Source organism: Lentilactobacillus sp. TOM.63 (genome assembly GCF_030361045.1).
Taxonomy (GTDB): domain Bacteria; phylum Bacillota; class Bacilli; order Lactobacillales; family Lactobacillaceae; genus Lentilactobacillus; species Lentilactobacillus dabitei.
On record NZ_JAUCAP010000018.1, the window covers coordinates 1 to 41597 of the forward strand.

At 43.7% G+C, this 41597-nt stretch carries 37 protein-coding genes; 13 read left to right on the forward strand and 24 right to left on the reverse strand.

Annotation, left to right across the window (positions count from 1 at the left end; all coding sequences use genetic code 11):
• Positions 1 to 562: 562 nt before the first annotated feature.
• The 3 genes from apf to QUF07_RS05230 all read right to left on the reverse strand — a co-directional run bounded on the left by apf (position 563) and on the right by QUF07_RS05230 (position 3601).
• Positions 563 to 1156, reverse strand: a complete 594-nt coding sequence (gene apf / locus QUF07_RS05220; protein WP_054747319.1) for an aggregation-promoting factor — start codon at positions 1154 to 1156, stop codon at positions 563 to 565.
• Between the two features lie 233 nt (positions 1157 to 1389).
• Positions 1390 to 2790: a Na+/H+ antiporter NhaC gene (gene nhaC, locus QUF07_RS05225; RefSeq protein ID WP_217165305.1), complete on the reverse strand. Its 1401-nt coding sequence runs from the start codon at positions 2788 to 2790 to the stop codon at positions 1390 to 1392.
• A 256-nt stretch (positions 2791 to 3046) separates the two neighbouring features.
• Positions 3047 to 3601 carry a GNAT family N-acetyltransferase gene (locus QUF07_RS05230; RefSeq protein WP_289426927.1) on the reverse strand — a complete coding sequence of 185 codons (555 nt, stop codon included), beginning with the start codon at positions 3599 to 3601 and terminating at the stop codon, positions 3047 to 3049.
• Between the two features lie 89 nt (positions 3602 to 3690).
• Between QUF07_RS05230 and QUF07_RS05235 the strand changes: the two genes are divergently transcribed.
• A complete protein-coding gene (locus tag QUF07_RS05235) occupies positions 3691 to 4080 on the forward strand; it encodes a hypothetical protein (RefSeq protein WP_217341495.1) in 390 nt (129 codons plus the stop codon).
• Here the strand turns inward: QUF07_RS05235 and trxA are convergent.
• The 4 genes from trxA to QUF07_RS05255 all read right to left on the reverse strand — a co-directional run bounded on the left by trxA (position 4073) and on the right by QUF07_RS05255 (position 6942).
• Positions 4073 to 4402 carry a thioredoxin gene (trxA, locus tag QUF07_RS05240; RefSeq protein ID WP_217164845.1) on the reverse strand — a complete coding sequence of 110 codons (330 nt, stop codon included), beginning with the start codon at positions 4400 to 4402 and terminating at the stop codon, positions 4073 to 4075. The two genes, QUF07_RS05235 and trxA, sit on opposite strands and share 8 nt — an antisense overlap.
• Positions 4380 to 5138, reverse strand: coding sequence for a TerC family protein (locus QUF07_RS05245; protein ID WP_289426943.1), 759 nt, complete (start codon positions 5136 to 5138; stop codon positions 4380 to 4382). The genes trxA and QUF07_RS05245 overlap by 23 nt, the downstream gene beginning before the upstream one ends.
• A gap of 168 nt (positions 5139 to 5306) precedes the next feature.
• Complete coding sequence (locus QUF07_RS05250; RefSeq protein ID WP_289426928.1) at positions 5307 to 5924, reverse strand: glycoside hydrolase family 73 protein; 618 nt, start codon at positions 5922 to 5924, stop codon at positions 5307 to 5309.
• 40 nt (positions 5925 to 5964) lie between these two features.
• A complete protein-coding gene (locus QUF07_RS05255; RefSeq protein ID WP_289426929.1) occupies positions 5965 to 6942 on the reverse strand; it encodes a linear amide C-N hydrolase in 978 nt (325 codons plus the stop codon).
• Between the two features lie 158 nt (positions 6943 to 7100).
• On the opposite strand from QUF07_RS05255, the gene QUF07_RS05260 reads away from it, so the two are divergent.
• The 3 genes from QUF07_RS05260 (at position 7101) to QUF07_RS05270 (ending at position 11979) form a co-directional block, all read left to right on the forward strand.
• Entirely contained in the window at positions 7101 to 9812 is a 2712-nt protein-coding gene (locus QUF07_RS05260; RefSeq protein WP_289426930.1) for an MMPL family transporter, read from the forward strand.
• Between the two features lie 464 nt (positions 9813 to 10276).
• Positions 10277 to 10744, forward strand: coding sequence for a C40 family peptidase (locus QUF07_RS05265; protein WP_054747311.1), 468 nt, complete (start codon positions 10277 to 10279; stop codon positions 10742 to 10744).
• A 125-nt stretch (positions 10745 to 10869) separates the two neighbouring features.
• Positions 10870 to 11979, forward strand: a complete 1110-nt coding sequence (locus tag QUF07_RS05270) for an acyltransferase family protein (protein WP_289426931.1) — start codon at positions 10870 to 10872, stop codon at positions 11977 to 11979.
• A 33-nt stretch (positions 11980 to 12012) separates the two neighbouring features.
• On the opposite strand, the gene QUF07_RS05275 is transcribed toward QUF07_RS05270, so the two are convergent.
• Positions 12013 to 12465 carry a GNAT family N-acetyltransferase gene (locus tag QUF07_RS05275; protein ID WP_054747309.1) on the reverse strand — a complete coding sequence of 151 codons (453 nt, stop codon included), beginning with the start codon at positions 12463 to 12465 and terminating at the stop codon, positions 12013 to 12015.
• 173 nt (positions 12466 to 12638) lie between these two features.
• The gene (locus tag QUF07_RS05280) at positions 12639 to 13295 is read right to left on the reverse strand and encodes a histidine phosphatase family protein (protein ID WP_289426932.1); all 657 of its coding nucleotides are present in this window, start codon (positions 13293 to 13295) and stop codon (positions 12639 to 12641) included.
• A 159-nt stretch (positions 13296 to 13454) separates the two neighbouring features.
• On the opposite strand from QUF07_RS05280, the gene QUF07_RS05285 reads away from it, so the two are divergent.
• Together QUF07_RS05285 and QUF07_RS05290 are read left to right on the forward strand one after the other, a co-directional pair.
• A complete protein-coding gene (locus tag QUF07_RS05285; RefSeq protein ID WP_217341491.1) occupies positions 13455 to 15599 on the forward strand; it encodes an LTA synthase family protein in 2145 nt (714 codons plus the stop codon).
• A gap of 95 nt (positions 15600 to 15694) precedes the next feature.
• Positions 15695 to 16477 carry a potassium channel family protein gene (locus QUF07_RS05290; RefSeq protein WP_217164831.1) on the forward strand — a complete coding sequence of 261 codons (783 nt, stop codon included), beginning with the start codon at positions 15695 to 15697 and terminating at the stop codon, positions 16475 to 16477.
• A gap of 153 nt (positions 16478 to 16630) precedes the next feature.
• On the opposite strand, the gene QUF07_RS05295 is transcribed toward QUF07_RS05290, so the two are convergent.
• The 3 genes from QUF07_RS05295 to QUF07_RS05305 form a co-directional block, all read right to left on the reverse strand.
• A complete protein-coding gene (locus tag QUF07_RS05295; RefSeq protein ID WP_289426933.1) occupies positions 16631 to 18898 on the reverse strand; it encodes an ATP-binding cassette domain-containing protein in 2268 nt (755 codons plus the stop codon).
• Between the two features lie 116 nt (positions 18899 to 19014).
• A complete protein-coding gene (locus QUF07_RS05300) occupies positions 19015 to 20025 on the reverse strand; it encodes an NAD(P)/FAD-dependent oxidoreductase (protein WP_289426934.1) in 1011 nt (336 codons plus the stop codon).
• Between the two features lie 10 nt (positions 20026 to 20035).
• Positions 20036 to 21106, reverse strand: coding sequence for a PrsW family intramembrane metalloprotease (locus QUF07_RS05305; RefSeq protein WP_289426935.1), 1071 nt, complete (start codon positions 21104 to 21106; stop codon positions 20036 to 20038).
• A 151-nt stretch (positions 21107 to 21257) separates the two neighbouring features.
• Between QUF07_RS05305 and QUF07_RS05310 the strand changes: the two genes are divergently transcribed.
• Positions 21258 to 22214 (forward strand): nucleoside hydrolase, encoded by a 957-nt coding sequence (locus tag QUF07_RS05310; RefSeq protein ID WP_217162434.1) that lies wholly within the window; start codon positions 21258 to 21260, stop codon positions 22212 to 22214.
• A 100-nt stretch (positions 22215 to 22314) separates the two neighbouring features.
• Here QUF07_RS05310 and QUF07_RS05315 read toward each other — a convergent pair whose 3' ends face one another.
• The 5 genes from QUF07_RS05315 to spx form a co-directional block, all read right to left on the reverse strand.
• Positions 22315 to 22923, reverse strand: coding sequence for a TMEM175 family protein (locus QUF07_RS05315; protein ID WP_249778419.1), 609 nt, complete (start codon positions 22921 to 22923; stop codon positions 22315 to 22317).
• Between the two features lie 433 nt (positions 22924 to 23356).
• The gene (locus QUF07_RS05320; protein WP_217162436.1) at positions 23357 to 24187 is read right to left on the reverse strand and encodes a hypothetical protein; all 831 of its coding nucleotides are present in this window, start codon (positions 24185 to 24187) and stop codon (positions 23357 to 23359) included.
• Between the two features lie 42 nt (positions 24188 to 24229).
• Entirely contained in the window at positions 24230 to 25069 is an 840-nt protein-coding gene (locus tag QUF07_RS05325) for a hypothetical protein (RefSeq protein WP_289426936.1), read from the reverse strand.
• 114 nt (positions 25070 to 25183) lie between these two features.
• Positions 25184 to 25978 (reverse strand): Cof-type HAD-IIB family hydrolase, encoded by a 795-nt coding sequence (locus tag QUF07_RS05330; RefSeq protein WP_217162489.1) that lies wholly within the window; start codon positions 25976 to 25978, stop codon positions 25184 to 25186.
• Between the two features lie 285 nt (positions 25979 to 26263).
• The gene (gene spx / locus QUF07_RS05335) at positions 26264 to 26659 is read right to left on the reverse strand and encodes a transcriptional regulator Spx (RefSeq protein WP_054747297.1); all 396 of its coding nucleotides are present in this window, start codon (positions 26657 to 26659) and stop codon (positions 26264 to 26266) included.
• 195 nt (positions 26660 to 26854) lie between these two features.
• On the opposite strand from spx, the gene QUF07_RS05340 reads away from it, so the two are divergent.
• Complete coding sequence (locus QUF07_RS05340) at positions 26855 to 28867, forward strand: cation:proton antiporter (RefSeq protein ID WP_289426937.1); 2013 nt, start codon at positions 26855 to 26857, stop codon at positions 28865 to 28867.
• A gap of 266 nt (positions 28868 to 29133) precedes the next feature.
• Entirely contained in the window at positions 29134 to 30687 is a 1554-nt protein-coding gene (locus QUF07_RS05345; RefSeq protein WP_289426938.1) for a bifunctional metallophosphatase/5'-nucleotidase, read from the forward strand.
• A 171-nt stretch (positions 30688 to 30858) separates the two neighbouring features.
• Here QUF07_RS05345 and QUF07_RS05350 read toward each other — a convergent pair whose 3' ends face one another.
• From QUF07_RS05350 to QUF07_RS05370, 5 genes are all read right to left on the reverse strand, one after another.
• Positions 30859 to 32784, reverse strand: coding sequence for a copper-translocating P-type ATPase (locus QUF07_RS05350; protein ID WP_217162443.1), 1926 nt, complete (start codon positions 32782 to 32784; stop codon positions 30859 to 30861).
• On the reverse strand, positions 32784 to 33056 hold the full coding sequence (locus tag QUF07_RS05355; protein ID WP_289426939.1) for a cupredoxin domain-containing protein: 273 nt from the start codon (positions 33054 to 33056) through the stop codon (positions 32784 to 32786). The genes QUF07_RS05350 and QUF07_RS05355 overlap by 1 nt, the downstream gene beginning before the upstream one ends.
• 15 nt (positions 33057 to 33071) lie before the next feature.
• Positions 33072 to 33410 carry a cupredoxin domain-containing protein gene (locus QUF07_RS05360; protein WP_217162491.1) on the reverse strand — a complete coding sequence of 113 codons (339 nt, stop codon included), beginning with the start codon at positions 33408 to 33410 and terminating at the stop codon, positions 33072 to 33074.
• Between the two features lie 200 nt (positions 33411 to 33610).
• Positions 33611 to 35209, reverse strand: coding sequence for a ribonuclease Y (gene rny, locus QUF07_RS05365; protein WP_289426940.1), 1599 nt, complete (start codon positions 35207 to 35209; stop codon positions 33611 to 33613).
• A 96-nt stretch (positions 35210 to 35305) separates the two neighbouring features.
• The gene (locus tag QUF07_RS05370) at positions 35306 to 36250 is read right to left on the reverse strand and encodes an alpha/beta hydrolase (RefSeq protein ID WP_289426941.1); all 945 of its coding nucleotides are present in this window, start codon (positions 36248 to 36250) and stop codon (positions 35306 to 35308) included.
• Positions 36251 to 36373: 123 nt separating this feature from the next.
• Between QUF07_RS05370 and QUF07_RS05375 the strand changes: the two genes are divergently transcribed.
• Positions 36374 to 36793 carry a helix-turn-helix domain-containing protein gene (locus QUF07_RS05375; RefSeq protein WP_217162493.1) on the forward strand — a complete coding sequence of 140 codons (420 nt, stop codon included), beginning with the start codon at positions 36374 to 36376 and terminating at the stop codon, positions 36791 to 36793.
• A 275-nt stretch (positions 36794 to 37068) separates the two neighbouring features.
• Complete coding sequence (locus QUF07_RS05380) at positions 37069 to 37923, forward strand: SAM-dependent methyltransferase (protein ID WP_289426942.1); 855 nt, start codon at positions 37069 to 37071, stop codon at positions 37921 to 37923.
• Here the strand turns inward: QUF07_RS05380 and QUF07_RS05385 are convergent.
• Positions 37895 to 38473, reverse strand: a complete 579-nt coding sequence (locus tag QUF07_RS05385) for a methylated-DNA--[protein]-cysteine S-methyltransferase (RefSeq protein WP_217162453.1) — start codon at positions 38471 to 38473, stop codon at positions 37895 to 37897. The genes QUF07_RS05380 and QUF07_RS05385 overlap by 29 nt on opposite strands.
• 105 nt (positions 38474 to 38578) lie before the next feature.
• Between QUF07_RS05385 and QUF07_RS05390 the strand changes: the two genes are divergently transcribed.
• Both QUF07_RS05390 and QUF07_RS05395 read left to right on the forward strand, forming a co-directional pair.
• Positions 38579 to 40018, forward strand: a complete 1440-nt coding sequence (locus QUF07_RS05390; protein ID WP_217341483.1) for a DUF2252 domain-containing protein — start codon at positions 38579 to 38581, stop codon at positions 40016 to 40018.
• A complete protein-coding gene (locus tag QUF07_RS05395) occupies positions 40011 to 40349 on the forward strand; it encodes a DsrE family protein (RefSeq protein ID WP_217162458.1) in 339 nt (112 codons plus the stop codon). The genes QUF07_RS05390 and QUF07_RS05395 overlap by 8 nt, the downstream gene beginning before the upstream one ends.
• Here the strand turns inward: QUF07_RS05395 and QUF07_RS05400 are convergent.
• On the reverse strand, positions 40346 to 41002 hold the full coding sequence (locus tag QUF07_RS05400; protein ID WP_217162460.1) for an HAD hydrolase-like protein: 657 nt from the start codon (positions 41000 to 41002) through the stop codon (positions 40346 to 40348). The two genes, QUF07_RS05395 and QUF07_RS05400, sit on opposite strands and share 4 nt — an antisense overlap.
• Positions 41003 to 41597 lie beyond the last annotated feature (595 nt).

Consider the following 41597-nt stretch of genomic DNA (forward strand, 5'->3'; position numbering starts at 1 on the left):
TTTATTCTAACGAGAAACAAAAAATCTGTCATCAGTAATAGATAAAATCTATTACCAACAACAGATATTGTAGAACCATTTTCTTAACGCTGTGAAAAGCATCTCTAGTGTCATCCACGTTTCGTCAGAAAACCGTATATTTACTATCGCACAGTGGAAACGCGCCATTCAAGCCAGCTTTCTCCACGACACAGTGAAAATGCGCTCCGGCGACCCTGATCCTTACTACACAAAGTAAAAGCACCGACGATAAACAAAATACCTTCATCATCGGTGCTTTATCTTAGATTCCGGTTACATCTCTCCCTTATATAGTGGAAACGCGCTCCGACCAACTGATGCTAACTGAATAAAGGCGCCCCAATCAAAATCCAAAACCAGGATTTTAACGGGAATTTCTTATATAACCGCGTACTACTTTCTCCACAACACAGTGGAAACGCGCCATTCAAGCCAGCTTTCTCCGCTTAATAAAATAACGGTCAACAACGCAAGAAACGCGTTGTCAACCGTTATTCCATTAATGCTCAAAAGCTAACCGGCTTGAAGAGCACTCTATTTTTTAATACCAGCCATTTGCTTGCCAGAATGATTGAGCTGCTGACCATGAACCGTAACGACTTGCTACGTATTGGTTAGCGACCTTTTCCTGGTTTGCTGCTGAATAGTCACCATGAAGATATGAAGCTGATAATTGGTACTTACCTACATATTGCCCGTTACGTGCTGAATATGAACCGCCTGATTCTTTGTTGGCAATCCAAGCTTTAGCACTGCCGCCTGTTGAAGCAGCTGATGAGTAATTTGAAGTATTGTTGTTACTTGCATAATTACTTGATGCTTGAGTAGTTGTTGATGTTTGTGGTTGGCTGTATGAAGTTTGTGCCTGAGTGGTTGAAGCAGCTTGGTTCGTAGTGGATGTTGTTGCGGCTGCTGAATCATTTGCACCTGGAATAGTCAACTGTTGACCAACTGTAATCACATTTGCATCCGAAAGGCTGTTGGCGTTTTCGATTGCATCGACAGAGGTATTATATTGTTGTGAAATACCCCAAACTGTATCGCCGGACTTAACTGTAACTATTGTGGATGCTGAAGCATAAGCGGAACCTGCGAAGAATAAACCAATAGCTGCGGCTGAAGTTGCGAGAATCATAGATAGTACTTTTTTCAAAATTACACACTCCTATATCTGTGTTCTGTGTCTAGATTTTTTGTCGACCTCATCGATCAACAATACATAGTGTATAGTTACGGTGTTACTATGCAATATCGACAGTGTTAAGAAAAAAGGCCCGTGTGTAATTAATGTAATGGTTAGGTAACGTTTGTCAAAGAGCCCAATATAGAGGGTTTTTCCAAAGCGTTTTCAATGCGATTGGGTCAACTTTATGCAGCTTTTTCGGTTTTATTCAAATGTTTCAAACCAATGCCTGTGAAGCCACTCAGAATCGAAAATACTGGTGATGCCAGGCTAAATATCGCAAATGGCAGGTAATGAATCGTTGAAACGCCCAAAGTATTGGCTGCAAAAACGGCAGCAACTCCCCATGGAACCAGATAATTAATCACCGTTCCGCCATCTTCAAGCGCCCGACTCAGCGCAACGGGAGCAAGGCCAGCTTTGGTGAAGGTTGATTTAAACGCATTTCCAGGCAGAATTACCGACAAATACTGCTCGCCAACAAACAAATTGACCCCAATTCCACTCAAGATCACTGCTAAAATGAGTGACCCATTTGAACTCAATCGCTTTGATAATGGCTGCATCACTGCATCAATGATCCCAAATTTCATCAGCAAGCCCCCCAAGGCCAACGCCGAAATAATCAAGGCAATTGTCGCCATCATGCTCATGATGCCGCCCCGTGTCAGTAAGTTGTCCACGCTTTTGTTACCAGTATGGGAAACAAACCCATTGGTTAAAGTATCAACGATCGATTGAATCTTGGTGCCCGGCTTATCCACGTAAATCATCCCAACCGCCACGACAATGTTCATAAACAGCGTCGGGATTGCCGGAATTTTTCCCCAGGCACATAAAAACATCAATAGTATAGGAAGAAATGCCCAAGCCGTGATATTAAAATGAGCGCTTAAGACGTTAACAGTGTGATTAATCACGCGTTCGTCCAATTGCGCATTTGAACGCCCGATAATGAAGAAAACAATTAGCGAGGTCAAAAATGCCGGGATCGTCGACCACATCAAATTACGAATATGGCTAAATAGATCAGCCCCAACAACTGCCGATGCCAAATTGGTTGAATCAGACAATGGTGAGGTCTTATCGCCAAAAATTGCCCCAGAAATAACTGCCCCAGCGATCATCGCCGGATTGATGCCGAGCGTCAGCCCCATTCCAAGAAAGGCAATTCCAATCGTCGATACAACGGTAAATGCACTTCCAATCGCCGTTCCCACAATTGTACAGACTAGGAATACCGAGGGTAAAAACCATTCGGCACTAATCATATGGAAGCCAAACACCATCAGTGATGGGATCACTCCCGCTGCAATCCAGGAACTGATTAAAGCTCCAATCAAAATAAAAATAAACATCGGAATAATCCCGGTGGTAATCCCATTAATAATCCCTTGATTGACAGAATCCCACGAAAATCCCCGGGCTTTTGCCCAAACAATGAGTAATAAGATCACAAATAAAATGGGGATTTCTGGTGAAATTTGAAACTTAATCACGCTGATTCCCATAATAATTAGCATGCCCAGCAAGACAATAATGCCTTCAATCAATCCAATTCTGTTGTTTTGGTGCTTTATTTGCATTTTTAGTTCTCCTCAATTCATTTTTTAAGCACAAAAAATCCCCATCACACATAACATGTGACAGGGACGCGCGACCGTTGTACCACCCAAATTCAAGCCCCAAAAGGCTCCTCACTAGATGATATCGGTTCTAGTTATTATCCGGAATTCAACTTTACGTAATTCATAATGATACCCTGATCGATTCGCAGCACCCACCGACTTTCTGACGCCCAGATATCCTTACTACTGATTAATATGAAGTCATGATTCGAAATTAAGCTTCGGTATTACGAACGCCAAAGAACTCTTCAGGGTAATAAACCTTACCACCCTTGTTAAAGAGGCTGCCGTCAAATAATGGTTTGATCATATTGGCGTTGAGGTCAATTGATAATGATGAATAAATATCAAAATTATCAGCAGGCACATAATTATTCTTGAAGAAGAAGTCAGAATTATCAATCGCACTCACAGCAGGATAACCTGCTAACTGGGCTCTGGTTTCAAGTTCAGTCACCATTGCTTGGCCAATTCCTTGATCTTGATACTCGCTGCCCACGCTGATCTCAACGATCGAAACGATATCAAATGAATGCCATGGTGAGCTCACCTGAATCGGAATCATCAATGCGTGACCAATCACCTGATGATCTTGATCTTTGGCAACGACTTCAAAGTTATCCCAATACTCAGAGTATGATCGCAAACGGTCAACCATGTCCACCTCGTCACCATCAGTGTTCGGCATATCATTTTTGTAACTATCCGCAATAATCCCACGAACAGCCACATAATCATCTGGCCTAATTGTTTCTACTGAAAATTTCAAAACTTCATCTCACTATCTATCTTTTTATGGTTATTGTTATAATTGTAGCTGAACGATGTTCCAAATTCCAATTAGAAAGTTGGCAAATCATGTCCACTAAAGTCAAATTAATGCTTATTAGCATTCTAACATATTGTATCTTTGTATTCTTGGCAATCTTTATCGGGTTCTTATCGCCAGCCAAAATTGGCATCACGTGGACCGTCTTTTGGTATGTTGCAGCGGCAGGCATTGTATACTATCTCTGGTTCAAAAATTTGGTGTTCCAAAAAGTGATCTATTACGCCCGCCAGTTGAAGTTAACCCAAACCGATTTGGCAAAAATGCTGCCGAACTTAAAGGAAAGCCAAGTCGTCCCGGATCCCAATAAAGCCAACCTCATTGCCCCATTGTTCAACTTCCCACTGCAGGGGCTCGACATTTTAAATACCAAATTATCCAAACAGGCCGCAGAGCAAGGCATCAAGCCCTTTAAATAGCGTCAACTTCTTGGAGCTTCTTGTCAAAATATTTGGCAAGCTTTTCTTTCGGGTAAACCCCCGTGACCTTTTCGGCGGCCTTGCCATTTTTAAAGACGACCAGGCTGGGAACACTCAGCACATGATACTTTTCGGCGATGACTTGATTGCCATCTACGTTCATTTTTGCAAACTTAATTCTGTCCCCATAGGTTCTTTCAAGGTCAGCCAAGATTGGATCCAGAATTTTACATGGACCGCACCAAGGTGCCCAAAAATCGATGACGGTGAGCTTGTTGGCAACTTGGGTTTCTAAATTTTCAGGAGTTATCTGAACGCTCATGTTGGTTTTGCCGTCCTTTCCGTACATAGTGAATAATAAGGGTAATGATGACCGCCCCAATGACGATCAGGCCAAATACAGATGCTGGAATTTCGATATCAATCAATGGAATTGAGAGGAATAATTTCAAGGCAATAATCCCGATCAAAATATAGGCCATTGGCTGTAGTTCCGGAATAATTGCCATGAGTTTCATGATGACCTCCGCAACTCCCCGCATTGCCAAAATACCAATCATCCCACCAATCAACACAATAACCGGGTTGGGCGAAATGGCTAATGATGCCAACACAGAATCGATTGAGAACACCACATCCATGAATTCAATCTGGATGACAACTGACCAGAATAGTGACAAACCGGATTTAGATTTGCCGGCCAGCTTGTGGGTCCGGACAACTCGCGTCTTTCGAAAGAATGTGTAGACAAGATAAAAAAGGTACAGGGAGCCAATGACTTTGATTTCCCAAAAATGGATCATATACGTTCCGACCCCGATAATTAGGAAACGAAAGAGGTAAGCCCCCCATAACCCGTAAAATAATGACTTTTCTCGTTGAATTTTTGTTGGAAGCGCTTGCGTCTGCGCAGCAAGGACGACGGCATTATCAACTGATAGCAAACATTCGATTGTGACCAGTGACAAAATGATTAACCAGTCGTTGCCGCTTGTGATCACGGTCGACCAATTATGTGCATCAAAAAACGGGCCGTACAGATTCGAAACCCAATCCAACAATTTAGCATCCCTCCGAAGTATGTGTCTGTGTGGTTACTGGTTCCTTAGCTTTTATTCTACCATTTATAAAATGTGAGTGATATTAATATTCGTTTATTTTCAATCTGACAAATGGGTAATTTCGACTTATATTGTGGTGACTTTATCGATCGTTCTCGCTTAACTTCACTCATTTATCGCCTTCAAATCATATTGATACAACTGATGTTTTACAATAATATGATTCAATTTGTTAGCATAATGTGGATCGGTGGCATAGCCATTCTGTTGTAACAGATTCGTTGATGTGCGGTAGCTCATGATATTTTTATGCCTGATGAACTTTTCAGCAACCAAATGATTGTGATCCATCAATGCTGCCCTTAAGCTTGGATACTTTCTGAATTGAGCCAACACTTTGATCGATTTACCATGCTCGACTTCTCTCGTATAGAACGTCACTGATCGGCCATTGTAAGTGCCTTTCACCCCAAATGGGTTGTTAGCCGTCTTATACAGCAGTGACGTTCCAAACTGCGATTCCAGAATCGCCTGTGAAATCACCACGCTGGGTAAAATTTGCCGGTTTCTTCTATACAAGGCCATCGCCGGTGTGCCGATCTGGTCAATGAAGCTTTCCTTTTGCTGCTTGGAAAAATATTGAGTCGACTTTTTTGTCAAAGTTGGGATATTCCGCGTTTGCTGGCTTTGCTGAGATAAGTTGTTTCTAACCACCAATCCGCCCACGATGACCAAGACCGTAGCGAGTATTATTAAACTAACGTGCCAGCTCTTTTTCTGCAACTCAATTTCCCCTGTTCAAATCATCTTTTCCAATTATACATTAAATGTCGACAAATTGAATCCTATCTTTAACGTCAAAAAACTTGAGCTGATTGCTTGCCATTAATTCTGAGGTCAACTGGATTCTGACCACTGATTTGGCATGGTAGGACTGATAGTAATAATTCAAGCTCTCACAGCATACCGCTGCTCGGTACACCGAATATGTCGGCTGGTGTTCTTGGCTTTTGGGGACGTTAACTGAATCCAAAATATGCCAGCAATTATCAACTGCTTCATTTTCAGTTTGCGGCAAATCAATTCTTTCTTTGAGATAGGCTGCCCGAATGAATCGTGATCCGGGTGAATACGACCCAGGGGGAATCGACTTTCCAGAAACATTGCCAGTGGTCACTCTTGGCGCATTCAATGGAACAGCGTGATTCAAAAATGCCGGCGTAAAATCCAGATATCTTCCCAACCGCTCAATTTGCCGGTCAAAATGATGACTGTTTGTCAAAATTCCCAGCGGATTCTCAATGATTTCAATCGGTGAAGTCACCGGTTCGATCACAATACTTCTACCCGTGGAATCACAGGCGGCAAAATGCAATTCAGAGTGACCATATTTTTTTAAACTGTGTTTATCTGCCATCAATTCAATTTCTTCGATGTGATCAACAATGTCTTGGACGGAGCGGTAATTGGCCAATAAATAAAAGGACAACTCAAATGGTGCCAAATGAATTTTGCCTGCTCCAGGTTCGGTGACTAATTCACTTCCGTTGGTAAAGGTCAGCTTTTGAACCGCCAACCCACATTCATTAACGCCATCTGAGACGTCAATTTCCCGATCATGAGCACCACCGGACCCGATCAACGCGTACTTGGTTGTATACTGCTGGTCATCATAAATCGAATTCCAGACAAAATTTCTGGGGCAAAACACCGGTCGGGCGCCCAATCGTGGCCAATCCATCGTCCTTGCCAAAACGTGAGCACCGTCAGTTTGCCCGATTTGAAAAACACTTGTACACAATCGCTTCACCCCTCTCAACTTCATTTGAACCAAAATTCTTTGCGATTATTGCCATTTTCCGGCCCAAATCCACCGGAAACCTGTCGCGTTACCCGTTATAAAATGGTAAACTCTTAGTATATGAGCCTTTTCATACATACATATTAGGGGACGACTTAATGAAAGACACAATGATTAAATTACACAGGAATCGGTTATTCACGCTGTTAGTATGGCTGATTATTGTTTTTATTGCAATTATTTCCGCACCAAACATAACAGATGCCTTGCAATCATACAGTCAGCCGAGCTATGGTGCCAACTCTCAGCCAGCAAAAGCCAACCAGCTTCGCCAGCAATGGGGTTATCAACTTGGGGGAACCACCTCGGTTAATATTGTCTATCAGAATTCAACGGGCAAGATTACCAATTCGCAACAAGCCAAAATCGACAAGACAATTAATCAGCTCAAACAGCACAAATCCTATTACAGCATCAAGAAGATTGTCACGCCAAGCACAAACGTTGCCGGCAAAAATCAGATGCTCTCAAAGGACGGCTCCACTCAAATGGTTAGTTTGGACCTCAACGCCAATGGCAACACCCTCCGCGTTTTGACGAACGAACTTATCAGCCAAGTCAAAGTTCACGGGCTAAAGTCTTACGTTACCAGCCCTGAAATTATCCGTGATGTTAACAATCAAAAGAACTCTCAAGTCACTCAATTAGTTTTGATTGCGTTATTTATCGTATCAATGCTGATCGTTGGCATCTATTTCAGGTCGGTCTTTGCACCACTGATTTCATTTATCACCCTGTTCTCGGCGTTTGTGACTTCGTATAGTGTGTCACTGCACCTGTCGAAGCTATTTAATTTGCCATATTCACAATACGTGCCACTGGAAATTGGCATCGCAACTTTAACAATCGGCACGATTTGGAATATTTACATTTATCGTAAATTCCGCAGTGTCCTAGCGCTCCAGCGAGAAGGTGGTTATGCCACTACCCAGACAATTGCTGCGCTCAGATTCCCAATTACGGTGGTCGGTGGGGCCCTCGCCATCATCTTCTTTGCCTGTGACTTCGTTAACTACGACCAAATCCAATCGCTATGGGCCCTTGGAATTACTTACCTAGTTTTGATTCTGGCAACTATCACGTTGAACGCCGTTTTTACCGCTGCACTGGGCGAGAGTCTATTTTGGCCATCAAATGCGCCACTCACTGCCATGAAATCTCATTTTTGGTCCCGCGCAACCGAATTCTCACTCTGGCAGCCGATTGCCAGTTTCCTGGTGGTCCTTTACATTACCTTGCCATTCATTTATTTCTATCACAACAGCTTAAACTTCTCTCCAATGACCAACCTGACCCAAACCAATCAGGCCGTAAAGGGTGCTCAACTCCTCCAAGCTCATTTCTCGGCGGGCAAAGCAACCCCAATTACGATTTATTTGAAGAATGATCAGCCGTTGGATAACGAAAAATATCTCCAGCACATTGACGCGTTAACCAGCAAATTACAACACACGCAAGGCGTTAGTGCCGTTTATTCATTGACTCAACCAGGGGGCATGCCAATTGAGAAGTACTACGTCTCAAGTCAGCTCCAGTCAATTGGCCTCAATGCAAAACAGGCTACTGGTCAATTATCACAAGCTTCAAGTGGCATCCAAAATAGCAATAGCAGCCTTAACTTATCAGCCCTGAAGCAACAAGTAAAAGACATGTCCAAGCTAGTGAAGAAGAGTAATCAAGTCATCCGCGATAGCAGTAACCTCGCTTCTCAAGTGAGTCAGGCAGCTGCAAATTCCGGGGTTGCCGGTCGCCAAAGCGCCTCACGTCGAGTTCGGGCTTACCAAACAAAAATTAATGAGTTAAATCAATCGCTCCAAGCCGTTTCGTCAGGACTCAGTCAATTGAGTGCTGAAGGTCAGGTTATTCAAAACTATGGTCAAAACAGCTACAACAATCTACAGAATTACAGTCAACAGATTGATCAAGTCCAAAAGCAGTTAAAGAAGGTCAGTGGTCAGGTCCATTCGTCGACTTCTCAGCTGAATGACATTTACGATTACTTAAATGGCCTGCAACAATCTGGAGCTGCTAATGTTTACTATATTACCAAAGCTCAATTAACGGATACTGATTTCTTGCAAACCATGTTGAACTACACCAGTGCGAACAAAAAGATTACCACGCTCCAAGTGGTCATGAAAAATGCGCCATCGAGTGAGTCCAACATTAAACAAGTGCAGCGATTACAAAATCAGGTCAACCTGCAGCTTCGGGGAACTCCATTAGCCCATGATCAAGTTGCCATGACTGGTGAACCGGTGTCTCAAGCAATTAACCAATCTAAGTTGAGTCATCATTTCATGTCATTATTGGCAATCGTCATTATAGGGGTGATGGCGGCGGTCTTTATCGTTAGCCGTGCGATTCTTCAACCATTCTACTGGACCATCGCCTTCTTGATGTCGGCAGCCACTGGTTTTCAGCTTGCCTATATCACGATGCGATTTGTTACCAACGTCGATCAATTCGATTGGCAAGTGCCATTAATATCCGTCTCGATTCTGACAGCGATTGCGGCCTGGCAAATCATTGCCTTGGGATTGTCATTTAGATACACGGAGTTGTCGATGCTTGACTGGATTCGCCCGACCATGGCTAGTTACGGCAAGATTGTCAGATACATCATATTAGTTGCCGTTGGCTTGTCAATTGCGTTGACCTTTGGCGCCTCGTTTGCTCTGATCGAAATTGCCTTGATTGTCATTTACACGGTCTTCGTTTATTACCTTGTCTTACCATTGATCGTTTCATCCCTTGGTAAATTATCGGTCACCCTACCAAGTAAGAAGAATATGTTGAAAAATAAATAATCATAGTTACCCTTCTCAAGGAAGCTGAAAGCAAAATTGATCGTTTGCCTCGGCTTCTTTTTTGCTATTCTTAAGTTACAGAACTATGTAGATTTGAATCAGTCTGTCGTTCTGATTAAGGCGAGTCATCATTGCCAACCCGTTGAAATCTTGACTTGATTGATCCCAACAATTGGGCAGCTGCCGGTTATTGATTTGCTCACTGACCAACAAAATGGGTTATTTTACATTAATCCACCCGAAAACCAGTCAAAGTTGTGGCGACCAGTCGGCTAGTTTGTCATATTAATTGAAACTGATTATTCCCGTCATTATAACGTTTAAGAGCGTTCAATTTGCAATATCACAATGAATGTTTCATTCCTTAAGTTTCTTTTAACTGCATTGCAAATTGTTTGTTACACGATTGCAACAATCTCTTGTTAAAGTATTCACTGTACATTGATAGGAGTTGTTGAAGAAAAATGAAATTACATAAACAAATTATTTTAAGTTTAGTTGCATTCTTTGCACTATTAACAGCAGGATTTGGCACTGCATCAGCATCAAAAGCTGATACAGATGCTTCTTACTCACAACTTTACCAAGTTGCAAAGCAAAACCTTGGTAAGCCATATTCGTACGGTGCTACTGGTCCTTCATCATTTGATTGCTCAGGATTCACCAGCTATGTTTACAAGAAGGGCGCTAATGTTACCCTTCCTCGTACCGCTCAAGCACAATATAATGCCGGCCAGAAAGTTTCATACAAGAACCTTCAAAAAGGTGATTTGGTATTCTTTGGCTGGAACGCATCAGCAATTTCTCACGTTGGTTTGTACGTCGGTAATGGTAAAATGATCGATGCTCAAAACCGCGGTGTGATTACTGAAGCCGTTAAAGCACCATGGTGGAACTACGTTGGATCAGCTCACGTAACTGATTTCGATTAACCTTCACTCGTTACATCCAACAATTCAATAACTATCAATCACATAAAATTTCAAAGAACTGGGAACGATTTCCAGTTCTTTTTTCTTTGACTAAAATCATAGCCTTTACAGTAAGGACCGGTCCTATGCCAGAATCACAATCCAATTCAAATATGACAGACGTTGGTGATTACCTCAAGCTCTTCGCCTGCACGGCTGTCATGCTCCAAACCATTCTTGTATTTGCCTTGACCACCCATCCAAGTAACCAAGTCCAGATCGGCATTGGGGTCGCGTACAATCTGGTTAAATTCACTGCACCAGCATTTATCTTCGGAATTTTGTACACCACCATTCGGACAAGTTCGGCCAGCCCGGACTATCGCACTTACTTGAATACCCAGTGGCATGCGTTATTGATCCCGACCATTTGGTGGACAAGCATCTATCTATTGATGATGCCTGGGGTGCAGCAAGTCGACCACTATCAAACTCTCGGTCAATTTATCTGGCAGTTCATTAATGGCAATGCGGCTCCTCACCTCTGGTACAATACGATGATGCTACAGTTCATTGTGCTGATGCCATTATTTTTGCAGCTGGTGAAGTGGTGCCAAGCGAATCCATATGGGGGCCTCATCGCCCTGTCAGTGACCGCCCTTGTTTATTTTGGGTGGTTATGGCTGTACGATCGGCTCGTCTTTCATGGTCCCTATATGACTCACTGGTACTTGCTGGATCGGTTCTTTCTAAGCTTTATCATTTATGGTATCGGTGGCACCCTCACGTGGCACTATCACCATCTAGTTGCCCAATTTTTGCAGCACTACTGGTTATTGTTGTTAGGAGTTGCTTGTGGCAGCTTCTACTGGATCAACCTCGAACTGTTTCACTTTGGCCTACCTGTAAAATTAACCAACGCTATTTATTACAAACCTTCAATGACTATTTATGATTTGACGATTATTTTGTTAATTTTGGCAATCGCCTTTCACCAAATTAGGCAACGGCTGGCAATCACTCGAGTCGTTCACTATCTGGCAGGTTTTGCCTATAAAGCATTTCTCTCTAATGTTTTTTGGCAGCAAATTTATTGGCTCAGCTTTGGCAAAACGTTGGTCACTAGAAATCCAATTGTCGGAATGATTGTGATTTACATCGGCACTTGGATACTGTCATTTGGTTCGGCGATTGGCATTCATTTTGGGTGGCAGCGGCTCCTCACTTGGATTAAAAAGATTGGTATTCCACTCTAAAAACAAAAAAACACACTCGATTTCTCAAGTGTGTCAACTGATATGAAGATTTGAATGATGGCGGTCAAGCTTTTCCATTTGTCGATGCTTAATGCCGACTTCCACAAATGGCTCGCCATATGTGTGAAAACCCAATGTCTGATAGAAACCAACTGCAGTTTCCTGGGCTCCCAGATAGAAACGGGAGACTTGCGCGAATCGCTTATCATTCAAGATGTACTGTAATAATTGTTTGGCATAACCCTTATGCCGGAACTCTTTTTCGGTTGCCACCCGTTGGATATGGACACCCTCATCAGTTACCGTCGTTCGTGCGGTTGCCACCGGTTGACCATCTACATAAGCAACAAAGTGCACCGCCTGCGAATCAGTACCATCGAATTCATCATGTTCATCGATGCCCTGCTCACCTACAAATACATGGTGGCGAATGGTTCGGGCATCGTGATATATGTCATCAAGTTGATCTGTTTCTTTAAATTTCAAAATGTACCTACCTAGTGAATTAGTTTTGCAAATACTTATAAAATATGTGTGGTGAACGGGCTGGGCGGCAATCAAAATCAAGGGTGATTCTGGATGTTAAACTCACATCGTAAAACTGCCACGAGAAAAACGAATGCATTAATGACACAAATTACAGCCTGCTTTCTCGTACATTATTCATTATACGCCGTAACCTTCACGTTATCACCATCAAATGCCAACTTCGTTAAACTTCCATTAGCTGGCCGCTTGGTAATGTCATATTTGCCTTCACCATAACGCTCGACGACACTCAATAAGGTATTGCCGTGGCTGATCAACAAGATATTATCGCCATCTTTGATCGTTGGATTATTTTTGATGAGATCAAATCCCTGATTCAACCGTTGCCAGTATTCATCGTTATTCTCAGCTTGATGGAAGGGGTCTGCCGCCTTCAAATAATCTTTAGCTTGACCGATCGAATATTTCTCCACGATATCTTTAAACGTGGTCAGGCCATGAGGCGCACCCGCTAGATACCAAGATTGATCCATGTCATTTCCTTCAAAATAACCGTAAAACTCCTCCCGAAAAAACATCGACGTCGTTGGCTGCTTGACATCGGAAACCTGATTTTTCTCTAAAATAACCCTCGCAGTCTCCTCGGCTCTAGTGGTATCACTGCAGTATGCAGCCGCAAATTTTGTATTTTTAAGCTTCTCACCGGTATCAACCGCATTTTGCATCCCCTTATCGGTGAGTGGTGAATTACTCCACCCTTGTAACTTATTATAAATATTGAAATAGGTTTGCCCATGACGAACCATATACAACGTAAACTTACTCATCCTGACACTTCCTTTACGCTTGATGCCTCAAGTATAAGAATTTTTTCATACAGTTACAACAAATCATTTTAAGATTTAGGCAAAATCCCGATTATTTCCTTAATTTTGGAAAAATATTTGATAAGATAAAATAAACAATAATATTAAGGAGCAGAAGGTTTGAAATTCGTTAATAAGATTCTTGAGAAAAGTAGCACCCGTAAAGGATTCCTCATTCTACTAGTCGTTTGTTTCTGGCTCAAGACAATGTTGGCTTATTTCGCTGACTTTAAATTGGGGATCGGCAATCCCTTTCAATTCTTGATCGTCTTGATTAACCCCTTAGCCACAACTGGTTTATTGATTGGGATTGCCCTTTACTTCAAACGGGCTCGGTTCTTTTATCCGATTGCCCTATTAATTTCAATACTCGACACAGTTTTACTTTACTTAAACGTCATTTATTTCCGAGAATTTACCGATTTCATGACCGTCAGCACCATGACCGGCTACTCCAAAGTCAATCAGGGACTCAGTGGCAGTTCATGGGCGCTCACTAACATTCACGATATCTTCTACTGGATTGATATTGTCATCATCGTCTTACTGCTGGTCTTTAAGAAAATCAAGATCGACCAACGGCCACTTAACCGCCGAATTGGGCTTGCAGTGACGTCTTTTTGTATGCTCTTTTTTACGATTAACCTTTCACTGGCAGAAATGGATCGACCGCAGTTGCTCACTCGGACATTTGACCGAACCTACATCGTCAAATACCTGGGATTAGATGCCTTCACGGTTTATGATGGCATGAAGTCACAGCACAACAACGACCTGCGCGCAACCGCCACCAAATCCGAACTAGATGACGTCCTCAAATTTACCCGCGCTCACTATGCGAAACCCAATAAAAAATATTATGGAATTGCCAAGGGAAAGAACGTCATTTACATTCATTTGGAAAGTTTCCAGCAATTCTTAATTGGCCAAAAGATCAATGGCAAGGAAGTTACGCCATTTTTAAATAAATTATATCGGAGTCACTCTTCATATGCGTTCAAGAACTTCTTCCATCAAGTTGGTCAAGGAAAAACGTCCGATGCCGAAAATATGCTGGAAACCAGCACTTATGGCCTGCCCCAGGGGTCGCTTTTTGCCCAACTTGGTAGCGACAACACCTTTCAGGCTGCGCCGGCAATTCTGAAGCAACGGCGTGATTACACGAGTGCTGTTTTCCACGGGAACATTGCCAGTTTTTGGAATCGAAACAACGTTTATAAGAACATGGGTTACCAATACTTCTTTGATGCCAGTTACTATGATACATCTGGCGACCGCTCGTTGGGATATGGCTTGAAAGATAAGCTGTTATTCAGGGATTCCGTGCAATACTTGCAAAATCTCCAACAGCCTTTCTACGTCAAATATCTCACGGTTACCAATCACTTCCCATTTGACCTTGATAAGGAAGATACCAACTTCAAGACCACCAACACTGGCGATGACGTGGTCGATAACTACTTCTTAACCGCCCACTATCTGGATCAAGCCGTCCACGAATTTTATAATTACCTGCGTAAGAGCGGTTTACTGAAGCATTCCGTCATTGTGCTTTACGGGGACCACTACGGAATTTCTGATTCTGAGAACCAGAACCTCGCCAAAGCAATCCACCGGAATGCAGATGATTGGGACGATTTTGACAACGCTCAACTTCAGCGGGTTCCACTGATCATCAACATCCCTGGCCGAAAAGACGGGTACGTTTCTAACAAGTATGCCGGCGAAATTGACGTTCTGCCAACGCTGATGCATTTACTCGGGGTCAGCACCAAGCGGTACGTTCAATTTGGCACCGACATTTTCTCAAAGCAGCATGATCAAGTCGTGGCATTCAGAAATCAGGACTGGGTCAGCCCCACCTTCACTTCAATTGGCGGCGATATCTACTCAAACAAGACGGGCCAATTGCTGAAGCTGACCAAGCAACAGGCAGCGCAAGTGAAGAAAAACAAGAAACGAGTCCAAACCGAGTTATCTCTTTCCGATTCGCTCAACGAGAAGAACCTGCTGCGCTTCTACCATCCAAAGGGCTTCGAAAGTATCGATCCCCGGAAATATAATTACGCTGATGGCTATCAAAAAGAGAAGAAGATTGAAGAGAAGCGTGGCAAGAAATCGACGAGCTTGTATTCTGAAAATGGTGACAAGTCAACGATTCATGAATACTTTACCGATGCGCCTGAGATTCACCATAAATCAAGCGATACCAACCGGATTAAGATTACCAATCCGGATGCAACGAACAACGACAGCAGCCGTTAGTAAGTCCACCAAAGTTTAAGGGAGCAAAAAGCATCTAGCTGGCTGATCGCGGATTAAGTGCGGGGAATTGTTCACTTTTAGGGGGAGTTGACAATATGAAACGCGGCATTCAAAAACTGGATATTCTGCTCTATAATGTGCTGGTTGCGGCTTTGGCATTGGTATCCTTTGCAATGGCCATCTTCGCCCTTAACGACACGATTACGCTGCATCACGGGCCATATCGAATCGCCTTCATGCTGATTTGGCTGTTCTTCCTAATGGATTATGTCATCCGGTTTTTCCGAGCCAAATCCAAAAAAGACTTTTTAATTTCAAATTTGTTCGACTTAATTGCGTTAATCCCGTCGCATCCGATCTTCGTATTTTTCCGGATTGCGCGTCTCTATTCAATCGTGAGGTATTACAACCTGCTTTGGAAATTTGGCCTTTCTGGGAAGTTTACTCGGGCTCTGCATCGTTTTTTGTACGACACTGGCTTCATCTACCTATTGTCAATCAGTTTGGTTATCCTCATCTTTAGCTCGCTGATTTTTGCTTCGTTTGAGCACGATTCGCTCCAAAATTCACTTTGGTGGGCAATTACTACAGCGACGACCGTTGGTTACGGTGACGTGACCCCTAAGACCGACGGTGGCAAGATTGTCGCTGCTGTCCTCATGCTTGGTGGGATTGGCTTTCTTGGTTTATTAACCTCAACGATTACCGATTTCTTCACGAACGAGGACAAGCAGGATGAACAAACGCAGACTCTAAAGCAGCTCTCCCGGCAGGTTGCCCGCCTTTCCAAGCAAGTGGATCAGCTGGAGAAACACTTAAAGGCTGAGAAAGCGGGTCAGCCAGAACACCACGCCACTAAAAAGCATAAACAAAAATAGTGAGATCAACGATTTGATCCTACAACATAAGCGAAAACGGCAATGCATTCCCAGAAACAGAATGCATTGCCGTTTTCGCTTATGTGGCCCGGGTCAGTCGTTTGACGCAAGTTTTTATCAATTACTAATGTCTCAACATCTGATTGATTTATCTTAATTTAACTGACGCTGCTGATTGTAGGCCTTCAGTGCTTGACCAGTTCGTGATGCTGCTTCAGCCTGTGCTTTCTCAGGAATTCCGGCATATAAAATCTCACCACCATAAATTCCGGCATTTGGGCCGACGTCAATCAACCAGTCTGCCTTGCTGATAACCTCCAAGTTGTGTTCAACAATAATGAGCGTATTTCCGGCCGCCACCAGTTCGTCAAACAGTTTGATCAACTTGGCAACATCCTTCATGTGCAAGCCGGCAGTTGGCTCATCCAATAAATAAATCGTGCCGGTTTTGTTCAGTTGAACCGCTAACTTAAGTCGTTGCAGCTCACCACCAGACAGTGTCGTCAATGGCTGGCCCAACGTCAGATAGTCCAAACCAACTTTTTGCATGTTCACTAACTTATGATCGATTTCTTTAGTATCCTTAAAGAACGCAATTGCCATTTCAATCGGCAGGTTGAGGACTTCGCTGATATTCTTACCATGATACAAATGGCTTAAGGCTTCGTCATTGTAACGTTTTCCATGGCACATTTCACATTCCTGAGCCACTGGATCCATGAACGCCATATTGGTAATTGTCACGCCCTTGCCCTTACAGCGCGGACAGGCACCTTTACCGTTGTAACTAAATAAACTGGTCGACGCGCCACTTGCCTTAGCAAATTCTTTGCGGATATCATCCAAAATGTCCAAATAAGTCACTGGCGTTGATCGAATATTGGTGCCAATCGCCCCTTGAGCCAAATCAATAAAGGGTTCCTTTAACTTTGGTCTTAACGCGTCAACTAACGAACTCTTACCAGAACCAGCCACACCGGAAATAACTGTTTCAACGCCAAGTGGAATCGCCACGCTGACATCTTTTAAATTATGCGTCTGGACGTGCTTCAATGAAATCTTTTCGTCAAATTGGCGGGGTGTCCGATAAGTGAGTGGTCGTTTGAGGTAGTCACCCGTCATCGTATTTGAATTAAGCAATTCCTCGTAAGTTCCGGTGAAAGTGACTTGACCGCCACCCTTACCGGCTTTGGGACCAATTTCAACCACGTAATCGGCAATCGGAATCAGTTCGGGATTATGTTCGACAACTAGAATGGTGTTGCCCTTGTCCTTTAAATTAATCAAAGCATTTTTAATGAGTTGAATATCATGTGGATGCAGGCCAACACTGGGTTCATCAAGAATATAAACCATGTCGACCAAGTCACTGGTCAGGAATTTGGCGATTTTAATCCGTTGCGTTTCTCCGCCTGACAGCGTTTCGGTACTTCGATCCAGTGTCAGGTAACCCAAGCCAATATCGATCAGCGATTGGATTTTCGTGCCGACTTCACGGATCACGTCAGTTACTAACGGCACATCAATGTCATGCAGAAATTTCAGTGCATGAACAAGATCCATCGATAAGACGTCGGCAATACTGAGACCGTTAATCTTACATGTCAATACTTCTGGCCGCAATCTGGTTCCATGACAATCAGGACAAGGACGCCGGGTCACAATTTTGGCCAGTGCCTCCTTATGATGCTGCGCTTCTTTCTTGCCAATAATTGACCGCCGAATTCGGGGGATCACCCCTTCATACAAGGCTGTCCGGGGCCATTTAGCAGGAGCCCCCTTTAATTGCTGCTGGGGGGCATTCATTAGCATATTCATTTCGTGATCGCTATAGTCTTTGATTGGCTTATCATTATCAAACAGGCCGCTATTCACGTACCGGCGCCAACGCCAGGTGTTCGGCCCAAAGCTGACGAAGGTGATCGCGCCTTGATTCAAGGATTTGTTGGGGTCAATGAGTGCCTTGGAATCGATATCGTCGACGTAGCCCAACCCTTGACAAGTTTGACACATCCCTTGGGGTAAATTGAATGAAAATGTATCCGAGTATCCCACAAATGGTTGTCCTGCCCGGGAAAATAATAACCGCAACAGGGAATAAATCCCGGTGTAGGTTGAAAGCGCCGACCGGGCATTCTTCCCAATTCGCTTTTGTTCAATCACAATTGCCACGGGCAAGTGATCGATCCGCTTAACGTGCGGCTGACCATATTTAGGTAGATATTGTTGGGTAAAACTGGGGAAGGTTTCATTCAATTCTCGCCGAGACGCAGCCGCAATCGTGTCAAAAACGAGTGAGGACTTCCCAGATCCAGACAGGCCGGCGAAAACCGTAATTTTATACTTTGGAATTGTTAAATTAATGTGTTTTAAATTATTCTGATGAGCATCATTAACTTCGATGGCACCGCGTTCAAACATGTGGGGTCCTCCTTTTGACTGTTTGCATTATTGTGATTTGACAAGATTGGCCAGGCATGTTCACCTCAGAATGACAGCTCCCAATTCTGTTTGGATCCATTCTATGATTACCTAGATCAATGCCACTTAGCATGTTCACTGATTGAGGTACTATGAACCGGCCCCCGTCTGTCCGGATAAATGTGCTTCATTGCGGCATTGACCGCAATTGGCGCTTCTCCTAGGGCGGTTGCGATCAATGGTTGCTTGCCGTCATACTTTGAGACATCGCCGATCGCATAAATGTTATCCTGATCAGTCAACGCATTGGTTGCCACTTTAACCGTCCCATGATCCGTTTCCGGGTGAACTGTCCAACCATTTAGCGCATCGTCTTGAGCGATGAAGCCATAGTTGACAACCAAGTCATCCACCACGAGGTCTTTCATCTCTTCAGTTTTCATCTTCTTAGCAGAAACTTTCACCCGGCCATCAGCTTGCTGAGTGAGCTTTTGAATCAAATAGGGAGTAACCAGTTCAATTGACGACTGCACCAGTTGGGTTACACTGTGTTCCATTGCCCTGAACTTGTCGCGACGATGCAACAAATAAACCTTCTTGGCAACTGAATTCAGCAGCAAGGCTTCATCAATCGCTGCATCTCCACCTCCGGCAACCAAAACTTCGTGATCGCGGAAATGCGCCAAGTTCTTCACACTATAAAACAAGCTCTTGCCTTCGAATTGTTCGCCGTTATCCACTGCTAATTTACGTGGGTTAAAGGCGCCCACTCCGGTCGCAATGATAATCGCTTTAGTTTTACTCGTCCCTCGATTAGTGGTGATCTGGTAACCTTCATCGATTTTATCGACATCCGTCACCGTTTGATTGAGCTTAATGTCTGTATCAGCCTGTTTAAGCTGTTTATCCAGTTCCGCGACCAAATTTCTGGCCTTGATGTTTGGATAGCCGCCGACGTCCAAAATTGTCTTCTCAGGGTACAATGCACTCACCTGACCACCCAATTCGGACAAGCTTTCAATAATTTGGGTCTTCGCATCCCTTAACCCAGCATAAAATCCGGCAAACATTCCGGCGGGCCCGCCGCCAATTATTGTAATATCATAAATTGAATCTTTTGTTGCCATGAGAATCCTCCTAGCGCTTTTTTACAAGCTGTTTCTTCTTTGTCCGATGAATCACGATTTGTTGACCTTGCAGGGTTTTGACCTCTCGCAGGCCAGCATCGATCATCACAAAAATTAAAAACCAACCAATAATAACATCAATCAATTCCTGCAACAATGAAATATCAATTCCAGTGTTTGGAATATCCCAATCCCAGAATGTATGAAGGCAAATTGCGATTATGAAGAAGATAAGAAATCTGGGTTTGGTGAAAAAATCTGTCATCGTAAATTGATGCTTTCGTTGTTTCCCCAGAATAATTGCGCCACCAATGATCGCTGCCCAAATTGTGTGCGTCCCAATTGCTTGGAAACTGCGGGTAAAAATCGTTGCCAGCCCATATTCACTGACGTAACCGGAACTTTCAAACACTGAGAAGCCAGCACCGATTGCTGCCCCAATCAAAACACCATTAAAAATATAGTTTAATTTGTACATATTGATAAAAATAATGATTACAATACATTTTGCCAGTTCCTCAGTAATTCCCACAATCAACGCAGATTCGATGCTGACCTCAGTTCGAATCGGCAATAGCATATAGAAGGTCATCGTCACCAGTAGTGAGAGGATGCCACCCACCAAAAAGGTTGTGAACAACTCCAATACCGAAATATTTTGATAGACATTAATTTCAAAAAACATCATCATCAATGAAAACGGGACGGCCAACGACCCAATAAAAATGAGTCCGGGGATTGCCTTATTACTCTTAAATAAAAATAATAGCAGAATCAACATGACAAAGCTCGCTGCCAAAACCGCGAATACCCGTGAAAAGAACCACGGCTTCACCGGTCGGCTGGAAACTTTTCGAAGACTGGGCGTTGTTTTACGGGTCCCCACAATAAATAGTCGGTCGGCTTCATCCTTTGAATGGCGCTTAAAAACGTCTGAAAACATCCGTGACAGATGAATCTCAACCGGGCTGTTGGCGTCAGTCTCGCCCAAATGTTTGGCAATGTTATCATCCAAATTGTCATAGTTCCGCCGGACACCTGTCCAAACCAGCGAAAAAAAGTTACTCCCAATTTTTTTCATAATTCACTCCTATTTATTGATACCATTAAGCGTAACTTACAAATTAATTGGTTTCAAGACTCCGCCGGCAATTGAGTTATGCATGGATTTCGAGTATGATGGGGTAAAGGGTTTTCATCCTTGATCATACACGAACGGAGGTAGTTTCTTAATGGCCCAGAAAAAAATGATTCTTGACCTTGATACTGGTATCGATGACGCAATGGCGATTGCCTATGCAGTCGCTGATCCAGACGTTGACTTGATTGGTATTATTGGTTCTTATGGTAATGTTTACGTTGAAGACGGTGTTCAAAATTCACTCAAGATTTTGGAACTGCTCGGTGCTACAGACGTACCGGTTTACCAAGGCTTGTCACACTCATCAGAATCAGATCACTTCGACAGAATGCCGGTCAGTGCTCAAATTCATGGTGAAAATGGAATCGGTGAAGTTCAATTGCCAGATCCAACTCGCCAGCCAGAAAAGGGCGATGCAATTGATTTCTTCATCAATGCCGTTAAGCAATATGGTAAAGACCTCATCTTAGTGCCAACTGGTCCATTAACAAACTTGGACGCTGCGATTAAGAAGGCTCCGGAAATTGCCAATGAAATCGGTAACGTCACCATCATGGGCGGTGCTGTGACCGTTCCAGGAAATGTTACCAACGTTGCCGAGGCCAATATCCAACAGGATGCTTCAGCCGCCAACAATGTTTTCCGCAAGGTTCCCCTCACCCAGGTTGGTTTGGATGTTACCTTGAGAACCTTGTTAACTAAAAAGGAAACGCAACAATGGCGCGATTTACACACCAAATCAGGTGAAGCGTTTGCCGATATTGTTGATTACTATATCAAAGCTTATGAAGTTACCAGCCCAGACCTCCATGGTTGTGCCCTGCATGATCCATTTGCGGTAGGAGTTGCGATCAACCCCGACTTTGTTCAGACAATCGGATTGAATATGTATGTCACGACTGACGAAAAGTATTATGGGCGAACAATAGGTGACCCTGCTCGTTTGGATGATCCGAATACAAATGTTAAAGTCGCTGTGAATGCGGATGTTGATGCTTATCTAAAAGCTTTCATGGATCACTTAACGAACTTATTTAAGCAAAACTAGCGGTCAAGCATAACGCTCAACCAAAAAGAATCCCAGCGAAAAAATTCGCGAGGATCCTTTTTATTTAAGTTCATTTTTCACAACCCTTCATTACGGATCGCTACTTTTTTGTCAGCCGGACGTATGCAATCGCATGCCAGATAATACCGGCCAAGAGAAAAATACCGCCAACTACGACTGAAAAGAACGAAGTCACAATTGAAATCAGATAGATAACGACACTGATAATCGGATCGCTTTTGATGAAATACATTCCCTCATTTGCTGATCTTTGACGATTCGTCAATTCAGGATGACGGTAGCTGTACCGATACATTAATTCAAAGGTGAAGCTAATGAACAGCGCGCACCCATCATAAATAATAATTGCTGTTCGCAAATCTATCAGATTCATCGCCGACAAGGCTGCAGAAATCAAACTGGTGGCATAATTAATGAGCGTAATGCTAAATAATACCAATAAATTGATAATATTCAATTCAGGGGTAATCCAATCAATTGTGCTAAAAAAGTCGTGATGAAACAACCACAACGTACCGATATATGAAAACGACACAACGTATGCCAACATGATTGGCCACTGCCGACCAACCGCTGCTAACAAATGGCCAGCCTGATAATCCGGCAGCTTAAAATCCAGCACTAATATTGTAATTAAAATGGCAAACAGCCCATCACTCATTGCCCGGATTCGATCCGCTTTAAACATCTCTCTGCCCTCCTTGAGTTAAGACCGCCAGTTAGACACGATGCCAAATTGATTGATCTGCAATGATGAAGGCCCTATTGCCTAAGAAGCCAAGGCAAACTAGCCGACAGTCACTCGTTATCCTGCGTTTAGCAAGGATGGGAGTTGGGAGTTCCAAAAGAAGTACCCTCATTTAAACGAATGCCAACCTTGCGCATAAGCACCTTTGGCAAAAATCCAAACCTAGGATTTAATCGACCGTTACCTAGCGCAAATGTGCTACATCAGGCAGCAACCTGCATGTAAGCACCACCAGCACAAATTCCAAAACCGGGAATTGGTCCCTAGCGCAAATGTGCTACGTCAGGCAGGAACTGGCACACAAGCACCTTTGACAAAAATCCAAACCCAGGATTTCCACCAAAGGAGACTTGTGCTCCAGTTCCTAACCGCTTTACTCCGCACTCTTCCTCGCAATAATTACCGTTCCATTTGCAATGCCTTCAAACACACTAATACCAACGACCCAGTCACCGGATTTATAATCGTTTAAATCGATATTGTTAACTTTGAGGGCTTCTTTTAACTTAGCAGCTCTTGGTGCGACCGGCTGACCAAATGTCAATGCCCAGTACCAATTCAACTGCTGTTCATAGTTGGCTTGATCTAGATCGTAGTTATTGGGAAAGTTCTTGATTGTTGCAAAATCCTTCTTAGGTAGATTGAGCGTTCCCAAAGATGTGATATCAGAATAACCCGGAATAGTCTTTGGAAAATCCCCATATTGTCCATTAGCGTACCGTGAAAGTTGATAATCCAATGGTATATTTGGTAATTGTTTCATAATTGCCCGAGTAAGTTTGGCTGAAGGAGACGTTTTGACATACTGCTTGAATTCATCTGATGTTTTAAAAGCTCTAGCACCCCATGACTTCAAGTGTCGGAGATAGCCACTCCAAACTAATCCTTTAACCGTGGAATTGTAATTGGTAATGCGATAATACACAGATTTACCCTTTTTAATCCCGTGGGTGACGTACCAAGTCGTATTTTTATAATTCTTTAGATTATGAATGCGTTTCGTATGGTTATAGTTCCACATGTAAGCATTCTTGTTGGGATTCTTCACCGCATATAAAAACTCATTGGCATCCGGATACTTTCCAATCGTCGTAAACCACTTTTGTGTGCCGCTCATCCATGATGCCCGCGCAGGTGAATTTGCCGCTGTATATAAAAATCCAACTGTGACCGCAATCATTACCATTCCCCAAAACTTTTTCATACAACCACCCTTTTTTAACAATCCTTTAATTTGAAGCCAAAATTAATCCGTTTTCTTAGCAAGAATCAACGTCATTGGCCACTGACCATCATTCATATTAACGCCAATTCGCCAGTTACCATTAGTGGCATCAAATTGTGATAAATCAATCTGGTGATCATTAAGCACTTCAATCATCTTCTCGGCCCGTGAATTAACGGGTTGCCCGTACGTTAATGCCCAATAGGTTCCCATTTGAGCATCCCCGGGAGAATTCAAATCCGTTTGAAAGTTTTTGATTGAAGCAAAGTCGGCTTTTGGCAGCGTCAACGTACTAATTGGCGTAATGTCAGTGAAATTAGTAATTTGCTTTGGAAATTGGGCAAATCGATAGGCCGCATACTTCGATAATTCAAAACTAACCGGAATGTTCGGTAGCTGTCGTAGCACTGCCCGAGTGAGCTTTTGAGATGGTTCAGTTTGAAGATAATTATTAAACTGGTTGGCCGTCTTAAAGTCCTTGGCCGTCTTAGTTGCATACGGCTTGACATAGCCGCTCCAAACCAATCCTTTGACAGTTGAATTAGGATTAGAAATTCGATAATAGACGTGCTTGTTCTTAGAAATCCCACGAACTGCATACCAAGTTGTATTCGGATAGTTCTTTAAGTTGTGAATCCGCTTGGTGTGGCTGTAGTTCCAGACATAACCATTTTTACCCGCCTTCACACTATCCGCGGTCGAAAATAGTCGGGCCCAATCTGGATCACCATTTGGCTCAAATAAAGTCCACAATGTTTTAGTTCCAGTCGACCATGAAGCTTGAGCCGTGGTACTTTGCCCTGTAAATGCTAAGATACTGGCAGCCGCAGTCGCCGTTAAAATTGCAATTAATTTTTTCATTGATTAATTCCCCCTCGTGACCAGCTCCAAGCGGTTAGAAGTCCGCTTGGAGAAGTTGTCCTAATTCAATTGTACTTATTAAAGCCGGAAACAACTAGTTTAAACGCCGCCATTTTAATTAAAATATTTTTCAACGTATTGCGCGACGCCGTCGTCATCATTGTCACCAGTCACAACGTCACCAGCTTGTTTAACCTGGTCTTGGCCATTTTGCATGACGACGCCGATGTTGGCATGAGAAATCATCCCCAAGTCGTTTTCTGCGTCCCCGAAGGCCATCAAATTCGTAAAGTCCATGTCAAAATGATCCAACAATGCCTTTAAGCCAACGACTTTATCCATCTCTGGTGCCAGAAACTCCATAATTTGGGGTTGCGAGCGGACAATGTGGTACTGGCTGCGCAATTGATCATCGATGTTTGCCTGATAGCGATCCAACCATTTCGGCTCATCACAGACGATCGCTTTAGAATACAAATCAGCCGTCGATAACTTGTCAAAGGAGCTAGGAACAAAATCAATGCCGCCCTTAAATTGTTGCTTGTACATAGAAGGCTTCAAATCGGTCAACTGATAAACCTGCTCGAAGTCCAAAATATCGAGTGGCGCATGCTGTGCTTGCACAAAATCGTGCAGTGGCCGCAAGGATTGCTTTTTCATCCCACTTTTTGCCAATTCCGCTTTGTCGTTATTGTGAACAACTAACGCCCCATTAAAGGTGATCGTGTAGTCCCCAGTCTCAGTTAAACCGAGTTGTTCAATAAATCGCCAGATTGCGTTAATTGGCCGGCCGGTACAAAGAACCACTTTGATGCCCGCATCATGAATCTTCTTTAAAGCCAGTTCATTCGTTTTAGAAATTGTTTTATCGCTGGTCAGCAACGTGCCGTCCAGATCGAGCGCTACCATTTTAATCAATCGAATTCTCTCCCTTTCATTAACGAAATTAATTTTACGCAAGTTATTGATAGAATACAACCGCTATTAGTCGGCACTTTAAAAGGATTGAATATTGATTGGTTTCCCTTTGAAATTGTTACGGATAAATGTTATTATCGCTAAAATTATCCGTAAGGGCATCCACTCAATCATCTGAACGGGTTCAGCCATTTTCACAAGCAAAAAAAGAGGTTCGAGCAACTTTTTGCTCGAACCAGATTATTTATACGTATAACTGTTTAGTAATTAAATTAACTAACTGATTTGTGATTCCAACTTACGAAGTTCTGCTTCTCGAACACTTCGTGGCAAGAATCGTCTGATTTCTTCCTCATTAAAACCAACTTCCAGACGATGATCGTCAAAAATAATTGGTCGCTTGATGAGGTCTGGATACTTAACCACTAAATCAACCAGTTGAGAAACGGTCAAATTATCGATATCCAGGTTCAACTTCTTGTAAATGTTAGATCTAGTAGAGATAATGTCTTCGCTGCCATTCTCGGTTAAACGCAAGATTTGCTTGACCTCATCGGCGTTCAGAGGGTTAGAATTAATATTTCTTTCCTTAAAGTCAATGTTATGGCTCTTCAACCATGCCCGAGCCTTCCGACTTGAAGCGCTACTTTGTGCAACATATAAATTGAGCATTACAAATCCCCCCGTTCTATACAGAAACCTTGAAACTGAAACAACATCCTTCAATGACTATATTAACATATCGACACCTTTTGTCAACACCGTTACTTACTTTTCGTTAGTATTTTGTGAAATTTTTTGCCACTTTTTTATCCCATTACATTATAATATGTTTATCATCATAAATTTCTATATTGAGGTGTTAATTTGGAAGCCTTTTATTCGGTTGCGCTGCTAATTGTAGCCGCCATTATTTCAAATATGATTTACCCGATTTTTCCCAAAATCCCACTCACTTTTTATCAAATTGGCTGTGGGTTAATTCTGTCATTGCTCCCTATCTTTCACGATTTCTCCCTTTTCCCAGAGATCTTCATGCTGGGTATCATTGCGCCACTGATGTTTAATGATCGGCAAAATACCGATTCCAATCAGTTTCGGCAATCCATTGGTCATATTTTTTCAATGGCCGTGTATTTGGCAGTGATCACCGCGGTTGTCATCGGTGGGGCCGCCCATTTCTTGATGCCAACGATTCCATTGGCCCTGTGTTTTGCACTGGCTGCGATTGTCACCCCAACTGATTCTGTTGCCCTTAAGTCCATTACCCAAAACGTTGAGGTGCCAAGTAACGTCCACGGTATTCTGGAAAGCGAATCCCTGTTTAACGATGCGTCTGGAATCGTGATTTTCAATTTGGCCGTCGCAGCTTTTCTAACCGGTGATTTTTCATTCACTGAGGGCCCCACGAAATTTGTGATCAGCTTTTTTGGCGGCATTCTGGTCGGACTATTTGCTGGCCTACTTTTCGTCAAATTACGAACGTTTCTGGTGAATCAATCCATGGACACCACCAGCGTGATTGTGCCTTTCAGCTTAATGACGCCGTTTGCCATTTATTTGATCTCTGAAATCCTCGGCTGTTCCGGTATTTTAGCGGTGGTTTCCGCTGGGATCATGCATGGTATCAACCAAAGCCAATTAAAGCTGACTTCCACCAACGTTCGCTTGGTTACCAATGCCACCTGGCAAATTGCTGCTAACCTGTTAAATGGTATCGTCTTCGTTTTGCTGGGGGTCACTTTACCAACTGTTATTGCCCAAATCATGCCCTATTCTGACATTCTCATCTTAGAACTTGGCTTATTTGGTGCTGGGATTTATCTGTTAATGGTCGTCATTCGGTTTCTATGGGTCAAATTCAATCTGGTTCAAACCCACCATCACCAAGACGCTACTTTAAAAGAAGCCTTATTAACAGCAATCGGCGGCGTCCATGGCACGATAACCTTGTCAATGGCGTTATCCCTGCCATTGACAGCGTTTGGTAAGTCCTTTCCTTATCGAAGTCAGTTGATCTTCGTGGCCACAATTGTGATTTTACTCAGCCTGTTGGTTCCAACAATTATCTTGCCGGCTTTGCTGCCTCAAAAGAACGATCAAGATCAGGGAACTTTCAAAAAATATCAAGGTGAAATGGTGGCTTATGCGATCTCCAAAGTCAAATCAGATGGCACTATCTCACTGGTGGACCGCAATTACATCATCGATATGCTCAACAGTCAAAAGAACAACCGGGCAACCAACCGGACCGAAATTCGTAATATCATGACCCATGCCAGAGAAATTGAAGCCCAAGTCGTTGTCGATGCATTGAATGAAGGCAAGATCTCCCAACAGTTTGCAAATATTTTTTCGAGAAGAATGGTTGCTGCATCCGGCCGGAGTTCCGGCTTTTGGACAAGGATCAAATATCTGATCCGCTTACAAACTCACCGGTTCAAGAAGCGAAAAGTTTCCAAAAAAGAAGTCAAACGCCGAGTCCAACAATATAACGCCCGAAGTCAGGGAAACCGCGGATCAGAAAAGTTTAACCGGCTGGTCGAAAAAGGTAAACAAATCCGTCAGATGAGCTTGCTGATCGAGGAAATGGCGTTCGAAAGGGTGAATGATTATCTGGATAGCATTGAAACGGCTCATAACACCGCTTCAGTCAATTTTGTCAGGAACGGGTATAATTTCCGTCACCTACGCTTCGACAACTCAGATGAAGCCAATGGCCGGCGAGAAAGCCTGCTAATTCAGGCCTTCCAATATGAGTACACATATGTGGCCGATGCCTTCAGAACGGAGAAGATTTCGCGAAATATTTCAGACCAGTTGAATCAAAGCATTTCGACGGATCAGATGGTCTTCATGCAGGACAATGGGCAAAGCTAAGTAGTTAGAACCCAACATATAAGTCCCAGCAGCCAAAAAACATGCTACTCCGATTATTAACCGCTTAGCTTCACACTCTGATTAAACATGTTCAGCCAAGCAGGAACTTACATATAAGCACTTACTGGCAAAACTCCAAGCCCAGGAGTTTTCCCAGTAAGCGACTTATATTCCAGTTCCTAACCGCTTAGCTTCACACTCTGACGTTTACATCCCCACCCCAATTGACTATACTTGACACTATAATTGTTTTTGTAGGTGAAAAAATGAAAATAACACTACTTGCGACCAGTGATACTCATGGGTTTATCGAGCCAACCAATTACGTTGATTCAGGCTCGGATAAGCCATTTGGATTACAACGAGATTGCACGGCCATCAACACATATATTCAACAACATCCCGATGAAAAAATCATCTTAATCGACAATGGCGACTTCCTTGAGGGGTCGCCTATGGCATATTATGTCGCCAAGAAGGCTGACCAACAGGATCAAGAATCGTTCATTTCGGCATACAACCAAGTCGGTTATCAAATTGGCACGATCGGCAATCACGAATTCGATTACGGGCTAAATTACCTGAACTTCATGATGCAGCACTCAAATCGGCATTTTGTGTGTGCCAACATCGTGGATAATCATAATGAACCCTTATTGGCAGATCCGTATACAATTATCGATGTTGCCAATGTGAAGGTCGGCTTTTTGGGATTAACGACCACCAGTACAAAAAAATGGAAAAACGTGAACGACCTCAACGACTTCAACTTAATTTCAGAGCTTGACGCGTGCAAACGGTACGTGCCAGAACTCAGAAAGAAAGCAGATATCGTAGTTGTCGTCTATCACGGCGGCTTTGAACGCGACCATACCGGCAATTGGAACGATATTAACCCAGGTGAAAACCGCGGTTATGATATTCTCCAACACATTGACGGCATTGACGCCTTCGTTTCCGGCCATCAACACCGAAAAATAGCGAGTCGGCTATTTAACGTGCCAATCATCCAACCAGGATCCCGCGGTGAGTTTCTTGGCAAAATCTCCTTCAATGTCTCCAATAAGGATCATCAAATCACCCGAACCAACTCCGAACTGATTAGTGTCAGTGACAGCGATCCTGACGAAAAAATCGGTGAAACCATTTCTGCGTTATCCGAGCATCTCCAACACTGGCTTGATGAACCATTATCTAAGATCAAGGGGAGTCTCACATTCGACGACCCATTCAAGGCCCGCATCAATGAAACAGCATTTATTGAATTTATTCAAAAAATCCAAATGGATAAAATGGGGACCGACATCTCCGCAACTGCTCTTTATAATAACGAAGCACATGGCTTTGAAGATCCAATCACAATGCGTAATGTCATCACCAACTACGTCTATCCGAACACGCTCGTCAAATCACGGATCACCGGTGCGGATTTACGGGCGGCTCTAGAAGTCAGTGCAAAATACTTTGATGTCAAGCACGGCCAAGTGGTGGTCAACGAACAGTTCATGTTTCCAAAGGAGCGTTTCTATAACTACGACATGTATGAAGGCATCGACTACACCTTAAATATTTCCAGACCAGTCGGCAATCGCGTGACGGAATTAAAATATCATGGCGAAGATGTCAGCGATGATCAAATATTCTATATTGCCTTAAACCGGTATCGGGCAAGTGGTGGCGGCCATTATCCGATGTTTACCCGAGACAAAATTGTTGCTGGCAGCGATACAACAATTAGTCAAGTGATTCTGGAATACCTCCAAAAGCATCCGGTGGTTGAAGCAACCAATAATCATAATTTTAAAATTATTCCCAAGTAATTTGGGCATTCATTTTCAAACAATCAGAATAGATATGAATTCAGGAAGATTGAGCCGGACGGTATCTTGATTCCGGAATTTAAAACCGTGCATTCCAAACAATCAGAATGCACGACTTTTTTTACTTAATTTTTGAGATCAAATTGCTGTTCGGCTTAATCTTGCGCCACACTAAGAAGCCGCTGGAACCTCAGCAATCTTTGTCCGATTTAACAAAACTGAACTGGTGACCACTGACAACGAGCTAAGTGCCATTGCCAGGCCTGCTAATTCAGGGCTCAGTGTCATCCCAATGAAGTAGAACACCCCGGCCGCAACCGGAATACCCAACACATTGTAGACGAACGCCCAAAACAGATTGAGTTTGATCCGATTAAACGTCTTCTTACTCAACTCCAAGGCTTTGTATACGTCTCGCAGATCGTTCTTAACGAGGACGATCCCACCGGATTCAATCGCAATATCGGTTCCGGATCCCATGGCAATCCCAACATCGGCGGTACTTAAGGCGGGGGCATCATTAATCCCATCCCCAACGAAAGCCACTTTGCCAAACTGCTGGAAATTCTTAACTTGGTTGGCTTTATCTGCCGGCAACACGTTTGCAACCACTTCATCAATGCCGACTTGATCCGCGATAGCTTTAGAAACCGCCAAGTTATCCCCAGTTAACATCACTGTTTTGAGTCCTTGAGACTTAAGAGCGACAATGGCTTCCTTAGAGGTTGCCTTGGGCGCGTCTTGAATCGCAATCAACCCAACAATTTGAGTGCCTTGGCCAACAAAGACGACCGTTTTGGCTTGCTGCTGCAAGGTGGTCATTTTTGATTTAAGAGCATCACTGACTGTCACATCAGCCAGTAATTTATCGTTGCCAACAAACGCGCTTTCACCATCAATATTGGCTCGCACGCCCTTACCCTCAATTGCCTGAAAATGCTGGGCGGGACTCATCGGAACGCCTGACTGGTTGGCTTTCTTGATAATTGCCGTTGCCAAGGGATGCTCTGATGATTGCTCTAGGCTGGCTGCGAGCTGCAACACTTTATTGGCATCCCCAATCACATCCGTGACTTGCGGCTTGCCAACCGTAATCGTTCCAGTTTTATCGAAGACAACCGTTTTAACATCATTGACGGCTTCAAGGACCTCGCCGTTTTTAATGAGGATTCCCATTCGAGCACTGCGGCCGGTTCCAACCATCAGTGCCGTTGGCGTTGCAAGTCCCAGCGCACATGGGCAGGCAATCACAACGACTGATACGGCAAAAATCAATGAATTGGCAACGCTGGCCCCGATGAGGACGTACCATACCAAAAATGTGAGAATCGCAATCATCAGCACAAGCGGGACAAAGATTTCCGACACTTTATCGGTTAACCCTTGAATGGGCGCATGACTGTTTTGGGCTTTTTTCACTAACTCAACAATCTGAGCCAACATGGTATTTTGTCCCACTTTGCCCGCTCTAAAGGTAAAGGTTCCGGTTCCATTAACAGTTGCCCCAACGACTGAATCACCAACTTTTTTCTCAACCGGCATACTTTCACCGGTAATCATCGATTCATCAATTGTTGACGAGCCGCTCACAATTTGACCATCAACAGCGATCTTTTCGCCGGGTCGGACTTTGATGACGTCACCAACGACAATTTCAGACAATGGTAGCTTAATCACCCTGCCGTCACGCACAACCTCGGCATCTTTAGCCTGAAGGTTGACTAACTTTTCAACGGCGTTTGAGGCATTGTTACGCATTCGTTCTTCAAAAACCTGACCGAGTAACACAAAGGTGGTCACAAAGGCCGCACTTTCAAAGAAAACCGGCTGGTTGGTCGCCATCGCGTAAATACTATATACGTAAGTAGTTGTTGTTCCAACAGCAACCAAGGTATCCATGTTCGAATGATGTTTTTTAAACGATGCCCAAGCACTTTGGAGAAACGGCCCGGCGGCAACCATCATGACAACCGTTGTCAACGCCAGCATCGTCCATTCGCCCCCTGGCATCATCCATCCAAACGGTTTGAGGATCATTTCCACCAGCATTGGCAGCGAAAATACGAGTGAAATCCAAAAACGTTTCGTAATGGTCATTAACCCACCTCAACTTTCCCACTGAACATATCCATTCCACAACTGAAGCTGAATTCACCAGCCTTATCCGTTGGCACTTGGACGGTTTTGGTTACATTAATTGGCAGTTCTTCCGAAAAATTGAGTGCCTCGGAATGAACCACATCCAAACATCCCTGGTCACTTGTTCGAGCAAAGTTAATCTCTGCTGGCACCCCCTGCTTAAATTTAATCACTGAGGGCTCGTAGCCACCGGCAACTGTCACGTTCATTGTTTGTTTATTCTCATTCATCATTGATTCCTCCATTTATTTAATGACTAATTTACCGTGGAACATATCCATCCCACACGCCCACTGAAATTCACCAGCGTTACTCGTATCAACGTTAATTGCCTGCTGCTGATTTTGCGGCAGGGCTTGGTTAATCCCAAAGTCCGAGAAAACAACCCGATCCAAACAGGATGATGAATCTTTCCGGGTAAAGTTCAAGGTTGCGGGAATGCCCTTTTTTAAAACCACAACTTCCGGTGAATAGCCGCCCTTCACTTCTACATCAACAATCTGGCAGTCATCGTTCACTTTCGCATCTACTTTGGCAACGTCGTGCTTCCCAAAGAACCACCAACCAATAAACGCAATCATCATAAGTCCAAGCACTAATACAATTATCTTCAAGTTCCCATCTCCGTTTCTGTTTTAAATTTACATGTGTAAACTTTAATTGTATCTATCATATTCTTGAAAGTTACACTTGTCAACTCAAGTTTAAAAAATAGCCAAAAAAATGAGGTCACTATTTCCATCATTTGGAAATACAACCTCATTTTTTTGGATTAGGCCAGTGATTACGCGCCCCGACCTGCTTTTTTTAATTTCTTCTTTTTTTCAGCCCCGACATACGCAATTGCTTTAAAATCACGAATAGCGGTGACTTTGATTTTGCCTGGATAGGTTAACTCATCCTCAATCTGATCCTTGACTTGCTTAGCCAGCTTCTGATTTTGCTGATCATCCAACTGCTTTGGATCAACCACAATCCGAATTTCCCGGCCAGCTTGAATGGCATAGCTTTCCTTAACGCCCTTCTTTTCGCTGGCAATGCGTTCCAAGTTCTTCAGACGGTTCACATACTCTTCAACAGATTCACTCCGAGCACCCGGACGGCCACCAGAAATTGAGTCCCCGGCAGCAACCAAGTGAGCGATTGGCGTTGTCACATCGACATCCCCATGGTGAGAAGCAATGGAATTAACAACTTGTGGATCCTCATTGTAAGCTTCAGCAATCTTAACCCCAAGTTCAACGTGGGTGCCATCAACTTCACGATCAATGGCCTTCCCAATATCATGGAGTAAGCCGGCGCGCTTGGCGATCTTGACGTCAAGCCCGAGCTCGGCAGCCAGAAAGCCAGAAATATCGGCAACTTCCACGGAATGATTCAGAACGTTTTGACCATAACTGGTTCGATATTTCAAACGACCAACAATCTTGAGCAGATCTGGATGCATCCAACCAATGTGAAGCGAGCCAACCACTTTTTCACCGGTTCGCCGCAGTTCATTACTCAAATCCTGTTGAGCAATATCAACTTGATGTTCAATCGATTGCGGATTAATTTGCTCAGTCACCAGCAGATTTGAAATGGTCGTCTTCGCAACTTCTCGCCGCAACGGATCTTGCGTAACGACATGCAATAAGCATGGATCATCTGGATCAAACACCAGATCTACACCAGTCAGGGTCTCAATATAGCGAATGTTCTGAGACTCACGGCCAACCAATTTTTGCTTCGTATTCACATCTGAAATTTGAACGGAATGTTCAATATGTTCCCGTGGAATATCCAATGGGGCCCGTTGAATGGCGTCAACGGCCATGATTTTGGCCATCCTTGGCGCATTCACCTGAGCTTCATCATCTTGATATTTCAGTTCAACGTCTTTTTCACGGTCCAATGCAATTTTAAGTTGGTCCAAAACTTGTTGTTTAGCCTGGTCAATTGAAAGGTTGCCCCGTTCTTGCAAAGTGGCAATCCGCTGTTTAGCTAAGCCAGCCGCTTGTTGATCCAACTTTTCAATGGCTGTTTTTAGATCATTCAAATCTGTTTGGCGCTCAGCCAGCTTTTTGTGGAGCTCATCCAAGCGCTCCGAGGTCTGAGTTAACCCGTTTTGGCGTTGATCAATCCGGCTTTGACGGGTCACATTGTCCGTTTGATAACTATCAAGTTCTTCTTCAATAGAATCCTTGTATTCTTGCGTTTGTTGTTCGCCATCAGCAATGATTTGTTCGGATTTTTCTTTTGCTTCTAAATTTGCTTTTTTAATTAATTGTTCAGCAGTTGCCTTGGCATTATTAATTTCTGTTTGATGTCGGCGTTTCTGTGCCTGAACTCCGGCGATAGCCCCCGCAATGCAGGCAATCACCCCAAGTATGATGTAAATCAAGTGCAGACCTCCTTTCGAAAAACAGTTCTAGCATTATTTTAACATATTCAAACCGTTGACGCGGCAAAAAACGGTGACTGTTTCACCCTACCTCAGCTACTTGACATATTTTGCCAAAAACTGTTTCACCGTGTCCCGATACAATGTCGGATGTTTCTGGTAAGAATCAGCATGGCTGGCCCCAGGCACAATCAGCAGTTGCTTTGGACCTTTATCAGCCCGATACAGTGGATACACCATCTTAGTGGGGACAAAGTAATCCTTGGCGCCATGAATAAATAACATTGGCCGCTGATTTTTCTTAACCTGATTCAACGCACTAGCCTGTTTAAAGGAATACCCGTTCTTCGCGTGGTTAATTAAACTGACGATCCCGACCAGCGGAAATTTTGGTAGGTGATACAGTTCCTTGGCTTGATAAGCAACCTCATCATAAACATCGGTATAACCGCAATCTTCAACAAAGGCTTTTACTTGTTTGGGGAGGCCATTAACCCCACTCACCATCATGGTTGCGGCCCCACCCATACTGGTGCCGAACATGACAATTTGCGAATTTGGCCCATTTGTGGCAATGACCTTCTGGATCCATTTAACATAGTCCAAACGATCCGGCCAACCGTATCCGATGTAATTTCCTTGGCTATCGCCGTGACCCCGGGCATCTGGTAACAGGACATTATACCCAAGCCGATGGAACATGTAGGCATAAGCAAACATCTTGTCCTTATTCCCCATGAACCCATGCGCAATCAATACGGTCTTCTGGGTTGGCTTGGCAGCTGAAATATAATTGGCATCCAAAATCAAATGACGCGTAGCCGACACCTCGTACCAGCGCTTTTTGGTGACATGCTGGTACCACTCGTGGGCTGGGTATTGGGGATTGTTGCGAGTAATCCGATGCGACTTGCTTAAAAACGACTTGGGAGCCGGCACAACGGCTACTTGATAGAAATAGAGGCCGGCGCCAAATAAGCCAAGCGTTACCAGCGCCACAACGGAGCTACAAGCAATAATGATTTTCGTTCGTTTTTTCATGAATTCACCCACCTGTCTAAGTTCACTGTCCACCATATTAACATATTTAACAAATGAAGCCCGTGCATTTTGTCAACCACGAAAATGAAGTATAATGAAATTAACGAACAGGACGGTGATTACATGTTTCCAGAACGATTACGCGCATTAAGGAAAGGTCAACACCTTACTTTGGCAGATTTGGCAGAGGATTTAAATGAGGAGTTCCATCAAACGAAAGAAACCCACGACCTGAACACCCCATCCCAGATTGGTAACTGGGAGCGAGGGGTCAGAACGCCTTCTTATGTAGAAGTTCAAAAATTAGCCAAGTTTTTCGACGTCACGATGGATTACCTGACCGGCTTGGCCGAAAACAATACGTATGATCTGGCAAAATTATTTATATCAGATAAAAGTTTGTTATTTAATGGCGAGCAGCTTAATTCAAAAGACCGCTACGAAATCTACCAACTGATTTCCGGCTATGTCCATGGAATGAACAGCCGCGCAGAAAAGCCCGGGTCACAATTGCATCAAGAGGAATTGGATCTGGGGCAATAACCGATTGAAGTCGGTTTGGCTAACTGGTGAAGGACCCGTGTAATCTGGATGGTTAATCAGCCATCACTCACCCATTTCTCCAAGCATCACCAACAATCCCCAGCAGCTCACTAGCACAAAAACCACAATCACAACGCAACTCCAAATCATGTGTAATTTATTTTTCTGAACAATCGCCACGACTAACCAGGCAATTAGCACCAACAAAATCAACAACAATATTCCGGTAACCATCATAACCACGCTTTCCAACAAATCGTCATTTAGGAGTTCTCATGCTAACCAATAAACAAAAAAAGAAACTACTCAAACACAAATCCGGCCATAAGACATCCCCCGAGACCAGCTATATCACGCAAATGCTGAACTATCGAGAGATGTTTTCAGATTATCCACAAATCAAATTTCTGATTAATAACATCATCGAAAGCGATCACTTGATTAAGTCCGGACTATTGCCCCAAGACTTACCAGAGCTCTTACTCCCAGATGATAGTCAGGACCAAATTTTTCAGCACATCAACCAAACCTTTGCCAAGGATGATCCGGCAGGTGACCACCTCTGGAATCAGCTGACCGATGCCTTACCAAAACTAGACAAATTGCTACGCTCTTATCGAGATTACTTGGAAGCACAATATGGGATATGGGCGTATATTTCTGCCCCATTTATCAAAGATCTGGCGGAGTATATTGGTCAGGACACTGCATTAGAAATCATGGCCGGCAATGGCTACATTTCAAAAGGATTAAAAGACTTAGGGGCCAATATTTATCCAACCGATAGCCTTGAGTGGGTTAATGAAAATCAAACTGGCAAGCATCAAGTTATTCCGGTAGAAAAATTAGATGCACTAGCCGCCATCAACCAATACCAAGACCGAGTTAAGTATGTCATCATGAGCTGGTCTCCAGATAAAAGCCCGATTGACGTCGACGTCTTAAACGCCATCAGGAATTCAAAAAATAACCAACTCGAATTAATTGTAATCGGCGAAAAAAATGGTGCCACAAATTCAAAGCAGTTCTGGTCACAGGCTCATTACATCAAGCCAGAAACCAGTCACCGTTTGAATCAGCACCACCAACCATTTGATTTAATTAAAGACCAGGTCTACCTAGTTGACTAATCTTGGGCAACGGTAATTTCTTAATGAGCGTTCGCTTGGGGGCCGCTTCCTTCTCGAATTGGAGAAGGAATTTTTTGATGTCCTTACCACCCCGATATTCGCCGATGTCACCACTGGTTTTGATGACCCGATGACAAGGCACCACAATTAGCAGTGGGTTTTGGGCCACTGCACTGGCAACTGCCCGAATTGCTTTGGGTTTGCCTACGTTCTCAGCTAACTGCTTATATGTGATCGTCTCACCATAGGGGATCTGCTGAATTTCAGCCCACACTTTTCGCTGTAATGGCGTTCCAAGATTACCAAAGTCCAATGGCAAATCAAAACTAGTCCGTTTTTTATTAAAATAATCCGTTAATTCATCACGATAAACACCGGTGACCGACTCGTCATACATAAATTGATATTGATAACGATTTTCTGGATAGAAATCGAAAATTTCCGACAAGAACCGCCCCGGACTGGAAACGAAGTTCAAGCCCTTATTGGTAACGGTGAAGAAAAACTTACTGTCATCAATTTCGATACTTTCCCAATAAATTTTTTTCATATATAAAATCTCCATTATACTCGTTAATCTCATTGTAGCACGTTTACCTTGACTCTCTCCACACCCATGACCACAATGGAATTAAAACTAAAAGGAGCGCCTATCATGCCAACCAAGCAAGTACTAGGCTTAAAGCAGGCCACTGATAATTTGCGGTACGATTTAAGCAAAATCAGAATCAATAAATCCGTCAGTGAATTGGTCCAAATGGGAAAAGCTGACCGAGATAAGATCCCTTTTGAAAAATTAACTCAATACAAAGCCGTTGATCGAGATATCGTCCAAGGAATCCAACACGTTGAGCGAAAACTGATTCAGGAACTGTTGCCCTTACGGCACAAACGGTTGGCGGCCTCAGCATTTTCATTTTTCCGCGGCACCGACGAGCTAATGGCGTTTGACCTGTCAAAACAGGTCTCGACAAATATTCCGGTTGTGATTTCCGGAGATGCCCATATTGGCAATTTTGGCTTCTACGCTTCGCCTGAACGCAAACTATTATTCGACCTCAACGACTTCGATGAGTCCACAATCGGCTCCTGGGATTGGGACGTCCGCCGTTTGCTTGTCAGCATTCTCCTTGCTGGCGAACAGCTGGGCTTAGACGATGATCAAGCCCAAGAAATTATGAAGTCTGCGGTGGCCACTTACCAACAGATTCTCTGCGAATGTTTTGACGACCATTCCGCAATGGAGCGCTACTACTTTTCTACTGAAGTGGAAACCTTCTTGAAGTCCGAGGTCGATGATCAACCATTGCCAAAGCTGTGGCGGAAAATTTTGACCAGTGCCTCATCCCGAGATTCGGAACGGGTGGTCAAAAAATTCACCACGATTGATAGTCACGGCCACCTTGTCTTTAAGGAGAATGCGCCCAGAACCGTTCACGTTTCCGATAAACGGTTTAAAGAAATCAGCGACCATCTTCAAAAGTACGACCAAACTGTCAGCCCCGATGTCACTGTCCTGCTGTCCCAATTTCATATCAGTGACATCGTCCGTCACAGTGTCGGCGTCGGCAGTTTTGGCACTCGCTGTTACCTTGTTCTACTGACCGCCATCGATGGCAGCCATCTGGTTCTCCAAATTAAGGAAGCATTGCAGACTCGGCGGTTCCAAGGATTTGACGTCACGACCCCTTACAGTCAAAGTGGTCCAGATAATGGTGAACGGATCGTCACTTGTCAACAGGTTCTCCAACGGGCATCCGATCCACTGCTGGGCTTCTACCATAATGCCTCGTCCAACCGCAGCTACTACGTTCGCCAATTTTGGGATATGAAGGAATCAATGGACCTCAATAAAATGGACCAGGATGATTTTGAAACTTACACCAAGATTTGCGCGCTCCTGTTAGCCCGGGGGCATGCGCAAAGCCCAACTGCTGCCATCGTTCGCGGCTATGTCGGCAAGAAGAAAAAGTTGGCCAACAGCCTCGTTGATTGGGCAGTGGCCTACGCCAAACAGGTTCATCGAGATTATGCCCAATTCTTGAAAGCTTTAGACAACCATCAGCTCGCTAAGGAGGCCGACCATAATGCATAAAGTTGTTTTTCATATTGACGATATGGACAAATGGCAGCACACACTGGGCAATATCCGTAATCTTTTGACGTTTGGCAATCAGGCTGACGAAACCTACAAGATTGTCGTCTTAGTAAACGGTGATGCCATTTTGGGCTACTTGGTGGGCAGCTTACAGGATTCAATTGCGCAGCTAACCACTAAATCGGTTGAATTTCATGCCTGCCAAAACGCTATGAATAGTCATACCATAAAAAAAGATCAGCTGCCAGCAGGGGTTCAAGTAGTCCCCGCGGGCGTCGCTGATCTGGTGGAGCTTCAAGAAGCTGGTTATTCGTATATCAAGCCTTAGCCGACTAATCGACTGACCCCAGCTTGAATTTGTTCCGGTTTGTCAACAATCTCTGACGCGTGGGCACCGATGAGTTCTGGGACATCCCCGAACCCATAAGTTACCCCTAATGTTTTCACTTGATTATGATAGCCGCCGAGCATATCGGTATCGCGATCGCCAATCATGACACTTTGTTGTGGATTGGCGTTCGCTTTTTCTAATGCGTATTTTAAGACAGCTGTTTTGGTCACCCGGGTGCGTTCATCTGAAGTAGCTCCAAATTCACCTGCAAAATATTGACCAAGCTCAAAATGTTTGGAGATTTCGTTGATCATCGGCTCCGGCTTAGCAGAAGCAATATGGAGCGTATAGCCCGCATCGTTGAGAGCTGTCAGTTCGGCCAAAATCCCGGGATAAATTGTCAACTGGAAGATACCCTCGCTATGATAGTACTCTTGATAATACTGCAGCGCCCGGGTCACATCCCCAGTTGATAAGTATGGATAATATTTTTTGATGCTCGTGATCAATGCAGGCCCGATGAACTTGCGGTATTGGTCAGCAGAAAGTTCGGGTAAGCCCATTTTGCTGACGGAATACTTGATTGATTTCACAATGCCAATTTCAGAATCCGCAATCGTCCCATCGAAATCAAAAAATAGATCTGTCATGAATATGATTCCCACTTTCTCAAATGATTAATATTCGTTCATTATTACTGGTTTGGGGGAGAAAATCAAGTGAGCGACGCAAAGCGGTTATAAGCTGGAGCCTAAGTTCCCACCACCAGAAATCCTGGGTTTGGACTTTTGGTGGTGGAAACTTAGGTGCAAGCTTATGCTTTGCGGAGCTGTCCTAATCTATATAGAAATAGGACCGCTCCGCAAAGCAATAACTTGCACATAAGCACCCTATTCAAAAATCCAAACCCGGGATTTCTGAATAGGGCGACTTATGTTTCGGTTATTAACCGCTTTGCTCCACTCACTTTTTAGCAACTGACGCTCAATGAATAAGCCCCATCTGGCTAAAGCCCAAATGCAAATGCAAACTTTGAGTTTGCTTTTGTGGAATCTTCGATTCTACATTCAGCGAAGGACCGCTCCGACGCAACTGACGCTCAATGAATAAGCCCCATCTGGTTAAAGCCAAAAGCAGGCTTTAACCAGATGGGGCTTATTCAACCACATCAAACCGTTGCTCGTCGCTCACTAAAATGTAATCTTTCCCACTACCAAACCATAAATTGTATAGATGGCAGCAATC

Bases quoted from the DNA above. Each gene is read 5' to 3' on its own strand.
- QUF07_RS05345 (WP_289426938.1), top strand. From the start codon at position 29,134: ATGAAAATAACACTACTTGCGACCAGTGATACTCATGGGTTTATCGAG.
- QUF07_RS05280 (WP_289426932.1), bottom strand. From the start codon at position 13,295: ATGAGTAAGTTTACGTTGTATATGGTTCGTCATGGGCAAACCTATTTC.
- QUF07_RS05330 (WP_217162489.1), bottom strand. From the start codon at position 25,978: ATGGTAGCGCTCGATCTGGACGGCACGTTGCTGACCAGCGATAAAACA.
- QUF07_RS05320 (WP_217162436.1), bottom strand. From the start codon at position 24,187: ATGAAAAAGTTTTGGGGAATGGTAATGATTGCGGTCACAGTTGGATTT.
- QUF07_RS05385 (WP_217162453.1), bottom strand. From the start codon at position 38,473: ATGAAAAAAATTTATTGGGAAAGTATCGAAATTGATGACAGTAAGTTT.
- QUF07_RS05325 (WP_289426936.1), bottom strand. From the start codon at position 25,069: ATGAAAAAATTAATTGCAATTTTAACGGCGACTGCGGCTGCCAGTATC.
- QUF07_RS05305 (WP_289426935.1), bottom strand. From the start codon at position 21,106: ATGAAAAAAATTGGGAGTAACTTTTTTTCGCTGGTTTGGACAGGTGTC.
- QUF07_RS05295 (WP_289426933.1), bottom strand. From the start codon at position 18,898: ATGTTTGAACGCGGTGCCATCGAAGTTAATGATGCTCATCAGAATAAT.
- QUF07_RS05355 (WP_289426939.1), bottom strand. From the start codon at position 33,056: ATGAATGAGAATAAACAAACAATGAACGTGACAGTTGCCGGTGGCTAC.
- QUF07_RS05265 (WP_054747311.1), top strand. From the start codon at position 10,277: ATGAAATTACATAAACAAATTATTTTAAGTTTAGTTGCATTCTTTGCA.
- QUF07_RS05300 (WP_289426934.1), bottom strand. From the start codon at position 20,025: ATGGCAACAAAAGATTCAATTTATGATATTACAATAATTGGCGGCGGG.
- QUF07_RS05235 (WP_217341495.1), top strand. From the start codon at position 3,691: ATGTCCACTAAAGTCAAATTAATGCTTATTAGCATTCTAACATATTGT.
- QUF07_RS05315 (WP_249778419.1), bottom strand. From the start codon at position 22,923: ATGTTTAAAGCGGATCGAATCCGGGCAATGAGTGATGGGCTGTTTGCC.
- nhaC (WP_217165305.1), bottom strand. From the start codon at position 2,790: ATGCAAATAAAGCACCAAAACAACAGAATTGGATTGATTGAAGGCATT.
- QUF07_RS05290 (WP_217164831.1), top strand. From the start codon at position 15,695: ATGAAACGCGGCATTCAAAAACTGGATATTCTGCTCTATAATGTGCTG.
- QUF07_RS05400 (WP_217162460.1), bottom strand. From the start codon at position 41,002: ATGACAGATCTATTTTTTGATTTCGATGGGACGATTGCGGATTCTGAA.
- QUF07_RS05260 (WP_289426930.1), top strand. From the start codon at position 7,101: ATGAAAGACACAATGATTAAATTACACAGGAATCGGTTATTCACGCTG.
- apf (WP_054747319.1), bottom strand. From the start codon at position 1,156: ATGATTCTCGCAACTTCAGCCGCAGCTATTGGTTTATTCTTCGCAGGT.
- QUF07_RS05370 (WP_289426941.1), bottom strand. From the start codon at position 36,250: ATGAAAAAACGAACGAAAATCATTATTGCTTGTAGCTCCGTTGTGGCG.
- QUF07_RS05270 (WP_289426931.1), top strand. From the start codon at position 10,870: ATGCCAGAATCACAATCCAATTCAAATATGACAGACGTTGGTGATTAC.
- QUF07_RS05350 (WP_217162443.1), bottom strand. From the start codon at position 32,784: ATGACCATTACGAAACGTTTTTGGATTTCACTCGTATTTTCGCTGCCA.
- trxA (WP_217164845.1), bottom strand. From the start codon at position 4,402: ATGAGCGTTCAGATAACTCCTGAAAATTTAGAAACCCAAGTTGCCAAC.
- QUF07_RS05390 (WP_217341483.1), top strand. From the start codon at position 38,579: ATGCCAACCAAGCAAGTACTAGGCTTAAAGCAGGCCACTGATAATTTG.
- QUF07_RS05395 (WP_217162458.1), top strand. From the start codon at position 40,011: ATGCATAAAGTTGTTTTTCATATTGACGATATGGACAAATGGCAGCAC.
- QUF07_RS05375 (WP_217162493.1), top strand. From the start codon at position 36,374: ATGTTTCCAGAACGATTACGCGCATTAAGGAAAGGTCAACACCTTACT.
- QUF07_RS05360 (WP_217162491.1), bottom strand. From the start codon at position 33,410: ATGATGATTGCGTTTATTGGTTGGTGGTTCTTTGGGAAGCACGACGTT.
- spx (WP_054747297.1), bottom strand. From the start codon at position 26,659: ATGCTCAATTTATATGTTGCACAAAGTAGCGCTTCAAGTCGGAAGGCT.
- QUF07_RS05310 (WP_217162434.1), top strand. From the start codon at position 21,258: ATGGCCCAGAAAAAAATGATTCTTGACCTTGATACTGGTATCGATGAC.
- QUF07_RS05380 (WP_289426942.1), top strand. From the start codon at position 37,069: ATGCTAACCAATAAACAAAAAAAGAAACTACTCAAACACAAATCCGGC.